The organism is Streptomyces sp. BRA346, assembly GCF_052851135.1.
On record NZ_JAIWIH010000025.1, the window covers coordinates 169,400 to 227,070 of the forward strand.

The 57,671-nt window shown below is 72.5% G+C and carries 44 protein-coding genes and 2 pseudogenes (2 of these 46 running past the window's edge); 26 read left to right on the forward strand and 20 right to left on the reverse strand.

Features of this window, described 5'->3' with window-relative positions; all coding sequences use genetic code 11:
* From LCH29_RS27945 to LCH29_RS27980, 8 genes are all read left to right on the forward strand, one after another.
* Nucleotides 1–1,124, forward strand: partial view of a dihydrolipoamide acetyltransferase family protein gene (locus tag LCH29_RS27945; protein ID WP_446464464.1) — the 3' portion only. The gene continues 169 nt to the left of window position 1, outside the view; the window shows 1,124 of its 1,293 coding nt (coding positions 170–1,293); the start codon falls outside the window, past its left edge; it ends in the stop codon at nucleotides 1,122–1,124.
* Between the two features lie 32 nt (nucleotides 1,125–1,156).
* Nucleotides 1,157–1,975: an NTP transferase domain-containing protein gene (locus LCH29_RS27950; protein ID WP_446464465.1), complete on the forward strand. Its 819-nt coding sequence runs from the start codon at nucleotides 1,157–1,159 to the stop codon at nucleotides 1,973–1,975.
* 344 nt (nucleotides 1,976–2,319) lie between these two features.
* A complete protein-coding gene (locus tag LCH29_RS27955; RefSeq protein WP_446464541.1) occupies nucleotides 2,320–3,843 on the forward strand; it encodes a molybdopterin molybdotransferase MoeA in 1,524 nt (507 codons plus the stop codon).
* A complete protein-coding gene (locus LCH29_RS27960; RefSeq protein ID WP_446464466.1) occupies nucleotides 3,840–4,898 on the forward strand; it encodes a potassium channel family protein in 1,059 nt (352 codons plus the stop codon). Before LCH29_RS27955 ends, LCH29_RS27960 begins: the two co-directional genes overlap by 4 nt.
* A 10-nt stretch (nucleotides 4,899–4,908) precedes the next feature.
* The gene (locus tag LCH29_RS27965) at nucleotides 4,909–5,886 is read left to right on the forward strand and encodes an NAD(P)H-quinone oxidoreductase (protein WP_446464467.1); all 978 of its coding nucleotides are present in this window, start codon (nucleotides 4,909–4,911) and stop codon (nucleotides 5,884–5,886) included.
* Nucleotides 5,887–5,985: 99 nt separating this feature from the next.
* Complete coding sequence (locus LCH29_RS27970) at nucleotides 5,986–6,480, forward strand: hypothetical protein (protein WP_446464468.1); 495 nt, start codon at nucleotides 5,986–5,988, stop codon at nucleotides 6,478–6,480.
* A gap of 147 nt (nucleotides 6,481–6,627) precedes the next feature.
* A complete protein-coding gene (locus LCH29_RS27975) occupies nucleotides 6,628–7,194 on the forward strand; it encodes a bacterial proteasome activator family protein (RefSeq protein ID WP_446464469.1) in 567 nt (188 codons plus the stop codon).
* A gap of 183 nt (nucleotides 7,195–7,377) precedes the next feature.
* Nucleotides 7,378–8,277 carry an NAD-dependent epimerase/dehydratase family protein gene (locus tag LCH29_RS27980; RefSeq protein ID WP_446464470.1) on the forward strand — a complete coding sequence of 300 codons (900 nt, stop codon included), beginning with the start codon at nucleotides 7,378–7,380 and terminating at the stop codon, nucleotides 8,275–8,277.
* 64 nt (nucleotides 8,278–8,341) lie between these two features.
* Here LCH29_RS27980 and LCH29_RS27985 read toward each other — a convergent pair whose 3' ends face one another.
* On the reverse strand, nucleotides 8,342–10,009 hold the full coding sequence (locus LCH29_RS27985; protein ID WP_446464471.1) for a protein kinase domain-containing protein: 1,668 nt from the start codon (nucleotides 10,007–10,009) through the stop codon (nucleotides 8,342–8,344).
* A gap of 310 nt (nucleotides 10,010–10,319) precedes the next feature.
* Between LCH29_RS27985 and LCH29_RS27990 the strand changes: the two genes are divergently transcribed.
* Nucleotides 10,320–11,924: a protein kinase domain-containing protein gene (locus LCH29_RS27990; protein ID WP_446464472.1), complete on the forward strand. Its 1,605-nt coding sequence runs from the start codon at nucleotides 10,320–10,322 to the stop codon at nucleotides 11,922–11,924.
* 92 nt (nucleotides 11,925–12,016) lie between these two features.
* On the opposite strand, the gene LCH29_RS27995 is transcribed toward LCH29_RS27990, so the two are convergent.
* Nucleotides 12,017–13,054 carry a phosphotransferase gene (locus LCH29_RS27995; RefSeq protein ID WP_446464473.1) on the reverse strand — a complete coding sequence of 346 codons (1,038 nt, stop codon included), beginning with the start codon at nucleotides 13,052–13,054 and terminating at the stop codon, nucleotides 12,017–12,019.
* Nucleotides 13,055–13,448: 394 nt separating this feature from the next.
* The gene (locus tag LCH29_RS28000; protein WP_123106691.1) at nucleotides 13,449–14,105 is read right to left on the reverse strand and encodes a response regulator; all 657 of its coding nucleotides are present in this window, start codon (nucleotides 14,103–14,105) and stop codon (nucleotides 13,449–13,451) included.
* A 324-nt stretch (nucleotides 14,106–14,429) separates the two neighbouring features.
* Here LCH29_RS28000 and pdhA point away from each other — a divergent pair, with 324 nt between their 5' ends.
* The 5 genes from pdhA to LCH29_RS28025 all read left to right on the forward strand — a co-directional run bounded on the left by pdhA (nucleotide 14,430) and on the right by LCH29_RS28025 (nucleotide 20,010).
* Nucleotides 14,430–15,593 carry a pyruvate dehydrogenase (acetyl-transferring) E1 component subunit alpha gene (pdhA, locus tag LCH29_RS28005; RefSeq protein ID WP_446464474.1) on the forward strand — a complete coding sequence of 388 codons (1,164 nt, stop codon included), beginning with the start codon at nucleotides 14,430–14,432 and terminating at the stop codon, nucleotides 15,591–15,593.
* A gap of 1 nt (nucleotide 15,594) precedes the next feature.
* Complete coding sequence (locus LCH29_RS28010) at nucleotides 15,595–16,575, forward strand: alpha-ketoacid dehydrogenase subunit beta (protein WP_446464475.1); 981 nt, start codon at nucleotides 15,595–15,597, stop codon at nucleotides 16,573–16,575.
* Between the two features lie 22 nt (nucleotides 16,576–16,597).
* A complete protein-coding gene (locus LCH29_RS28015) occupies nucleotides 16,598–17,983 on the forward strand; it encodes a dihydrolipoamide acetyltransferase family protein (protein ID WP_446464476.1) in 1,386 nt (461 codons plus the stop codon).
* Between the two features lie 75 nt (nucleotides 17,984–18,058).
* Complete coding sequence (locus LCH29_RS28020; protein WP_446464477.1) at nucleotides 18,059–18,718, forward strand: GntR family transcriptional regulator; 660 nt, start codon at nucleotides 18,059–18,061, stop codon at nucleotides 18,716–18,718.
* Nucleotides 18,715–20,010, forward strand: a complete 1,296-nt coding sequence (locus LCH29_RS28025) for an MFS transporter (RefSeq protein ID WP_446464478.1) — start codon at nucleotides 18,715–18,717, stop codon at nucleotides 20,008–20,010. The genes LCH29_RS28020 and LCH29_RS28025 overlap by 4 nt, the downstream gene beginning before the upstream one ends.
* A 58-nt stretch (nucleotides 20,011–20,068) precedes the next feature.
* On the opposite strand, the gene LCH29_RS28030 is transcribed toward LCH29_RS28025, so the two are convergent.
* The gene (locus LCH29_RS28030; protein ID WP_446464479.1) at nucleotides 20,069–20,893 is read right to left on the reverse strand and encodes a maleylpyruvate isomerase family mycothiol-dependent enzyme; all 825 of its coding nucleotides are present in this window, start codon (nucleotides 20,891–20,893) and stop codon (nucleotides 20,069–20,071) included.
* A 425-nt stretch (nucleotides 20,894–21,318) separates the two neighbouring features.
* Between LCH29_RS28030 and LCH29_RS28035 the strand changes: the two genes are divergently transcribed.
* Nucleotides 21,319–23,163 (forward strand): NHL domain-containing thioredoxin family protein, encoded by a 1,845-nt coding sequence (locus LCH29_RS28035; RefSeq protein ID WP_446464480.1) that lies wholly within the window; start codon nucleotides 21,319–21,321, stop codon nucleotides 23,161–23,163.
* A 9-nt stretch (nucleotides 23,164–23,172) separates the two neighbouring features.
* Here the strand turns inward: LCH29_RS28035 and LCH29_RS28040 are convergent, their stop codons facing one another.
* From LCH29_RS28040 to LCH29_RS28060, 5 genes are all read right to left on the reverse strand, one after another.
* The gene (locus LCH29_RS28040) at nucleotides 23,173–24,021 is read right to left on the reverse strand and encodes an XRE family transcriptional regulator (RefSeq protein WP_446464481.1); all 849 of its coding nucleotides are present in this window, start codon (nucleotides 24,019–24,021) and stop codon (nucleotides 23,173–23,175) included.
* A gap of 131 nt (nucleotides 24,022–24,152) precedes the next feature.
* Nucleotides 24,153–25,184, reverse strand: a complete 1,032-nt coding sequence (locus LCH29_RS28045; protein WP_446464482.1) for a hypothetical protein — start codon at nucleotides 25,182–25,184, stop codon at nucleotides 24,153–24,155.
* 329 nt (nucleotides 25,185–25,513) lie between these two features.
* Complete coding sequence (locus LCH29_RS28050; RefSeq protein WP_446464483.1) at nucleotides 25,514–26,281, reverse strand: DUF4232 domain-containing protein; 768 nt, start codon at nucleotides 26,279–26,281, stop codon at nucleotides 25,514–25,516.
* Nucleotides 26,282–26,414: 133 nt separating this feature from the next.
* Nucleotides 26,415–28,400 carry a BTAD domain-containing putative transcriptional regulator gene (locus tag LCH29_RS28055; RefSeq protein WP_446464484.1) on the reverse strand — a complete coding sequence of 662 codons (1,986 nt, stop codon included), beginning with the start codon at nucleotides 28,398–28,400 and terminating at the stop codon, nucleotides 26,415–26,417.
* Nucleotide 28,401: 1 nt separating this feature from the next.
* A complete protein-coding gene (locus LCH29_RS28060) occupies nucleotides 28,402–29,694 on the reverse strand; it encodes a M18 family aminopeptidase (RefSeq protein ID WP_446464485.1) in 1,293 nt (430 codons plus the stop codon).
* A 191-nt stretch (nucleotides 29,695–29,885) separates the two neighbouring features.
* On the opposite strand from LCH29_RS28060, the gene LCH29_RS28065 reads away from it, so the two are divergent.
* Nucleotides 29,886–30,635 carry a TNT domain-containing protein gene (locus tag LCH29_RS28065; protein WP_446464486.1) on the forward strand — a complete coding sequence of 250 codons (750 nt, stop codon included), beginning with the start codon at nucleotides 29,886–29,888 and terminating at the stop codon, nucleotides 30,633–30,635.
* Nucleotides 30,636–30,652: 17 nt separating this feature from the next.
* Nucleotides 30,653–31,018: a hypothetical protein gene (locus tag LCH29_RS28070; protein ID WP_446464487.1), complete on the forward strand. Its 366-nt coding sequence runs from the start codon at nucleotides 30,653–30,655 to the stop codon at nucleotides 31,016–31,018.
* A 78-nt stretch (nucleotides 31,019–31,096) separates the two neighbouring features.
* Here LCH29_RS28070 and LCH29_RS28075 read toward each other — a convergent pair whose 3' ends face one another.
* Nucleotides 31,097–32,923: an acyl-CoA dehydrogenase gene (locus tag LCH29_RS28075; RefSeq protein ID WP_446464488.1), complete on the reverse strand. Its 1,827-nt coding sequence runs from the start codon at nucleotides 32,921–32,923 to the stop codon at nucleotides 31,097–31,099.
* 161 nt (nucleotides 32,924–33,084) lie between these two features.
* Here LCH29_RS28075 and LCH29_RS28080 point away from each other — a divergent pair, with 161 nt between their 5' ends.
* Together LCH29_RS28080 and LCH29_RS28085 are read left to right on the forward strand one after the other, a co-directional pair.
* Nucleotides 33,085–33,582: an SseB family protein gene (locus LCH29_RS28080; protein WP_123107004.1), complete on the forward strand. Its 498-nt coding sequence runs from the start codon at nucleotides 33,085–33,087 to the stop codon at nucleotides 33,580–33,582.
* A 106-nt stretch (nucleotides 33,583–33,688) separates the two neighbouring features.
* The gene (locus LCH29_RS28085; protein ID WP_446464489.1) at nucleotides 33,689–34,642 is read left to right on the forward strand and encodes a pirin family protein; all 954 of its coding nucleotides are present in this window, start codon (nucleotides 33,689–33,691) and stop codon (nucleotides 34,640–34,642) included.
* 230 nt (nucleotides 34,643–34,872) lie between these two features.
* Here the strand turns inward: LCH29_RS28085 and LCH29_RS28090 are convergent, their stop codons facing one another.
* A complete protein-coding gene (locus LCH29_RS28090; protein WP_446464490.1) occupies nucleotides 34,873–36,987 on the reverse strand; it encodes an ATP-binding SpoIIE family protein phosphatase in 2,115 nt (704 codons plus the stop codon).
* A gap of 118 nt (nucleotides 36,988–37,105) precedes the next feature.
* Between LCH29_RS28090 and aspS the strand changes: the two genes are divergently transcribed.
* From aspS to LCH29_RS28105, 3 genes are all read left to right on the forward strand, one after another.
* Complete coding sequence (gene aspS, locus LCH29_RS28095; RefSeq protein ID WP_446464542.1) at nucleotides 37,106–38,932, forward strand: aspartate--tRNA ligase; 1,827 nt, start codon at nucleotides 37,106–37,108, stop codon at nucleotides 38,930–38,932.
* A 199-nt stretch (nucleotides 38,933–39,131) separates the two neighbouring features.
* Nucleotides 39,132–39,977, forward strand: coding sequence for a L,D-transpeptidase family protein (locus LCH29_RS28100; protein WP_446464491.1), 846 nt, complete (start codon nucleotides 39,132–39,134; stop codon nucleotides 39,975–39,977).
* An 84-nt stretch (nucleotides 39,978–40,061) separates the two neighbouring features.
* On the forward strand, nucleotides 40,062–40,976 hold the full coding sequence (locus LCH29_RS28105; RefSeq protein WP_446464492.1) for an intradiol ring-cleavage dioxygenase: 915 nt from the start codon (nucleotides 40,062–40,064) through the stop codon (nucleotides 40,974–40,976).
* A 123-nt stretch (nucleotides 40,977–41,099) separates the two neighbouring features.
* Here the strand turns inward: LCH29_RS28105 and LCH29_RS28110 are convergent, their stop codons facing one another.
* From LCH29_RS28110 to LCH29_RS28130, 5 genes are all read right to left on the reverse strand, one after another.
* Entirely contained in the window at nucleotides 41,100–41,606 is a 507-nt protein-coding gene (locus tag LCH29_RS28110; RefSeq protein WP_446464493.1) for a GNAT family N-acetyltransferase, read from the reverse strand.
* Nucleotides 41,597–43,036, reverse strand: coding sequence for an XRE family transcriptional regulator (locus tag LCH29_RS28115; protein WP_446464494.1), 1,440 nt, complete (start codon nucleotides 43,034–43,036; stop codon nucleotides 41,597–41,599). Before LCH29_RS28115 ends, LCH29_RS28110 begins: the two co-directional genes overlap by 10 nt.
* A 234-nt stretch (nucleotides 43,037–43,270) precedes the next feature.
* Nucleotides 43,271–43,660 (reverse strand): DNA-binding response regulator, encoded by a 390-nt coding sequence (locus LCH29_RS28120; protein ID WP_123107946.1) that lies wholly within the window; start codon nucleotides 43,658–43,660, stop codon nucleotides 43,271–43,273.
* Nucleotides 43,661–43,747: 87 nt separating this feature from the next.
* The gene (gene metG, locus LCH29_RS28125; protein ID WP_446464495.1) at nucleotides 43,748–45,502 is read right to left on the reverse strand and encodes a methionine--tRNA ligase; all 1,755 of its coding nucleotides are present in this window, start codon (nucleotides 45,500–45,502) and stop codon (nucleotides 43,748–43,750) included.
* Nucleotides 45,503–45,647: 145 nt separating this feature from the next.
* Entirely contained in the window at nucleotides 45,648–47,825 is a 2,178-nt protein-coding gene (locus tag LCH29_RS28130) for a VWA domain-containing protein (RefSeq protein ID WP_446464496.1), read from the reverse strand.
* A gap of 290 nt (nucleotides 47,826–48,115) precedes the next feature.
* Between LCH29_RS28130 and LCH29_RS28135 the strand changes: the two genes are divergently transcribed.
* Entirely contained in the window at nucleotides 48,116–50,197 is a 2,082-nt protein-coding gene (locus tag LCH29_RS28135; protein WP_446464497.1) for a PhoX family protein, read from the forward strand.
* A 124-nt stretch (nucleotides 50,198–50,321) separates the two neighbouring features.
* Here LCH29_RS28135 and ligD read toward each other — a convergent pair whose 3' ends face one another.
* The gene (ligD, locus tag LCH29_RS28140) at nucleotides 50,322–51,263 is read right to left on the reverse strand and encodes a non-homologous end-joining DNA ligase (protein WP_446464498.1); all 942 of its coding nucleotides are present in this window, start codon (nucleotides 51,261–51,263) and stop codon (nucleotides 50,322–50,324) included.
* A 99-nt stretch (nucleotides 51,264–51,362) separates the two neighbouring features.
* Between ligD and LCH29_RS28145 the strand changes: the two genes are divergently transcribed.
* Complete coding sequence (locus LCH29_RS28145) at nucleotides 51,363–52,457, forward strand: LysR family transcriptional regulator (RefSeq protein ID WP_446464499.1); 1,095 nt, start codon at nucleotides 51,363–51,365, stop codon at nucleotides 52,455–52,457.
* On the opposite strand, the gene LCH29_RS28150 is transcribed toward LCH29_RS28145, so the two are convergent.
* Together LCH29_RS28150 and LCH29_RS28155 are read right to left on the reverse strand one after the other, a co-directional pair.
* The gene (locus LCH29_RS28150; RefSeq protein ID WP_446464500.1) at nucleotides 52,454–53,494 is read right to left on the reverse strand and encodes an endonuclease/exonuclease/phosphatase family protein; all 1,041 of its coding nucleotides are present in this window, start codon (nucleotides 53,492–53,494) and stop codon (nucleotides 52,454–52,456) included. The genes LCH29_RS28145 and LCH29_RS28150 overlap by 4 nt on opposite strands.
* 326 nt (nucleotides 53,495–53,820) lie before the next feature.
* Nucleotides 53,821–55,359, reverse strand: a complete 1,539-nt coding sequence (locus tag LCH29_RS28155) for an ATP-dependent DNA ligase (RefSeq protein WP_446464501.1) — start codon at nucleotides 55,357–55,359, stop codon at nucleotides 53,821–53,823.
* A gap of 177 nt (nucleotides 55,360–55,536) precedes the next feature.
* Between LCH29_RS28155 and LCH29_RS28160 the strand changes: the two genes are divergently transcribed.
* Complete coding sequence (locus LCH29_RS28160; protein WP_446464502.1) at nucleotides 55,537–56,865, forward strand: PP2C family protein-serine/threonine phosphatase; 1,329 nt, start codon at nucleotides 55,537–55,539, stop codon at nucleotides 56,863–56,865.
* A 34-nt stretch (nucleotides 56,866–56,899) separates the two neighbouring features.
* Here LCH29_RS28160 and LCH29_RS28165 read toward each other — a convergent pair.
* Nucleotides 56,900–57,307: pseudogene (locus LCH29_RS28165) on the reverse strand (DUF7144 family membrane protein); the annotation flags it as partial.
* 228 nt (nucleotides 57,308–57,535) lie between these two features.
* Here LCH29_RS28165 and LCH29_RS28170 point away from each other — a divergent pair.
* A pseudogene (locus tag LCH29_RS28170) lies at nucleotides 57,536–57,671 on the forward strand (SpoIIE family protein phosphatase); it runs 2,655 nt beyond the window's last position.

A 57,671-nucleotide genomic window follows, 5' to 3' on the forward strand; every position in this document is an offset into this window, starting at 1 on the left:
TGGTGACCGCGCGCTTCGGGGAGGAGGGCACGGAGCTGCCGGTGGGTGCGCCGCTGCTGACCGTGGCGGATTCCGGTGTGTCCGGTGAACCGGGTGCGGGGGGTGCTTCCGCCGAGGAACGCGGCACGGAAGCCGCCGTGTCGTCCGGCGGACCGGGCGCGGGGGGCGGTTCCGGCAATGTGCTCGTCGGCTACGGCACGTCCGCCCCCGCCGAGCGGCGCCGCCGGGTGCGTCCTGCCAACGGGGAGGCGGCGGCGCCGACCGCGGAGGGTCCCGTTCCGGTGATCTCTCCCCTGGTCCGGCGGCTTGCCCGGCAGCATGGCATCGACCTGCGGCAGCTGGTGGGCTCCGGGCCCGAGGGCCTGATCCTGCGCGCCGACGTCGAGCGGGCCATCCCCGGCACCGCGGAGCCGGTGAGCGAGGAGCGAGAGGAACGCGGGGAGCGCATCCCGCTGCGCGGGGTGCGGGGCGCCGTGGCCGACAAGCTCGCGCGCAGCCGCCGCGAGATCCCCGACGCCACGTGCTGGGTGGACGCCGACGCGACCGAGCTGCTCGCCGCCCGTACGGCCATGAACGCCGCGGGCGGCCCCAAGATCTCCGTGCTCGCCCTGCTGGCCCGCATCTGCACCGCCGCCCTCGCGCGCTTCCCCGACCTGAACGCCACGGTGGACAGGGAGCGCCGCGAGGTCGTCCGGCTCAGCGAGGTGCACCTGGGGTTCGCGGCGCAGACGGACCGCGGTCTCGTCGTCCCCGTCGTCCGGGACGCCCACAAGCGCAGCGTCGAGGGGCTGGCCGCCGAGATAGCGCGGCTGACCGAGGCCGCGCGAGCGGGCGCGCTGTCCCCCTCCGACCTCACGGGCGGCACGTTCACGCTGAACAACTACGGCGTGTTCGGGGTCGACGGCTCCACGCCGATCATCAACCACCCCGAGGCCGCCATGCTCGGCGTCGGACGGATCGCCCCCAAGCCGTGGGTGCACCACGGCGAACTGGCGGTCCGCCACGTCGTGCAGCTGTCGTTCACATTCGACCACCGGGTGTGCGACGGCGGGACGGCGGGCGGGTTCCTGCGCTATGTGGCCGATCGCGTCGAGCAGCCCTCGGTGCTGTTGCGGGGGCTGTAGGGCGGGCCCGGCGCAGCGGCCATACTCGGAGGGTGACGTATGACGCGGTGATCCTGGCCGGGGGTGCCGCCCGGCGGCTCGGTGGCGTGGACAAGCCCGCGCTCCGCGTGGGTGGACGCGCCCTCCTGGACCGGGTGCTGGGGGCCTGCCGGGGCGCCGGGCAGACGGTGGTCGTCGGCCCGCGCCGACCCACCGTGCGGCCCGTCCGCTGGGCGCGGGAGGAGCCGCCCGGCGGCGGTCCGGTCGCGGCCGTCGACGCGGGCGTCCGGGGGACCACCGCCCCCGTCGTCCTCCTGCTCTCCGCCGACCTGCCGTTCCTCACCGGGGAGACCGTGCAGGCCCTGCTCGCCGGGCTCGGGCAGGCCGACGGCGCCGTGCTCACCGACCGGGACGGGCGCGAGCAGCCCCTCGTCGCCGCCTACCGCGCCGAACCGCTGCGGCGTGAGATCGCCCTGCTCGCCACCGAGCACGGCGGCCTCGGCGGGCTGCCGCTCCGGCTGCTCACCGGCGAGCTGAACCTCCACCACATCCCGCATGCCACCGCCTCCTTCGACTGCGACACCTGGGAGGACATCACGACAGCCCGTGCGCGCATCAGGGAGCATGGACGCGTGCTGGAAGAATGGATCGCCGCAGTCAAAGCGGAACTCGGGATCGACCTCGATGTCGACACCGCCGCCCTCCTCGACCTCGCCCGGGACGCCGCGCACGGCGTCGCCCGGCCCGCCGCCCCGCTGACCACGTTCCTCGTCGGCTATGCCGCCGCGCAGCAGGGCGGCGGTCCCGAGGCCCTGGCCGACGCCAGCCGCAAGGCGGCTGCCCTGGCGGCGCGTTGGGCTGACGAGGAATGACGCGGCGGGACCCCCGCTCCGGGGATGCCGACAGGCTCGATCGCCAGGTCGACGAGGCCCTGGCCCTGGCCAACGAGAAGGCCACCACCCAACGGGCCTCGCCGCCCCCGGACGTGCCCGACCCCGAGCTGGGCTGGCCCCCGCCGAGCGTGGCGCGCACCCTCCGCCACGGCGACCCCGAGCCCGGGCCCAAGGTGTCCGGGGAGGCGCCCCGGGCGGCGCCCGGGGACGAGCCCGACGAGGCGCTGGGCTGGCCGCCGCCGAGTATCAGGCCATCGGGCGGGGAGCCGCCGCGTCCGGGAGGGGGCGGCGGGGGCGCGGGAGCGGGGTTCCTGGACACTGACGTGCATGGGAGGGGCCGCAAAGCTCCGGACGACGTCGCGCCTCCGGGCTCCCGGCGCCGTACCCAAGCGGTCCGTACCCAAGCGGTCCGGGACCAAGCGGTCCGGGACCACGCGGTCCGGGACCACGCGGTCCGGAACGATGCCGTCCAGGACCCTCGTCCCGGAGGCCCCGTACCCGCACCCGACAACCCACCCGACAACGCACCCGACGCGCACCCACCCGAGGCTCCCCTGACTGCCTGGCCAGACGCCCGCCGTATCGCCGCCCGAGCCGCTCCCGCCAGGGCCGCCGCGGCGCCCGTCCTGCGGGCGCTGGACGACGCGCTCGGGCACGTCCTCGCCGAACCCCTCACCGCGCTGACCGACCTGCCGCCGTTCGACACGTCCGCCATGGACGGCTGGGCCCTCGCGGGCCCGGGCCCGTGGCGGCTCACGGCGGGCCGGACGGGGCGCGGGATCCTGGCGGGCACCGGCGCGGTCGAGCCGCTGTCCGACGGGCACGCCGTGCAGATCGCCACCGGGGCCCGGATCCCGCCCGGCGCCACCGCCGTGCTGCGCACGGAGTACGGCGCGGACACCGGCGACGGCTGGCTGTACGCGGCGAAGGCTCCGCAGCCGGTCGGCTTCGGGCAGGACATCCGCCCCCGCGGCCAGGAGTGCCGCAGCGGCGATCAGCTGCTGCCCGCGGGCACACGGGTCACGCCCGCCGTGCTGGGGCTCGCGGCCGCCGCCGGGTACGACGAGCTGGCGACCGTGCGCAGGCCGCGGGTGGAGGTGCTGGTCCTCGGGGACGAGCTGCTGCACCGGGGGCTGCCCCGCGAGGGCGGCATCCGGGACGCGCTGGGGCCCATGCTGGGGCCGTGGCTGCTGGCGCTGGGCGCGGAGGTGTCGGCCACCCGCCGGATCGCCGACGAGGCGGACGCGCTGTACGCGGCGATCGACGGCTCGTCGGCCGACCTCGTCGTGACGACGGGCGGCACCGCGGCGGGCCCCGTGGACCATGTGCACCCCACGCTGCACCGGCTGGGGGCCGAGCTGCTGGTGGACGGGGTGGAAGTGCGGCCGGGCCATCCGATGCTGCTGGCCCGCCTCGCGCCCGAACGGCATCTGGTCGGCCTGCCGGGCAATCCGCTGGCCGCCGTATCGGGGCTGCTGACGCTCGCGGAGCCGCTGCTGCGGACGCTGACGGGCCGCCCCGCGCCCGAGCGCCGCCCGGCCCCGCTCGCCGAGGCGGTGAGCGGGCATCCGCACAACACCCGGCTGGTGCCGGTGGCGTTCCGGTACGACGAGGCGCGGCCGCTGCGCTTCAGCGGTCCGGCGATGCTGCGCGGCATCGCGGTCGCGGACGCGCTCGCGGTGATCCCGCCGGGCGGGGCCGGGCGCGGCACGGAGGTCGAGGTGCTGGAACTCCCCTGGTCGAACGGGACCGGCGGCACCGGCCGGATCGGCGCCACCGGCGGCCCCGGCGGCAGCGGCCAGGATGACGACGACGATGGCATAGCCACCCAGGAGGGCCCCGCGTGAAGCTGCCCAGTCATGACGCGGCGGCCCGTACGCCACCGGAGGACACCAGTCACCGTGTCCACCTGCCGCGCTACCCGGACGGCCCGCTGCGCCAGGTGAGTCGCCGGCTGCTGCTGGCGCTGCTCGTCCTGGTGCTGACGGTCCTGATCGTCTACCTGGACCGGAGCGGCTACCACGACAACGCCGACGACGACGTCGACTTCCTCGACTCCGTCTACTACTCCACCGTGACGCTGTCCACGACCGGCTACGGCGACATCGTCCCGCACAGCGACAGCGCCCGGCTCACCAACATCCTGCTGGTCACGCCGCTGCGCGTGCTGTTCCTGATCATCCTGGTCGGCACCACGCTCGAAGTCCTCGCCGAGCGCACCCGCGAGCAATACCGCCTGAACCGCTGGAGGTCCGCCTTGCGCGATCACACCGTCGTCGTCGGCTTCGGCACCAAGGGCCGGTCCGCCGTCCAGACGCTCTGCGCGGGCGGGCTGCCCAAGGGCCGGGTGGTGGTGGTCGATCCGAACCACAAGGTGATCGAGTCCGCGACCTCCGAGGGGTTCGCGGGCGTGGTGGGGGACGCGACCCGCAGCGATGTGCTGCTGCGGGCGGAGGCGCAGCGGGCCCGCCAGTTCGTGATCGCGACCCAGCGGGACGATACGGCGGTGCTGGTCACGCTGACCGCGCGGCAGCTCAACAAGGGTGCGAACATCGTGGCGGCGGTGCGCGAGGAGGAGAACGCGCCGCTGCTGCGCCAGTCGGGCGCGGACGCGGTGATCACGAGCGCGAGCGCGGCGGGGCGGCTGCTGGGGCTGAGCGTGCAGTCGCCGACCGCGGGTGCGGTGATCGAGGACCTGATCCAGCAGGGCAGCGGTCTGGACCTGGTGGAGCGCACGGTGGTGAAGGCCGAGGTGGGCAGGTCGGTGCGGGACACGGACGACCTCGTGGTGTCCGTACGGCGCGGGCATCGCCTGCTCGCGTACGACGACCCCGACGCGAGCCCGTTGCAGGCCGCCGACCGGCTGATCACCATCGTTCGCGCGCCGACGCCCCAGGAGTAGCCTCGCGGCCATGTATGCGATCACCATTCCTGAACCCGGCGGCCCCGACGCGCTCCAGTGGACGGAGGTGCCCGACCCCGCGCCCGGCGAGGGGGAGGTCCTGGTCGAGGTCGTGGCCGGCGGCGTCAACCGCGCCGATCTGATGCAGCGGCAGGGCCACTATCCGCCGCCGCCCGGCGCCCCCGCATACCCCGGCCTGGAGTGCTCGGGCCGGATCGTGGAACTGGGCCCCGGCGTCAGCGGCTGGACGGTGGGCGACGAGGTGTGCGCGCTGCTGGCGGGCGGCGGGTACGCCGGGAAGGTGGCGGTCCCGGCGGGCCAGCTGCTGCCGGTGCCCGACGGCGTCGACCTGGTCACCGCCGCCGGGCTGCCCGAAGTGACGGCGACCGTCTGGTCGAACGTCTTCATGATCTCCCACCTCCGGCCGGGCGAGACGCTGTTGGTGCATGGCGGGGCGAGCGGCATCGGCACCATGGCCATCCAGCTCGCGAAGGCGGCCGGGGCACGGGTGGCGGTCACGGCCGGGTCGGCGGAGAAGCTGGCGGCCTGCCGGGAGCTGGGGGCCGACGTACTGATCAATTACCGCGAGCAGGACTTCGTCGAGGAGGTCCGCGGGGCCACCGAGGGCGCCGGGGCGGACGTCGTCCTGGACATCGTCGGGGCGAAGTACCTGGCCCGGAACGTGGACGCGCTGGCCGTCAACGGACGGCTCGCGATCATCGGTCTCCAGGGCGGCGCGAAGGCCGAGCTGAACCTGGTCAAGCTGCTGGGCAAGAACGGGGCGGTGACGGCCGCCGGGCTGCGGGGCCGTCCGCTCGGCGAGAAGGCGGCGATCGTCGCGGCGGTACGGGAGCACGTCTGGCCGCTGATCGGCAGCGGCCGGGTCCGCGCGATCGTGGACCGTACGCTCCCTATGCGGGAGGCCGCGGAGGCGCACCGGCTGCTGGAGTCCAGCGGGCACGTGGGCAAGGTGCTGCTGACGGTCTGAGCGCGGCCCGGGGCCGGGCGGGGCCCGGGGCGGGCCTGCCCTGGCCTGATCGGCCGCGCCCGGAATGCCCGGCTCACCCCGTCGTGTGACGCTCGTCCCGTGAGGCACCTGAGGCACCTGAGACGTCTGAGGCTGCCCGCGGCGTCCCTGCTGGCGGGCGCCGCCCTGCTCGCCGCCCCGCAAGCCGCGGCGCGCGCCGACGACGGCGATCTGGCGGGTACCCGGGCCGGGGAGGGCCGGGCCCACCCCGGCCGGACCGCGGCGCCCACCCCCTCGCCGGACCCCTCGGCCGACCCCGCGCGGCCTTCGCACACCCCGCCCGACCCGGGCGGTCGGCCGAGCGGGCGGGACCAGGCCGACCCGCGCCCGTCGCTGGTTCCGGACTGGACGCCGTCGTCGCTTCGGCTCCCGCATGAGCAGGAGCGGCGAGGGGCGGGGAAGCTGCCCCAGGATGATCGTCCGTACGCCACCGAGCGGACCGCCGCGTCGCCCGGGGACCGGGCGACGCGGGTGCTGCCGCTGGGCACGGGGCTGGCGCTGAGCGGGCTGGGGCTCGGGCTGGCCTTCCTCGGCCTGCGGCTACGGCGCCGCTGAGGGCGCGGCGGGGCGCGGAGCGGGCGCGGCGGGGCTACGGCCGGGGCGCGGGCGGACGGGGAGCGGAGGCGGACGTTCCGGGGCTCTCCGGGGCCCCGGAACGACCCACGGCCTCTCCCGGAGGTGGCGGTGCGGAACAATGGGGGTATGAACCAGCCGATGAACGAACGATCGCAGGAGAGCCCGCACGTCCTGGTCGTCGGTCCGGACGGTATGGCGCTCGGCGGTGTCACTCCTGGCGATGGCAGTGGTGACGACGAGTCGCGCGAGGTTCCCGTGACGGACATGGTCGAACAGCCCGCAAAGGTCATGCGGATCGGGAGCATGATCAAGCAGCTGCTGGAGGAGGTCCGCGCCGCACCTCTCGACGAGGCGAGCCGTGCCCGTCTCAAGGAGATCCACGCCAGTTCGGTCAAGGAGCTGGAGGACGGTCTCGCCCCCGAGCTGATCGGGGAGCTGGAGCGGCTGTCGCTGCCCTTCACCGAGGAGTCCGTCCCGACGGAGGCGGAACTGCGCATCGCCCAGGCACAGTTGGTCGGCTGGCTGGAGGGGTTGTTCCACGGCATCCAGACGACGTTGTTCGCCCAGCAGATGGCGGCCCGCGCACAGCTGGAGCAGATGCGCAGGGCGCTGCCCCCGGGCGTCGGCGGCGGTGAGGACGGCCAGGCGATGGGGCCGGAGCACGGCGGCGCCCGCTCGGGCCCGTACCTGTAGCCGGCGCGCGACCTGACTCCGAACGGCGGGCCGCCCCGGGACCTGAGGGTCCGGGGCGGCCCGCCGTTCGCGCGACGGCAACCGGCCGGGCGGCCAGCCAGTCAGGCGGCGCGAAGTGGCCCACGCCCGCGCCCCCTCATTGGCCCCTGACAGTGGTCCGGCGACCTCCTAAGCTCCGACCGCATGCGCATCTTTCTCGCCGGGGCCTCCGGCGCCGTCGGCCGTCTCCTCGTCCCCCTGCTCGTCGCGGCCGGGCACCAGGTCACCGGAACCGCCCGTACCGCCGGGGGCGCGGAGCGGCTGCGCGCGCAGGGCGCGGCGGCCGTACCGCTCGACGTCTTCGACGCCGCGAGCGTGGAGCGGACGGTCGCGGACGCCGCCCCGGACGCGGTGATCCACCAGCTGACCGCCCTCGCGGGCGGCAACCGCGCCGAGAACGGGCGGATCCGCCGCGAGGGCACCCGGCACCTCGTGGACGCGGCGCGGCGCGCCGGGGTGCGGCGCATCGTCGCCCAGTCCATCTCCTGGGCGTACGAACCGGGCGCGACCCCGGCGGTCGAGTCCACCCCGCTGGACCTGGCGGCCCCGCCACCCCGCGCCGCCATGGTGGGCAGCCTGCGGGCGCTGGAGGAGGCGGTGGCCGGGATCGAGACGCATGTGGTGCTGCGCTACGGCACCTTCTACGGCCCGGGCACCTGGTACGCGCCCGGCGGGGCGCTGGACGCCGTACTGCGCGGCGCGCCCCTGGACGGGCCCGGCGCGCGGCCGGGGTCGGCGATGGTGGGTCAAGTGGTGCCGAACGACGCCATCAGCTCGTTCGTCCATGTGGCGGACGCCGCCCGGGCCGCGGTCGCGGCGCTGGGCTGGCCGAGCGGCGCGGTGAACGTGGTGGACGACGAACCGGCGCCCGCCCGCGACTGGCTGCCCGCGCTCGCCGCCGCCCTCGGCGCCCCGGCGCCCGTTGCGACGACCGGTCGGGAGGGCTGGGAGCGCGGCGCCGACAACACGCTCGCCCGTCGCCTGGGCTGGCGCCCGGACCACCCGACGTGGCGCACCGGATTCCACCACCAGCGGCAGACATGAAAACGGCGTAGCCGGACCGCTTCCGTCCGGCTACGCCGCCGAGCCCTGGATGGCGCGCCGCGTGTCAGTCGTCGGGCATCCCCGTGGAGACCGTCAGCTCGATGGTGTCCGTCTTCGGGTTGTACGGCTCGTAGTTGCGGTACGTGTAGTTGAGGACCGTGCCCTTGCCCCACAGGTTCTCGTCCTGCGTCGTGACGCGGTACTTCCAGCCCGCGGCCCGGATGCACTTCTTCACCGAGTCGACGTAGAGGTTCTGGAAGTCGGGCACGCTGTACGTGCCCTTCTCCTCGCTGTCCTCGTAGGCGTCCGTGCACTTCTCGGGGTCGATCGTCTTCGTCTTGTCGCCCATGCGGAAGCCCGCGGGCTTCGACGACGCGGGGGCGGAGGTCTTCTCGCCGCCACCCTTGCTCGTGTTCTTCTTGCCGCCGTCGTCGCCGCTGAGGGCGATGACCAGGATGACGCCGAGGACCGCGATCGCGGCCACCACGGCGGAGCCTATGATCACGCGCTTGTTGCCGCCGCCACCGCCCGGGGACCCCGGGGACGGGGACGGAGCCGGGCTGGGCGAGATGTTGTACGGCGGCGGGGTGCTCGGGCCGTGGCCGCCCTGGTACGGGGACGCGGGGGCGGCGTACGGCTGCTGGCCCACCGGCATGGTCGGCGGCGGCGGGGTGGACGGGCCGAAGGCCCCGAACTGCCCCGCCCCGGCCTGCGGCTGGTACGGCGTCTGGACGCCGCCGGGGCCCGGCCCGGGGGTCTGCTGGTCGACGGGCGGGAAGACCGCCGCGCCGACGCCGGAGCCGCTGCCGGCGGGCGGGCCGCCGCTGATGATGATCGGGGAGGCGCCGGTCTGGCCGGTACGGGAGACCCGGGCGCACTCGTCGCGCATGGCCTCGGCGGTCGGGAAGCGCTCGTTCGGGTTCTTCTTCAGAACGCGGGCGACCAGCGCGTCCACCGCGGGCGGGATGGACTGGTTGATCGAGGAGGGCGCGACCGGCTCCTCCTGAACGTGCGCGTACGCGATGGCGAGCGGCGAGTCGGCGTCGAAGGGGAGCCGCCCGGTCAGCAGCTCGAAGAGCATGATGCCGACCGAGTAGAGGTCGCTGCGGGCGTCCACGCCGCGGCCCAGCGCCTGTTCGGGCGAGAGGTACTGCGGGGTGCCGACGACCATGCCGGTCTGGGTCATTGAGGTGACCCCGGATTGCATGGCGCGGGCGATGCCGAAGTCCATGACTTTGACCACATTACGCTTGGTCATCATCACGTTACCGGGCTTGATGTCGCGGTGAACCAGCCCCATTTCGTGGCTGATCTCCAGCGCCGCCAGAACATCACCGGTGATTTTCAGCGCCTTTTCGGTCGGCATCGCGCCGTATTGCCGAACGTCGGCGTCGAGGACGGAACGCAGCGGAAGTCCCTCGACGTACTCCATGACGATGTACGGCATGAGCGCGCCGTCGAGCGAATCCTCGCCGGTGTCGAAGACCGAAACGATATTGGTGTGCGTGAGTTTGGCCACCGCCTGGGCCTCGCGGCGGAAGCGCTCGCGGAAGGACTGCTCGCGTCCCAGCTCCGTGTGCAGCGTCTTGATGGCGACCTGGCGGTCCAGCACGGAGTCGTAGGCGAGGTGCACGGAGGCCATGCCGCCCTCGCCGAGGAGATCACGCAATTGATAACGGCCGCCGGCCAGGGAGCTGCCCTGGTAGCGGCCCGGTGCGCCGTGCTGGCTCATGTTGTTACTTCCCCCTCGGCGCACTCCCGCTCAACCCGCACGTTTCGACGCCATGATCTTCGTGTTCCGGATATCGTGGCCAAGTCTGCCCCAGGCCACGGACACGTCAAGCCACGTGCCCGTTCCGTGACCGGATGCTCAAGAACCCGTCACGCGATTTGCAACACTTCACCGTCAACAGGTTTGATGGCCGGTCCATCACGAACCGATGCGCGGCGCGAAGGCTGTAGCGTGCCTAGCAGGAACCGTACCGCCCGCGGGCGGGGCGATCTCGACCAGACCCCCACCTAGACCGAGACGGCGAGGACCGATGGCACAGACCCAGAGCGCCCAGGGGCCCTCCGAACCTGACGCTACCGGGTCCGGAATGTCTGATGTGCCCGAGGCGTGGGGAAATGGTGGACTGGTCGGCGATGGCCGTTACCGTCTCACCGGGCGCCTGGGCCGCGGCGGCATGGCGGAGGTCTTCGCCGCCGAGGACATCCGGCTCGGCAGAACTGTCGCGGTGAAGCTGCTGCGCGCCGACCTGGCCGAGGACCCGGTGTCCAAGGCCCGCTTCACCCGCGAGGCACAGTCCGTCGCGGGGTTGAACCATCACGCGGTCGTCGCGGTGTACGACTCCGGCGAGGACGTCGTCGGCGCGAACACCGTCCCCTACATCGTGATGGAGCTGGTCGAGGGCCACACCATCCGCGATCTGCTGCTGAACGCCGAGGCGCCGCCGCCGGACCAGGCGCTGATCATCGTCTCCGGGGTGCTGGAGGCGCTCGCCTACAGCCATCAGCACGGCATCGTGCACCGTGACATCAAGCCCGCGAACGTGATCATCACCAAGAGCGGCGCGGTCAAGGTGATGGACTTCGGCATCGCCCGCGCCCTGCACGGCGCGCAGTCCACCATGACCCAGACCGGCATGGTCATGGGCACCCCGCAGTACCTCTCGCCCGAGCAGGCGCTCGGCAAGGCCGTGGACCACCGCTCCGACCTGTACGCGACCGGGTGTCTGCTGTACGAACTGCTCGCGCTGCGCCCGCCGTTCACCGGTGAGACTCCTCTTTCGGTCGTTTATCAGCACGTTCAGGACAATCCCGTACCACCGTCCGAAATTTCGGGCGGCCAGGTTCCGCCGGAGCTGGACGGCCTGGTGATGCGCTCGCTCGCCAAGGACCCGGACGACCGGTTCCAGAGCGCCGAGGAGATGCGCGGGCTGGTCCAGTACGCGCTCCAGATGCTCCAGGAGGCGGGCGGCCACACCGGGGTCTGGAACACCGGCCCGGTCACCCAGCACCTCGGCGGCTCCACCGGGGCGATGGGCATGGCGGGCACCACCGCGATGCCGCACCCGGGGCACGGCGACACCTCCCAGCAGCCGATGGTCGCGCCCGGCGCGGGGAACGGCGGCGGGTACGACGGCGGTTACGACGGGGGCTCCGGCCGGGGCCGCCGGGGTGGTGGCCGCGGCAAGCTGTGGCTGATCGCGGCGCTCGCGGTGATCGCCGTGGCGGTCGGGGTCGCGTTCGCGCTGAACCTCGGCGGCAATGACGACAAGGGCAAGCAGCCGAACAAGAACCCGACGGCGACCCAGGAGAAGGAGACGAAGGAGCCGAGCGAGGATCCCACGGAGGAGACGACGGATCCCCCGGAGACCGACGACTCCACCGGCGGTACGGGCGACTACACCCCGTCCCAGGACCCGACCAGCCCCTCGTACACCGGGCAGCCCAGCAATCCGGGGTACCCGAACGAGCCGACCGGCGGCCCGACCGACGTCCCGTCGGACCCGCAGACCACGCCGTCCGACGGCGACAGCCCGACCGCGGAGCCGTCCGACGGTGGCGGGGAGACGACGCCGCCGGACGACGGTGGCGGCGAGCCGACCGGCGGCGGTCTCCCGACCGGCGAGAACGTCGGCTGACCCGACCGGAACCGCCCGAGAACGCCGACTGCCCCGGCACCGCGCGCGGTGCCGGGGCAGTCGCATGCGTACGGGCTCGAGTACGGGAGCCCTCAGCCGCAGAAGGCGTCGCGGACCGCCTCGTACTCCCGCGTCCACCACACCACCAGCGCGGCCGCGGCCGGGAACTGCGGATCGGCGCGGTGGTCGCCGCGCTGGTAGTGCCAGCGCAGCATCCAGAAGTCGTTGAGCCGCTCCCACCACACCCGGTGCACGGCCGCGGCCATCTCGTCGGCCCCGGCGCCCGCCATGCGGCGGTAGGCCCGGGCGTAGGAGCGGACCTTGGTCAGCTCCAGGGTGCCGCCGGGGCGTACGAAGAAGATCGCGGCGGCGCGGACGGCCTCCTCGGCGCGCGGCTGGACCCCCAGCCGGTCCCAGTCGACGATCGCGGCGGGTTCCGTATCGCGGTAGAGCAGGTTCAGCGGGTGGAAGTCGCCGTGCACCCAGCCGGTGGCCGGGATCGCGTCCGCCTCCGGCCGGCGGTGGGCGTGCCGCTCCAGCAGCGCGCGGCGCTCGGTCAGGCGGTGCTCGGCGAGTTCGTCGAAGCTGTCGCGCGGCCGGTGGCCGCGGACCCGCGCCAGCAGCTCGTCGATGACGGCGTAGGTGTCCTCGGGGTCGGCGGCGGGCTCCGGCGGCTCACGGTCGCTGGTCCCGGCCCGCATGACCTGTTCCAGGCAGGTGTGGACGAACCCCAGCAGCCCACCCAGCCGCCAGCACTGGGGCGTGGTCAGCGCGGCGCCGTCGCGGTGCCGTCCGTCGATCCAGGGGTGGAGGGCGTAGCAGCGGCCGCCGATGACGGCGACCGTGCGGCCGTGGGCGTCCGGGACCGGCGGGGCGACCGGCAGGCCGAGGGCGCCCAGCCGCTGGGTGGCCCGGTGCTGGCGGGCGATGGCGGCGCGGTCGCCGTCGAGGTGGTGCTTGAGGAAGAACCGGCCGCGGGTGGTGGCGAGCCGGTAGCCGCGGTTGAGCAGGCCCTCGGTGAGGGGGTCGCAGGACACCGGCTCACCGGCCCGGTCGTAGCGGCGGAGCAGGGCGCTCAGGGTTTCCCCGTCGGGAGCGGCCTCGGCGAGGTGTACATGTGAGCGCGGCACTTGCCAGATGTTAGATCACCCGGCGTCACAGGCCGTGCGGGAGTTGACGCGGCAGGCCGAATGGTGCTTGGGGTGCTCTCGCCGCACAGGGGGCAGGGGATGTCCGCAAAGTCGCGTCGGATCAGCCCGCGGCGTCAGGGGGCGCCTCCCCCAGCGGCGGCTTCGGGAGCGTGCGACCGCAAGGCGGAGGGCGTCCTCGCGGGGGCTCCTCCCGGCGGTAGCCGGGGGACGTGCGCGGGCCCGGCGGGACTTCGCGGGCGCCCCCTAGTGCCGCGTCAGTCAAGGTTTGCCCGGTAGCGAGGCGTCCTGGTGCGGTCAGATGCAAGGCGCCGGATCGGCCTCGTAGTGGGCCTACTCGGTCCGGCGAGCGGGGTGAACCTTGGCTGACGCGGCACTAGTTCTTCTGGGCCTGCATCCGGGCCACGAAGGCGGCGGCCTGCGAGCGGCGCTCCATGCCGAGCTTGGAGAGCAGACTGGAGACATAGTTCTTGATCGTCTTCTCGGCGAGGTGCAGCCGCTCGCCGATCACCCGGTTGGTCAGCCCCTCCCCGATCAGCAGCAGGATCCGGCGCTCCTGCTCGGTGAGGGAGGCGAGCCGGTCGTCGGGCTTGGCGGCGCCGCCGCGCAGCCGCTCCAGGACCCGCGCGGTGGCCACCGGGTCGAGCAGCGAGCGGCCCGCGGCCACGTCCCGGACGGCGGCGAGCAGTTCGCTGCCGCGGATGTCCTTGAGCACGTAGCCGGACGCGCCCGCCATGATCGCGTCGAAGAGGGCCTCGTCGTCGGCGAAGGAGGTGAGCATCATGCAGCGGATGGCCTCGTCGCGCGAACGGATCTCCCGGCAGACCTCGACGCCGCTGCGGTCGGGCAGCCGGATGTCCAGTACGGCGACGTCGGGGCGGGTCGCGAGGATCCGGGCGAGGGCGTCGGCCGCGGTGCCCGCCTCGCCGACCACCTCCATGTCCGGCTCGCTCGCCAGCAACTCGCGCACGCCACGTCGTACGACTTCATGGTCGTCGAGTAGGAAAATCCTGATTTTTCCTTCTTCGCGCACGGCTCCAGTCTCACATACGGAGTCTTCCCGTGCCTTTGTCCAGCGGGATAACGTGCGGAGGGCCGACGGTCGGCAAGGCTGTGACCAGTGGATGTTCACCCAACCGCGCGATTTACTTGGAAATCCAAGCAAAATTGCAGGTCAGGTGGGGTTTCGCAGAGATGCGGAGCACTGGGTAACGTGCCTTGTGCGGGGCCGACCGCCGGGAACCTGTCACGCCCGGACGGACGTTTCGTCGCACCCACCCCGTGCGTCGTCGTCGGACGGGCGAGCCGCAACTGGCCGCCGGCGGATCCCGGAGGCCGGACAGACGGAGGAGCACACGTGACCGTGGAGAGCACTGCCGCGCGCAAGCCGCGCCGCAGCGGAGCCAAGCGCAGCACCAGCGCGCGGAGCACGAAGAAGCAGTCGGCGGAACCGGAACTCGTACAGCTGCTGACCCCGGAGGGCGAGCGCGTCGAGCACCCCGACTACGCGATCGACCCGACCCCCGACGAGCTGCGCGGCCTGTACCGGGACATGGTGCTGACGCGGCGCTTCGACGCCGAGGCCACCACCCTTCAGCGCCAGGGCGAACTGGGCCTGTGGGCCTCCCTGCTCGGCCAGGAGGCCGCGCAGATCGGCTCCGGCCGGGCCCTGCACGACGACGACTACGTCTTCCCGACCTACCGCGAGCACGGCGTCGCCTGGTGCCGCGGGGTCGACCCGACCAATCTGCTGGGGATGTTCCGCGGGGTGAACCACGGCGGGTGGGACCCCAACAGCAACAACTTCCACCTGTACACCATCGTCATCGGCTCGCAGACGCTGCACGCCACCGGCTACGCGATGGGCGTGGCTAAGGACGGCGCGGACTCCGCCGTGCTGGCCTACTTCGGTGACGGGGCCTCCAGCCAGGGCGACGTCGCCGAATCGTTCACCTACTCCGCCGTCTACAACGCCCCGGTCGTCTTCTTCTGCCAGAACAACCAGTGGGCCATTTCCGAGCCCACCGAGAGGCAGACCCGGGTGCCGCTCTACCAGCGCGCCCAGGGCTACGGCTTCCCGGGCGTCCGGGTGGACGGCAACGACGTGCTCGCCTGCCTCGCCGTCACCAAGGCGGCGCTGGAGCGGGCCCGCACCGGCCAGGGGCCGATGCTCGTGGAGGCGTTCACCTACCGGATGGGCGCCCACACCACCTCCGACGACCCGACGCGCTACCGCTCCTCCGAGGAGCGCGAGCTGTGGGAGACCAAGGACCCGATCCTGCGGCTGCGCACCCTCCTCACCAACGAGAAGCTGGCGGACGACGCGTTCTTCGCCGCCCTGGAGCAGGAGTCCGACGCGCTCGCCAAGCGGGTGCGCGAGGCGGTCCGGTCCATGCCCGACCCCGACGACATGGCGCTGTTCGAGCACACCTACGCCGACGGCCATGCGCTCGTGGACGAGGAGCGGGCGCAGTTCGCCGCGTACCAGGCTTCGTTCGTCACCGCTGAGGAAGGCATCTGACATGGCAGCCGAGAAGATGTCGCTCTCCAAGGCGATCAACGCGTCGCTGCGCACGGCGCTCGAAAGCGACCCCAAGGTCCTCATCATGGGGGAGGACGTCGGCAAGCTCGGCGGCGTCTTCCGCGTCACCGACGGGCTCCAGAAGGACTTCGGCGAGGACCGGGTCATCGACACCCCGCTGGCCGAGTCCGGCATCGTCGGCACCGCGATCGGGCTCGCGCTGCGCGGCTACCGCCCGGTGGTGGAGATCCAGTTCGACGGTTTCGTCTTCCCCGCGTACGACCAGATCGTCACGCAGCTCGCCAAGATGCACGCGCGGTCGCTCGGCAAGGTCAAGATGCCGGTCGTCATCCGCATCCCGTACGGCGGCGGCATCGGCGCGGTCGAGCACCACAGCGAGTCCCCCGAGGCGCTGTTCGCGCACGTCGCCGGGTTGAAGGTGATCTCGCCCTCCAACGCCTCCGACGCCTACTGGATGCTCCAGCAGGCCATCGGCAGCGACGACCCGGTGATCTACTTCGAGCCCAAGCGCCGCTACCACGACAAGGGCGAGGTCGACACCTCGTCGATCCCCGGCCCGCTGCACGCCGCCCGGGTGGTGCGGCCCGGCACCGACCTCACCCTCGCGGCCTACGGCCCGATGGTGAAGGTCGCGCTGGACGCGGCCGCGGCCGCCGCCGAGGAGGGCACGTCGCTGGAGGTCGTGGACCTGCGGTCGATGTCCCCGATCGACTTCGACACGGTCCAGCAGTCGGTCGAGCGAACCGGCAGGCTGGTCGTGGTGCATGAGGCGCCGGTCTTCCTGGGGACCGGCTCGGAGATCGCCGCGCGCATCACCGAGCGGTGTTTCTACCACCTCCAGGCCCCGGTGCTGCGGGTCGGCGGCTATCACGCGCCGTACCCGCCCTCGCGGCTGGAGGACGAGTACCTGCCCGACCTGGACCGGGTGCTCGACGCCGTAGACCGTGCGTTGGCGTACTGAAGGGCTTGAGGAGATCGTGACGATGACCGCAGTCGAACAGCGCTTCCGTGAGTTCAAGATGCCCGACGTGGGCGAGGGACTGACCGAGGCCGAGATCCTCAAGTGGCTGGTGGCGCCGGGCGACACCGTGACCGACGGTCAGGTGGTCTGCGAGGTCGAGACCGCGAAGGCCGCGGTGGAGCTGCCCATCCCGTTCACCGGGGTGGTGCACGAGCTGCGTTTCGACGAGGGCGCCACCGTGGACGTGGGCACGGCGATCATTTCAGTGGACACCGACCCGGGCGCCGGAGAGGCGCCCGCGCCCGCCGCCGCGCCGGAACCCGCCGCCGAGGCGCCCGCCGAGGCCGAACCGGAGGGGCGCCAGGCCAACCTGGTCGGCTACGGCGCCGCGCCCTCCTCCACCAAGCGCCGCCCCCGTAAGGCCCAGCCGGGGGCGCAGCGCCCGGCGGCCGAGGCACCCCGGGCCCCGGCCCCCGCGGCGCCCGCCGCCCCGGTGCGCCCGGAGCCCGGCCCCGACCTGAACGGCCGCACCGGGACCGCCCGTCCGCTGGCCAAGCCCCCGGTCCGCAAGCTCGCCAAGGACCTGGGCATCGACCTGGCGACGATCACCCCGACCGGCCCGGGCGGGATCATCACCCGCGAGGACGTCCACGCGGCCGTGGAAGCCCCCGCGGCCGCCCCGGAGCCCGCCGCCCCGGTCGCGGGCGCGCGGGAGCGCCGGGTGCCCGTGAAGGGCGTACGGAAGGCCACCGCGCAGGCGATGGTGGACAGCGCCTTCTCCGCCCCGCACGTGACGGAGTTCGTCACCGTCGACGTCACCCGCACCATGAAGCTGGTCGCCGACCTCAAGCAGGACCCGGAGCTGGCCGGGCTGCGGGTGAACCCGCTGCTCCTGGTCGCCAAGGCGCTGCTGGTGGCGATCAAGCGCAACCCGGACGTCAACGCCTCCTGGGACGAGGAGAACCAGGAGATCGTCTACAAGGACTACGTCAACCTGGGCATCGCGGCCGCCACCCCGCGCGGTCTGATCGTCCCGAACATCAAGGACGCGGACGCCAAGACCCTGCCCCAGCTGGCCGAGGCCCTCAGCGACCTGGTGTCCACCGCCCGCGAGGGGAAGACGAGCCCGGCGGCCATGACCGGCGGCACGGTGACCATCACCAACGTCGGCGTCTTCGGCATCGACACCGGCACCCCGCTCCTCAACCCCGGGGAGTCGGCCATCCTCGCCTTCGGCGCGGTCAAGCTCCAGCCGTGGGTCCACAAGGGCGAGGTCAAGCCGCGCCAGGTGACGACCCTCGCGCTCTCCTTCGACCACCGGCTGGTCGACGGCGAGCTGGGCTCCAAGGTGCTCGCGGATGTCGCGGCCATCCTGGAACGCCCCAAGCGCTTGATCACCTGGGGTTAGGGCGAAGGTACCCCCCGTCCGCATGGCGGACGGGGGATACGCAGGCATACCTGTTGTATCTATGCTGTGCGCATCATGAGTTCCGCCGATACGGCCATCAAGCCGCCGCCCGCCGCCGAACGCGTCTACACCCATGTCAAACAAGCCGTCCTGGAGCGCCGCTACGAGGGCGGCACGCTGCTGAGCGAGGGCGAGCTGGCCGAGGCCGTCGGGGTCTCCCGTACGCCGGTCCGCGAGGCCCTGCTGCGGCTGGAGGCCGAGGGGCTGCTGAAGCTCTACCCCAAGAAGGGCGCGCTGGTGCTGCCCGTCTCCGCGCAGGAGATCGCGGACGTGGTGGAGACCCGGCTGCTGGTCGAGCAGCACGCGGTGGCCAAGGCGGTACCGGCCGGGCCGCAGCTGCTGGCACGGCTGGAGGAGCTGCTGGAGGAGCAGAAGGGGCACGCGGCGACCGGCGACCTGGCCGCGTTCGCGGCCGCCGACCGCTGCTTCCACGCGGAGATCGTCCGCGCCGCGGGGAACACGATCCTGGCCCAGCTGTACGACCAGCTGCGCGACCGGCAGCTGCGGATGGGCGTGGCCACCATGCACGCCGAGCCCGACCGGATCGCCAAGAACATCACCGAGCACACCGAGATCCTGGACGCCCTGCGCGCCGGGGACGCGATCTCGGCCGCCGGGTTCGTCCAGCGCCACATCAGCTGGGTGAACACCCTCGCCCGGGGAGACGTGCGATGACCTCGGCCCGATTGCCCGGGGACCCGCCCGGCGGACGGCGTGCCGTCGCCATCTGGGGCCTCGGTGTCGCCGTCTACTTCGTCGCCATCATCTACCGCACCAGCCTGGGCGTGGCCGGGATCGACGCCGCCGAGCGCTTCCACATCAACGCCTCGGCGCTGTCGACCTTCTCCGTGCTCCAGGTGCTCGTCTACGCGGGCATGCAGATACCGGTCGGGCTGATGGTCGACCGGCTCGGCACCCGTAAGGTGCTCGCGCTCGGGATCGTGCTGTTCACCATCGGGCAGTTCGGCTTCGCGCTCTCCCACACGTACACGATGGCGCTGGGCTCCCGGGCGGTGCTCGGCTGTGGCGACGCGATGACGTTCATCAGCGTGCTGCGGCTCGGCTCCCGCTGGTTCCCGGCCCGCCGGGTGCCGCTGGTGGGCCAGATCGCCGGGCTGATCGGCATGGCGGGCAACCTGGTCTCCACGCTGGTGATCGCCCAGACCCTGCACAGCGTCGGCTGGACGCCGACCTTCGCGGGCAGCGCGGTCGCCGGGGTGGTCATCCTCGTCCTGGTGCTGCTCTTCCTCAAGGACCACCCGAAGGGGCACGAACCGCCGCCCGCCACCCGGACGGACAAGAGCTTCGTGCGCCGGCAGATCGCGGACGCCTGGAGCGAGCCCGGCACCCGGCTGGGCATGTGGACGCACTTCACCACCCAGTTCCCCGCCATGGCCTTCCTGCTGCTGTGGGGGATGCCGTTCCTGGTGGAGGCGCAGGGGCTGTCCCGGGCGACCGCCGGTGAACTGCTGACGGTGGTGGTGGTGTCCAACATCGTGATCGGCCTGGTCTACGGGCAGATCATCGCCCGCCACCACGCCGCCCGCACCCCGCTGGCCCTCGGCACGGTCGGCCTCACCGCGCTGGTGTGGGGCACCGCGCTGTTCTGGCCGGGCGACCACGCGCCGCTGTGGATGCTGACCGTCATGTGCGCGGTGCTCGGCGCGTGCGGTCCGGCGTCGATGATCGGCTTCGACTTCGCCCGCCCCGCCAACCCGCCCGAGCGGACCGGAACCGCCTCCGGCATCGTCAACATGGGCGGATTCACGGCCTCGATGAGTACGTTGCTCGCCGTCGGCGTACTGCTGGACATGACCGGTCAGGACTTCCGCATCGCCTTCGCGGTGGTGTTCGTGCTCCAGGCGCTCGGCGTCTCCCAGATCCTGCGGCTGCGCGGCCGCGCGCACCGCAGGGAACGCGAGCGCGTGGTCGCGAGCCGCGTCGAGGCGGTGCACGTACCGGCGTGAGAGCCCGCTTACGGGATCACGGGGCCGGGATCATGGGGCCGGGGTCACGTTGACCGGGTCACGGGGTGATCGCGAAGTGGGCCAGGATGGCGTCGGCCAACTGCTGGTCCCCCTCGACCTTCACCTGTTCGGCGACCGCGTCGGCCCGCACCCGGCCGCAGGCGAGCCGCACGTACGTCTCCCAGTCCAGGGAGAGCGTGACGGACGGGCCCAGCGACACACTGCCGTCGATGGTGGCCCGGCCGTCCGCGTCCACCCGTACGGTGCGCATGAACTCCATCGGGCCGTTCACGTCGAAGACCACCGCCGACTGGGGGCCCGCGCCCGCGTCCTTGGCGACCACCCTCGGCAGCGCCGACAGCAGCACGTCCCGGGTGACGTACGCGCCCGGCGAGTCCAGGTTGCCGGGCTGGTTCAGCGCGCGCCGCAGATCCTGCTCGTGCACCCACACGTCGAAGGCCCGCCGGGTCAGGGCGTCTTCGAGGGACAGTTCGCCACCGCCGGGCCAGCGCACCATGGTGTCCGGCTGCCGCTTCTCGTTGCGCAGCTGGCGGGCCCGCCGGATGACGGTGTACTCCAGCTCGGACGTCATCTCCGGCGCCGTGTGGCAGCGCCGCACATCGACCTGGACTTCCATGTAGCGGCCCAGCTCGCCGGTCATGTGGAACAGATCGCGCGGCAGCGTGTGGATGGGGCGGGGATCGCCGAGCATCTCGCACTCGAGGCCGATCACATGCGAGACGATGTCCCGCACCGACCACCCCGGGCATTCGGTGGCGCGGTTCCATTCGCTCTCGGGGAGCGGGGTCACCAACTCCGATATGGCGTCGATGGAATGCGTCCAGGCGTCGATGGAGGTCTGAAGGCTGGGATGGACGGTCACGGGACCCCTCGGGCGGTTGGTACGCGGGCTGGGTGCAGGTGTGTGGCTTCAAGTTACGCTGCCCACGCGCGCGAGGGCAGTGCTTCGAGTCCGATCGTAGGCCCGGAACGGCCCCCAGGCCCTGTCCGGCGGGTCTTCGCGGGGCCGCGACGCCTGGCACCGCACCTCGCTGCGTTGTCGGATCGTCCGAGTACGCCCAGTACGAGGACGATCCTCCGCCTTGCGATGCTCCCCCAGCTACCGCTGGGAGGTGCCCCCTGCACAGACGCCGCGGCCTGATCCACGAAGACCCGCCGGACAGGACCTGGCCTCGTGTCGGCGGCGGCCGTCATCGGACCCCGCGCGCCGGACCGGGACGGACCGGGGCGAGCCGGTCGAACCGGCCCGGGGGAATGCCATCCGCCCAGCTGATGTTGGATGGGGATATGGCTCCACGTGCACGCGTCCGCGCCCCCGAACTGACCGGTCGGGGCGGCTGGCTCAACACCGGCGGGAAAGACCTCACCCTCGCGGATCTGCGAGGCCGCATCGTCATCCTCGACTTCTGGACGTTCTGCTGTGTGAACTGTCTGCACGTCCTGGACGAGCTGCGCGAGCTGGAGGAGAAGCACCGCGACACCGTCGTGATCGTCGGGGTGCACTCGCCGAAGTTCGTCCACGAGGCCGAGCACCAGGCCGTCGTGGACGCCGTCGAGCGGTACGGGGTGCACCACCCGGTCCTGGACGACCCGGAGCTGACCACCTGGAAGCAGTACGCGGTCCGCGCCTGGCCCACCCTCGTCGTCATCGACCCCGAGGGCTACGTGGTGGCCCAGCACGCCGGCGAGGGCCACGCCCACGCCATCGAGACCCTCGTGGGGCAGCTGGAGACCGAGCACGCCGCCAAGGGCACGCTGCGCCGCGGCGACGGCCCCTATGTACCGCCGGAGCCGGTCCCCACCGAGCTGCGCTTCCCCGGCAAGGCGCTGCTGCTGCCCGGCGGCACCTTCCTGGTCTCGGACACCACCCGCCACCAGCTGGTGGAACTGGCGGCCGACGGCGAGAGCGTGCTGCGGCGCATCGGCACGGGCGAGCGCGGCCTCGACGACGGCCCGGCGGACCGGGCCCGGTTCAGCGAGCCGCAGGGGCTCGCCGCGCTGCCCGACGGCACGGTGGCGGTCGCCGACACCGTGAACCACGCGCTGCGCCGCTTCGACCCCGCGACCGGCGAGGTCACCACGCTCGCCGGGACCGGCCGCCAGTGGTGGCAGGGCTCGCCCGCCGAGGGGCCCGCCCGCGACATCGACCTGTCCTCCCCCTGGGACCTGGCCTGGTTCGACGGCCTGCTGTGGATCGCCATGGCGGGCGTGCACCAGCTGTGGACGTACGACCCTCAGGCCGGGACCGTACGGGCCGCCGCCGGGACCACCAACGAGGGCCTGGTGGACGGGCCCGCGGACCAGGCGTGGTTCTCCCAGCCGTCCGGGCTCGCCGCGTCCGGCGACCGGCTCTGGGTCGCCGACTCCGAGAGCTCCGCGGTGCGCTGGGTCGAGCGGGACGGCGACGGCTTCGCCGTCCGTACCGCCGTCGGCACCGGGCTCTTCGACTTCGGCCACCGGGACGGCGCGGCCGACCAGGCCCTGCTCCAGCATCCGCTGGGCGTCACCGCGCTGCCCGACGGCTCGGTCGCCGTCGCCGACACCTACAACCACGCGCTGCGCCGCTACGACCCGGCCACCGGCGAGGTCTCCACGCTCGCCACGGATCTGCGCGAGCCGTCCGACGCGGTGCTGGTCGACCGGGACATCGTGGTGGTGGAGTCGGCCCGGCACCGGCTGACCCGGCTGCGGCTGCCCGAGGAGGCCGTACGGGTCGAGGCGGTGGCCCACCGCACCCGGCGCGCCGCCACCGACATCGCCCCGGGCACGCTCCGGCTGGACGTGGTCTTCCAGGCGCCCGCGGGCCAGAAGCTGGACACCCGCTACGGCCCCTCCACCCGGCTGCTGGTCAGCTCCACCCCGCCGGAGCTGCTGGCGGGCGGCGACGGCGCGGGCACGGACCTGCGCCGGGACCTGGTGCTGGCCGACGGGGTCACCGAGGGCGTGCTGCACGTCTCGGCGATGGCCGCGTCCTGTGACGACACGGAGTCCGATAGCGGCTCCGCCGCGGGCTCGAACGTGTACCCGGCCTGCCATGTGCACCAGCAGGACTGGGGCGTTCCGGTCCGGGTCACCGAGGGCGGCGCGGCCCGGCTGCCGCTGGTGCTGGCCGGGCTGGACGAGGAGATCTGAGCCAGGAGGTCAGTCGGGGCAGTTGGGGAGCTTCGTGTACTGCACCTGGTCATGATCGATCCGGATGGCCGGGACCCACATCCGCTTGCCGTCTCTTGAGACGCGGAACCACATGCTGCTGTGCCCGCCCGCCTCGTCGGTGACGGTGACGCCGTTGGCGATGCGGCAGTCGGCGCGCAGCACGTCGCCGTGCCAGGCCCGGCCCGTGATGTTGGAGGGGCGGTAGGCCAGGTACGGATCCCCCGCCAGGCCCAGGGAGCAGGCGCGGACGCGCTCGTCCCGGCAGCTCTTCTCGGCGTTGAAGACGGTGATCCGCGCGTTGCCCAGGGTCGCCGGGGGCTTGTCGTTGCCCGACGAGTCCGACGAGTCCGACGACCGCAGCGCGAGCACCCCGGCCGTGGCCCCGGCCGCGACGGCGACCGTGCCCACCGCCGCGAGCGTGAGCCGCAGCCGCCGCCGCGGCCGCGGCCGGTCCTCCGGGGGCGGGGCGGCGGGCCCGGCCCCGGGGTCCGTCTCCACCACCGGTCCGGTGTCGGACTCGGCGGCGGCCTCGTTGGCCCGGTGGAGCAGCTTCACCAGCTCGGGCAGCCGGTCCTCGGCGGTGAAGGAGAGCTTGCCCCACTGGACCAGGAGCCGTTCGTCGGGCAGGCTCTGGCCGCGCAGATAGCGGGAGAGGGAGGAGCGGCTGGCGGGCAGGCGCCCTTCGAGTTCCTTGAGGCTCAGGCCCAGTTCGCCGTGCATGTGGCGCAGTGCGGTCACGAATTCCCGTACCGGGCCGGACAGTTCCTCGGGGAGCGGGGCGAGCGGCTTTCGTCGTGGATTCTCGGACTGATTCGGATGCGCTGGCACGCTTCCCATTGGAGCATGTGGATCATGAACATGACGAGCGACACGTCCACACCCCCGAGGTGGACGTGCCGCTCGTGACCGGAACCGGATCGCCGGCGCATCGGTCCGTGAACTTCCGGATCAGTCCGTGAACTTCCGGGTCAGTCCGTGAACTTCAGCGGCCGGTAGGGCTTGTACTCGCTGCCCGGCTCCAGGCCGTAGGTGCGGGTCGTGTGGTCCGTACCGAAGTCGCCGCGCTGCTCGTACGAGGTGTACGAGGTGTGGGCGTCGTTGTTCCACTTCTCGAACATCACGACATGGCGGGTGTTGTTGTCGCCGGCGGCGTCGATCAGCAGATCGCCCGGCTTGAGGTCGTTCACCGCGATCGGCTTGGTGATGCTGCCGCTGGTGAGGCCCACGGTGTTGGTGCCGGGCGCCTTCAGGCCCAGCGCCATGGAGACATAGCCCGAGCAGTCCTGCCGGTAGCCGTCCTTCCAGATCTTGGCCTGGCTGTACGGGACCCGGCCGCCGCCGTTGGCCGTCAGCCAGGTGGAGGCCCGCTGGAGCGCCTCGGCGCGGGTGCCGCCGGGCTGGGGCGGCTTCGGCGGCTGCTGACCGCCGTTCTGCACGGGGACGCCGGGCAGCGAGTCCTCGGGGATGTCCACCGCGAGGACGCTCAGGAAGCCGTTGACCGGCCCGGTGATGTGGGCCATGTACGTCGAGCAGGTGCTGCCCTCGCACGCCTTCTTGCCGGTGTCGACCTGGTAGTCGGCGGTGATGCGGTCCTGCCCCGCGACATCCTTGTTGATCATGCCTACGGAGGGGCTGCTGGTGTCGGCGGTCTGATGGACGACCCAGCGCGTGCCCCAGGTGGGGAAGTCGGCGGCCGCGGCCGCCTTGGTGCCGAACTCCCCGCTGGTCGTCTTCAGCTTGAGGGCGCTGCCCTTGCCCTTCGCGGCCCCCGTGTCGCGGCTCAGGGCGTTCTTGTCGGCCCCCTGGGCCTTGTCTGCCTTGTCTGCCTTGTCTGGCTTACCTGTCTCGTTTGCCTTCTCCGCCTTCGTGCCATGGCCGCCGGTGTCCCCGTCGCCCGAGCAGCCCACGAGTCCGGCGGCGCCGATACCGGCGGCGGCGATCGTGGGGAGCACCTTGCGCCAGATGGTCCGGCGCCGGGCGGTTGTGGTGGAGTGCGTCATGTGTGGAATCCCCCTGTGACGAAGGGCGCCGACTGGCCGTCGGAGCCGCTCGGTTGAGGCCGCCGGGCGATCCGCCGCGGCGACGGGAACCACTGTGGTCCGGAGGGCGGGGGGTTTCGGGGGAGCCGGTGTCCCATGGGACGTCCCGTTCCGTCACGCGCCCCTGACCTGCTGGGACATGCCCGGGGACGGCCGCGTGCGGGACATCGGAGGCGACTCGGCGGGACATGTCGGGACAGCGGACGGCCCCCGCCGGGGGCGGGGGCCGTCGGGGACACGCAGCCGGGGGGAGGCGGCTGCCTGTCCGTCCGGGAAACCTGTGGGGCCGATTACCAGGTGAGCGCGTCGGAGGCGCTGGTCTGCCAGTACGTCACCTTGGAGGCGCTGTCGACGTACACGCCGCCGCCGGGCAGGGCCACGGTCGTCGAGGCGTCCTGACCCTTCAGGTACACCGTCAGCTCGGACGCCTTGGTGCCGCCGGAGCCCGAGCCGTCGGCGCCGGAGGTGGTGATGCCCGCGTAGGCGGACTCGCCGGGGGCCAGGGTGACGACGGCCTGCGGCTTGCTGTCCTCGACCTGCGGGGTGGCGGCCTGCGCGTCGTCGAAGCGGAGGACGGGGTAGTAGGGGACGGTGCAGTCCACTCCGGCCCGGTTGGTGAACTTCAGCAGCAGGTGGTTCACGGGCCGGTTGACGGACTGGACGCTCACCGCGGCCTTGTTGACATCACAGGGACCGATCTCCTGCTCGGTGCCCGACGCGCCGCCGCCCTTCGTCCCGGCCGCGCTCCCGTTCTGCTTACCGGCCTGCTCCTCGGCGCCGTCGGCACCGCCGGAGCCGCTGCCCTGGGCGCCACCGGTGCCGCTGCCCTGCGCGCCACCGGTGCCCTTGCCGCCCTCGCCCCGGGCTCCGGCGTCGGCGCCGCCCTGGTCCGCCTGGGCCGTGGCCGAGGACTCGGCCCGGCCCGAGCTCTTGGCCCCGGTGCCGTCGTTGTCGCCGCAGGCCGTGAGGGTCAGGCCCGCGGCGACGACGGTCAGACCGGCGGCGACGGAACGGATGGTGCGGGCGTGGCGGGCGAGGAAAGCGGTGGAGTGCGACATGGTGGGTTCCCCCCGGTGAGTCTCGGCTGCTGTCCGGTACGACAACAACTCTGTCCGGGGCCGCTGCCGTCCCGCTGCCGTCCGGCTGCCGACCGCTAACGCCTCACTAACGCCCCGCTGACCGCCCTGGTGTTCATGGCGGACCCGACTCCTCCCGCGGCCCGCCGGAGCCCTCGCCGGACGGCCCGGCGCCCCGGCCGCCGTCGCCCTGGGCGAAGAGTTTCACCAGGTCACTCATGACGTAGCGGTTGGTGGCCTCCTCGTCCAGCAGATGCATCTCGGCAAGCCGCTCCAGGGAGTCCTGGATCAGGTCGGGGTCCGCCCCGGACAGCGCGGCCGCCTCCGCGGTGTTGACCTCCCGGGCGAAACCGGCGCCGAGCACCCGCAGCAGCTGGGCGTCGTCCGCGGAGAGCCGGGCGACCGAGTTGCGCAGCGCGGCCGCCACCCCGGCGTCCTCCGCCGACAGCAGGGCCAGCCGCCGCCGCTCGTCGCGCAGCGCCGTGGCCAGCCGCGCCAGCCGCCACCGCGGCCGGGCCACCAGCTGGGCGGAGGCGGCGCGCAGCGCGAGCGGCAGCCCGTCGCACAACGTCACCAGCTCTTCCGCGGCGGCCGGGTCCTCGGCGACCCGGTCGGGTCCGAGGAGCGCGCCGATCAGGGCCGCGCCGTCCGCGGGGCCGAGCGCGTGCAGCCGTACCGGGCGGGCGGCATCGGTGGCGATCAGCCCGTCCAGCCGGGACCGGCTGGTGACCAGCGTGGCGCAGTGCGGGCCGCCGGGCAGCAGCGGACGCACCTGGGCCGAGCTGCTCGCGTTGTCCAGCACCACCAGCAGCCGCCGCTGGGCCACGAGCGAGCGGTAGAGCGCCCCCGCGGCCTGCTCCGAGGGCGGTATCTGGTCGGCGGGCGTGCCCATGGCGAGCAGGAACTCCCGCAGCACGGCGGCGGGTTCCGCCTCCTCACCGCCGCTGAAGCCGCGCAGATCGGCGAAGAGCCGCCCGTCGGGGAAGGCGGCGGCGTACGCATGGCCCCAGTGCACGGCCAGCCCCGTCTTGCCGACCCCGGCGGGCCCGGTGACGAGGGCGATGCCGCCCTCGGCGGGCAGCCCGGCGGGAGCGCCGCCGTACGGCCGGTCCTGCCCGGCGCCGGGCAGCGCCAGCCGGGTCAGCTCGGCCAACTCCGCGTCCCGGCCCAGGAACCCGGCGGGCGGCCGCGGCAGCAGCTCCGGCACGGGGCCGGAGGCCGCCGCGGGCGCGGCAGACGCGGCCGGGGCCGCCGCCTCGCCCCCGACGCGCGGATCGCGCGGCTCGCGGGGATCGCGCGGTTCACGGGAAGCGCGGGGATCGCGCGGATCGGGCTGCGGTTCCGGCACGGGCGCGGCCCGCAGGATCTCCTGGTACGCGGCGCTCAGCCGCTCCCCCGGGTCGACGCCCAGGTCGTCGGCGAGCATCTCGCGGGTGCGGTGGAACCAGGCGATCGCGTCGGACTGCCGCCCGGTGCGGTACAGCACCAGCATCAGGTCCGCGATCAGCCCCTCGCGCAGCGGGTTGCCGAGGGCCGCCGGGTGCAGCACGCCCGCCGCCTTCTCGTACTCGCCGAGCGCCCCGTGCGCCCGGGCGAGGGCCTCCACGGCGGTCAGCCGCCGCTCCTCCAGGGCGTGCGCGGCCGCCGCGAACGGCGGGCTGGCCACCGTCCCGGTGAGCGCCGGGCCGCGCCACAGCCCGAGCGCCTGCCGCAGCATCGGTACGGCGTCGGCGGGTGCGGACTCGGGGTCGGCGCGGGCCACCAGGTCGTCGAAGCGCACGGTGTCCACGAGCGTGGCGGGCAGCCGGAGCAGATAGGCGGAGCTGTGGGTGGTCAGCTCGACGCCGTGCGCGTCGGCGCCGCCCTCGGCGAGGGCCGCGCGCAGCCGGGAGACATGGCCCTGGATGACGGTACGGGCGTGGGCGGGAGGCTCGTCCTCCCACAGACCCGCGACCAACTGCTCGACGGAAACGGTCGAGTTGGGGCGCAGGAGCAGCATCGCGAGCACGCTGCGGCGCTTGGCCGGTCCCAGCGGAAGCTCGACGGGGGCCTCCACGGGGCCCGTGGTCACGGTCACGGGGCCCAGCAGGGAGAAGTCCAACTCAGCCCTCCAGAAAGGCGGTCAGTGCCTTGGCGAGCAGCCGCGGGTCCTGTGCGCCGCACAGTTCGCGCGCGGAGTGCATGGACAGGATCGCGACGCCGATGTCGACGGTGGCGATGCCGTGCCGGGCGGCGGTGATCGGGCCGATCGTGGTGCCGCACGGCATCGCGTTGTGGGAGACGAAACTCTGCCAGGGCACGCCCGCGCGCTCGCAGGCGGCGACGAAGACGGCCCGCCCGGAGCCGTCGGTGGCGTACCGCTGGTTGACGTTGACCTTGAGGATGGGACCTCCGTTGGGCCGTGGGTGATGGCCCGGTTCATGGCGTTCGGCGTAGTTGGGGTGGACCGCGTGGCCGGTGTCGGAGGACAGGCAGACGGTCCCGGCGAAGGCCCGGGCCCGGTCCTCGTAGCCGCCGCCGCGCGCGTAGACGGAACGTTCGAGCACGTTGCCGAGGAGCGGGCCGTCGGCCCCGGTGTCGGACTGGCTGCCGTTCTCCTCGTGGTCGAAGGCGGCGAGCACCGGGATGTACGGCAGCTCCGGGCGGGCCGCGACGGCGGTGAGCGCGGCCGTCCCGGCGTGCACGGACAGCAGGTTGTCCATCCGGGGCCCGGCGACCAGCTCGCGGTCCCGGCCGAGGTAGGCGGGCGGCTCGACGCTGTGCACCATCAGGTCCCAGCCGGTCACGTCCTCGGCCGCGACCCCGGTCTCCTCGGCCACGAACCGGATGAGGTCGCCCTCCTCGACGCCGCCCAGCCCCCAGATGGGCGTCATGTGGCGCTGCTTGTCGAGCTTGAGGCCCTCGGTGTTCACGGACCGGTCGAGGTGCACGGCGAGCTGCGGCACGCGCAGCAGGGGTCTGTCGACGGTGACGAGATGGCTGGAGCCGTCCCGGAGGGTGATCCGGCCGGAGAGCCCGAGGTCGCGGTCGAGCCAGGTGTTGAGGAGGGCGCCGCCGTAGATCTCGACGGCGATCTGCCGCCAGCCGTGGGCCCCGGTGTCGGGGATCGGCTTGACGCGCAGATTGGGAGAGTCGGTGTGAGCGCCGACAATTCGGTACGGAGTGGACGGGCTCGCGTCCTCCGGCACGTACCAGGCGACGATCGCGCCGCCCCGCAGGACGTACCGCCCGCCCGCCGCGCCGTCCCAGGCCGCCGTCTCCTCGACCTGCCGGAACCCCGCCTTCTCCAGGCGCTCTGCCGTGTTCGCCACCGCGTGGTACGGCGAGGGGCTGGCGCGGAGGAAGGACATCAGGTCATCGGTATGGCCGCGGTCGATGCCGGGGTGTGCGCTCATGACATCAGCATAGATTCGGGACCGCCCCGCCCGCCGGGGAGCCGGTCGCCCAGGGGCGGGTGGTGGAGGGACCCATCCGTGCGTTCCCATTGATCCAATCTGATGAAAGCACGTCAGACCGGCGGTATAAAACTCGCGTATCTGCCGATAGTCCCCTTAACCGCTCACCGACGCACTCAAGGGGACAGCGGATGCGCGTTCTTCGACACCTCCTCGTCGTCCTGGGGTCGCTGCTGCTGCTGTGCGGCGGCGGACAGGCCATGGCGGACCCCGCCGGGCTGCTCCCCGCCGGGCGGCTGCCCGCCCCGGCTCCGGCGCCGGGGCCCACGCCCGATGCCGCGGGGGCGGAGGACGGAGCCGATGCCGGTGCCAAGGGCCACCCGCCCTGTCCCACCACCGACCGCACCGGGGGGACCAACTCCGCGCCCACGCAGCCGTTCCAGCGGTACTACCAGGGCGACTGGCGGCTCGGGCCCGCCGAACTTCCGCGCAGGGGCGCGATCGGGAGGATGGTGCAGGGCTACGAGCGGCTGGACGGCTTGTCCGCCTCCGCGTTCCTGACGTGCTACTGGAACGAGCAGACCGGCGGCTGGTGGTATCCGTACCCGGACGGCTGGGTCCTGCTGAACGGCGTACCGCTCAAGTCCACCATCACCCTGAAGGTGGGTCAGAAGGTCGACCTCTTCGGCAGCGGCTTCGGTCACTTCCTCGCCCCGGCGGGCACCCCGTACGCGGAGCGCGCGCTGCCGCCGAGCAACCTGAACACCTACGATCCGGCGTACCCGTACGGCTATCACCTCTACGAGGTCACCAAGCCGTTCCTGGTGGACGCCGGGCCCATCCGGCCCTGGTTCGGCCAGCCGGGCTTCGGCCTGCAATATCTGACGGGACCGTCGATTCCTCAGCTCGTTGCCGCGGGTAACCTGCGGCCGCTGAACTGACCGCGCATCCTGGTGCCGTGGACAGAACGGAACTCGTCCGGGTGCTGCGCGCCGAGCAGGTCCCGGACGCTTTGTACGACATTCCCGGCGCGGCCGACATCGAAGTCCAGCCGGACGCCTACTACTTCCTGCGGCCCGCGCCGGACGGCGGCTGGGTGACGGGACTGTGGGAGCGCTCGGTGGAGAAGGACGTCACCCGCTTCGCCACCGAGGACGAGGCGTGCCAGGACCTGCTGGCCAAGCTGCGGGCCCGGCCACGGCCGCCCGGGGCCGGGCAGGAGACGATCGAGGAGCTGCTGGCGCAGGGTGAGGAGCTGCGGCGCCAGGCGCGTGAGGAGGTGGAGCGGGCCCTGCGGGAGCACCCGCCCGACAAGGAGGCCTGAAAAGGCGGGAGCCGGCCGCCCCCCGGTGAAGGAGAGGGGCGACCGGCTCCCGGGTCTTTGGAAGCGAGGCCCTGGGACTTAGAACGCCGCCTCGTCCAGGTCCATCAGCTCCTTGGTGACGGACTCGGCCAGCGCGCGCTGCACCGAGACGCCCGGCAGGACCTCGTTGGCGAAGAACTTCGCTGCCGCGATCTTGCCCTCGTAGAACGCCACGTCCTTGGAGGCCGCCGTGCCCAGCTTCTCGGTGGCCACGGCCGCGCCGCGCAGGAGGAGGTAGCCGATCACCACGTCGCCGGAGGCGAGCAGCAGCCGGGTGGCGTTGAGGCCGACCTTGTAGATCGAGGAGACGTCCTGCTCGGTGGCCGAGAGGTCGGTGAGCATGGCGCCCACGATCCCCTCCAGGTCGACCGCGGCCTGGGCGAGCCGGTCGCGGGCCGGGGCCAGCTCCTCGCCGCCGGCGGCCTCCGCCAGGAACTTCTTGATCTCCTCGGAGAGGACGGTCAGCGCCTGGCCCTGGTCCCGGACGATCTTGCGGAAGAAGAAGTCCTGGCCCTGGATGGCGGTGGTGCCCTCGTAGAGGGTGTCGATCTTGGCGTCCCGGATGTACTGCTCCAGCGGGTACTCCTGGAGGTAGCCGGAGCCGCCGATGGTCTGGAGGGACTGCGCCAGCTGCTCGTACGCCTTCTCCGAGCCGTAGCCCTTGACGATCGGCAGCAGCAGGTCGTTGAGGCGGCTGTTGGCCGATGCGTCCTCGCCCGCGGCCTCCTGGACCATGATCTCGTCCTGGACGGAGGCGGTGTAGAGGACGAGCGCGCGCAGGCCCTCCGCGTACGCCTTCTGCGTCATGAGCGAGCGGCGCACGTCCGGGTGGTGGGTGATGGTGACGCGCGGGGCGGTCTTGTCGGTGAAGGCCGCCAGGTCCGGGCCCTGGACGCGCTCCTTGGCGTACTCCAGCGCGTTGAGGTAGCCGGTGGAGAGGGTGGCCATGGCCTTCGTGCCGACCATCATCCGGGCGAACTCGATGATCTTGAACATCTGGCGGATGCCGTCGTGCTTCTCGCCCAGCAGCCAGCCCTTGGCCGGGGTGTCGGCGCCGAAGGTCAGCTCGCAGGTGTTGGAGACGCGCAGACCCATCTTGTGCTCGACGTTGGTCGCGTAGACGCCGTTGCGTGTCCCCAGCTCACCGCTGTCCCAGTCGAAGTCGTACTTGGGGACGATGAACAGGGACAGCCCCTTGGTGCCCGGCCCCGCGCCCTCGGGGCGGGCCAGCACGAAGTGGATGATGTTGTCGGAGACGTCGTGCTCACCGGAGGTGATGAACCGCTTCACGCCCTCGATGTGCCAGGTGCCGTCCTCCTGCTGGACCGCCTTGGCGCGGCCGGCGCCCACGTCCGAGCCCGCGTCGGGCTCGGTCAGCACCATGGTGGAGCCCCACTGCTTGTCCACCATCAGCTGCGCGATCTTCAGCTGCTCCTCGGTGCCCTCGTCGTGCAGCACGCCCGCGAAGGCCGGTCCGGAGGCGTACATCCAGATCGGGGTGTTGGCGCCGAGGATGGTCTCGGCCGAGGCCCACAGCAGGGAGCGCGGGCAGGAGGTGCCGCCGAGGGCCTCCGGCACCCCGAGGCGCCACCACTCGGCGTCCATGTACGCCCGGTAGCTCTTCTTGAACGACTCGGGCAGCGGCGCCGTGTGCGTCTTCGGGTCGAAGACCGGCGGGTTGCGGTCCGAGTCGGCGTAGGAGGCGGCCAGCTCGTTCTCGGAGAGCCGCGATATCTCGGAGAGCACGCTCTTGGCGGTCTCGACGTCCATCTCCGCGAACGGGCCGGTGCCGTACAGCTTGTCGCGGCCGAGCACCTCGAAGAGGTTGAACTCGATGTCGCGGAGATTCGACTTGTAGTGCCCCATGGCGACGGCTCCGTAAGGCTCGGGAGAGGCAGGGACCTCTTCGTGGCGCGGTATCGATCAGCAGAGTCCGGTGCAGTCAATCCGGTGTCGCCATGATGCTACCCGTGGGTAATAAAGGGCAACCCTCAACCCGCCAACTGTGACTCAGTACGCTTCGGTCCATGTACGGCTACGACCAGAACGCGAGCGCAGGGCAGGGTTACGCCGCCCCGCCACCTCCGCCGCAACAGCAGCCGCATTCGTCACACCACTCACAGCCGGGCCCCGGCTACGGTGGGCAGCCGCTGTACCCCGAGCCCTCGCCGCCGTCCCTCGCGGACGCGGTGCGCGCCTTCACCACGGGCTCGATGGCGGCGGAGGACTTCCAGCAGATCTTCGCGACCTCCAAGGTCTACTGTCCGCGCGGTGACAACCCCGGTTTCCTCGCGCTGCACAACACCCAGCAGCCGGTGATCCCGATGTTCACCTCCCTCAAGGAGCTGCGGCGGTACGCGGGCAAGGAGTCCAAGTACTTCGTGATCACCGGTGCCGAGGTGATCGACCTGCTGCCGACCGGCTACGGCTTCGTCCTCGACATGGAGGGTGAGCACCGCATGGTCTTCGACGCGAAGGCGGTGGAGCAGATGGTCGACTTCGCCATGCGGCGCATGTATGGCTGAGGCGTCCATCACACCCCTCGTGTCCCACTAGAGCCGGAATAGGGCCCCTCTTGCGGGTCGTTCAGCCGTCAATTAAGTTGAATGGTGAACGACCGAGGAGGCCGTCATGCCCGCAGTGACCGTAGACAACCCCCTGACCCTGCCCCGGGTCGCAGCCCCCGCCGAGGCGCGCCCGCGCCCGGCGCTCGCCGTCGCCACCGCGCCCAGCGGTTTCGAGGGGGAGGGATTCCCGGTGCGGCGCGCCTTTGCCGGCATCGACTACCAGCACCTCGACCCGTTCATCATGATGGACCAGATGGGCGAGGTGGAGTACGCGCCGGGCGAGCCCAAGGGCACCCCCTGGCACCCCCACCGCGGCTTCGAGACCGTGACGTACCTCATCGACGGCACCTTCGTGCACCAGGACTCGCACGGCGGCGGCGGCACGATCAACGACGGCGACACCCAGTGGATGACCGCGGGCGCCGGGCTGCTCCACATCGAGGCCCCGCCGGAGTCCCTGGTCATGTCCGGCGGCCTCTTCCACGGGCTCCAGCTGTGGGTGAACCTGCCGAGCAAGGACAAGATGATGCCGCCGCGCTACCAGGACATCGGCGGCGCCAAGGTCAAGCTGCTCACCTCCGCCGACGGCGGTGCGCTGCTGCGGCTGATCGCGGGCGACATCGACGGCCACCAGGGGCCGGGCATCACGCACACCCCGATCACCATGCTGCACGTGTCGCTGAACCCGGGCGCCGAGCTGACCCTGCCCTGGCGCGCCGACTTCAACGCCCTGGCCTACGGGCTCGCCGGGCGCGGCACCGCGGGCGCCGAGAAGCGGCCCTTCCGCACCGGGCAGACGGTGGTCTTCGGCGAGGGCGACGCGCTGACGATACGGGCGGACGCGGCGCAGGAGTCGCGCAGCCCCAACTTCGAGGTCGTGCTGCTCGGCGGGCAGCCGATCCGCGAGCCGATGATGCACTACGGCCCGTTCGTGATGAACACCCACGCCGAACTGGCCCAGGCCTTCGACGACTTCCGCGCCGGAAAGCTCGGCACGATACCGGCTGACGCCGAGTAAGCGGGGCCGGGCGCTGTCCCGGGCCCGTGCCTCGGCCCGAGCGGCCGGGCCCGCACGATGCGGCGGCTCCGCCTCCGCAGCCGCCCCGCGGCCCCGGTGACGCGCCGGTCCGCTGCGACTGGCGGCCCGGCGTGGCCCGTGAGGGGCCGCCCTTCCCCGCCGGGCGCGTACCCGTCGGCGGCTCGGGGTGAGAGGGGCCGACCGTGGTCCGGCGTGGGCTTGCCGCGGGCTTACGGCTCCGGCGGGCGCTCGTGCAGTTCGTACCAGATGCACTTGCCGTCGCCGCGCGGGTCGACGCCCCAGGCGTCGGCCAGCATCTCCATCAGCATCAGCCCCCGCCCCGACGACGCGAGTTCGCCGGGGCGGCGGCGGTGCGGCAGCTCGTCGCTGCCGTCCGCGACGTCGAGCCGCAGCCGCCTCGACCCGCGCCGCCCGCTGACCTCGGCGACCAGCAGGGCGTCCCCGTCGGTGTGCACCAGGACGTTGGTGACCATCTCGGAGAGCAGCAGCACCGCCGACTCGACCTGGTCCGGATCCGCCCAGTCGTGCAGCATGTCGCGCAGCTGGCGGCGGGCGCCCGCTATGCGCTCCGGCTCGGCCTGCGCGAGCGTGACCGCGGTACGCCGCACCGGCGCCGAACCGGGTCCGACCAGGCACACCTCAGCGTCCCTGCGGATCAGCAGCAGCGCTATGTCGTCCTCGCGGCGGTCGGCGAGGGGGCCGGTGGTGTGGTGCGAGGGCGGCCCGTGCACGGCCTGCACCAGGGCCTCGGCGAGCGCTTCCAGATCATGGGGGCCGTCGGTCGCGGTCGCCGGGTGCTCGAAGATCGACCGGATCCGGTCCCAGCCGGTCTCCAGGTCGTGGCCGCCGGTCTCGATCAGCCCGTCGGTGCACATCAGCAGCGTCTCGCCGGGCTCCAGCACCACCCGGGTGGTGGGGTAGTCGCCCTCCGGGTCGACGCCCAGCGGCAGCCCGCCCGCGGTGGGGCGGATCATCATCGTGCCGTCGGCCAGCCGGACCGCCGGGTCCGGATGGCCCGCGCGGGCGATGTCCAGGGTGCCCGCGACCGGATCGACCTCCATGTACAGACAGGTCGCGAACCGCGGATCGTGTCCCCCGTCCCCGCCGGGGTCCGCGAGCCCGGACAGGAAGCGGGAGGCGCGGGCGAGCACCGCGTCCGGGTGGTGGCCCTCGGAGGCGTACGCCCGGACCGCGATCCGCAGCTGCCCCATGATCCCGGCGGCCCGGACGTCATGCCCCTGGACGTCGCCGATCACCAGGGCGGTGCGCCCCGAGGGCAGCGCGATCACGTCGTACCAGTCGCCGCCGACCTGGAGCCCGCCGCCGGTCGGTACGTAGCGCGCGGCCACCGTGAGCCCCGGGATGTCGGGCTTGGCGGCGGGCAGCATGGAGCGCTGGAGGCCGTCCGACAGCTCGCGCTCGGTCTCCTGGAGGGCCGCCCGGGACAGCGCCTGGGCCAGCATCCGCGCGATCGTGGTGAGCACCGAGCGCTCGTCGGGCGAGAACGCGACCGGGTGCGCGAACCCGGCCATCCACGCGCCGATGGTGCGGCCCGCGACGATCAGCGGCAGAAACGCCCAGGACCGGCGCTTGAGGGGCCGCATCCGGCGCCAGGCGGCCGGGAACCGGCCGCGGTACTCGTCCGGCGAGGGCAGATAGACCGCCCGGCCGGTACGGACCACCTCGGCCGCCGGATGGTCGGTGGCCGCCGGCATGTCGGCGGCGGGGTGCTCGGTGTCGATCCGGTGCCCGTGGTGGCCGATCAGCGAGATCCGGTCGCCCTTGACGCCGAAGACCGCGAGCCCGTCCGGCGAGAAGCCGGGCATGGAAAGACCCGCGGCCACCCGCAGCACCTCGGCCGTGGACATCGCCTCGGCCAGCGCCCGCCCCGCGTCCAGCAGGAACGCCTCGCGGTTGCGCCGCCAGTCGCCGGTGACCGGTGTGCCGCCCGCGGTGGTGCCGGGCAGCGGTTCGGGGACCTCCTGGAGGGTGCCGAGCAGCAGCTGACCGTCCAGGCCGTCGGTGCGGTCGACCGGCCGCGACCGGGTGCGTACGGTCCGCAGCACCTTGCCCTTCTCGTCCACGATGCGCATCCGGGCCTCGGCGAGGGTGCCCTCGGCCGCCGCCAGCGCCACGATGGACTGGATCTCCAGCCAGTCCGCCGGGTGGAAGCAGGCCCGGGCCGTGGCCTCGGGGAGCGTGACCGCCTCGGCGGGCAGGCCCACCAGACGGGCCGCTTCGGCGTCGTAGGAGACGGCGCCCGAGACGCTGTCCCACCGCCACAGTCCGGTCGCTATGGCGGCCAGCAGGTCCTCGGTGCGCATTGCGCTACCTTATGGGCATTTTCCGCGCGCTTACCAGTGAAGGTCACGGCGCCGGTACGCTTGGCCGGAAGCTACACGAGGGTACGCAACACTCCCGACCTGACGACTTGGATGAATGATGCATCGGTACCGGTCCCACAACTGTGGCGAGCTCCGCGCCGCTGACGTCGACACCGACGTACGGCTCTCCGGCTGGCTGCACAATCGACGGAACCTGGGCGGCATCCTCTTCATCGATCTGCGCGACCACTACGGCCTGGTGCAGCTCGTCGTCCGGCCCGACACCGCGGCCAACGAGAAGCTCAGCTCGATCTCCAAGGAGAGCGTCGTCCGCGTCGACGGCCGGGTGATCGCCCGCGGCGCCGACAACGTCAACCCCGAGCTGCCGACCGGTGAGATCGAGGTCGAGGTCGCCGACGTCGAGGTGCTCGGCGCGGCCGACCCGCTGCCCTTCACCGTCTACCCGGAGGACGGGGTCAACGAGGAGCGGCGTCTGGAGCACCGCTTCCTGGACCTGCGCCGGGAGCGGATGCACCGCAACATCATGCTGCGCTCCGCCGTGATCTCCGCGATCCGGCAGAAGATGACCGCGCAGGGCTTCAACGAGATGGCGACCCCGATCCTGTCCGCCACCTCGCCCGAGGGCGCGCGCGACTTCCTGGTCCCGTCCCGGCTGCACGCGGGCACGTTCTACGCCCTGCCGCAGGCCCCGCAGCAGTTCAAGCAGCTGCTGATGATCGCGGGCTTCGACCGCTACTTCCAGATCGCGCCCTGCTTCCGCGACGAGGACGCCCGCGCCGACCGCTCGCCCGGCGAGTTCTACCAGCTCGACGTCGAGATGAGCTTCGTCGAGCAGGAGGACGTCTTCGAGGTCATCGAGAAGGTGATGACCGAGCTGTTCGAGGAGTTCGGCAACGGCCGCCACGTCACCTCGCCGTTCCCGCGGATCCCGTTCCGCCAGGCGATGCTGAAGTACGGCTCCGACAAGCCGGACCTGCGCGCCCAGCTGGAACTGGTCGACGTCAGCCATGTCTTCGCGGGCTCCGGCTTCAAGGCGTTCGCCGACAAGCACGTGCGCGCGCTGGCCGTGCCGGACACCGCCGAGCAGCCGCGGAAGTTCTTCGACCAGATGGGCGAGTTCGCGGCTCTGCAGGGCGCCAAGGGGCTGGCCTGGGTCCGGATCGGCGAGGACGGGAAGCTCACCGGGCCGATCGCCAAGTTCCTCACGGACGAGGACATCGAGAAGCTGATCGCCGAGGTCGAGGGCAAGCCCGGCACGTCGGTCTTCTTCGGCGCGGGCGACTTCGACGAGGTCTCCAAGATCATGGGCGCGGTGCGCGTCGAGGCCGCCAAGCGGACCGGCCACTTCGAGGAGAACGTCTTCCGGTTCTGCTGGATCGTGGACTTCCCGATGTTCGAGCGGAACGAGGACACCGGCGAGATCGAGTTCTCCCACAACCCGTTCTCCATGCCGCAGGGCGGCCTGGACGCGCTGGAGAACCAGGACCCGCTGGACATCCTGGCGTGGCAGTACGACATCGTCTGCAACGGCACCGAGCTGTCCTCCGGCGCCATCCGGAACCACGAGCCGGACGTGATGTTCAAGGCGTTCGAGATCGCCGGATACTCCCATGAGGAGGTCGAGCGGGAATTCGGCGGCATGCTGCGGGCGTTCCACTTCGGGGCGCCGCCGCACGGTGGCATCGCCCCCGGCGTCGACCGCATCGTCATGCTGCTCGCCGACGAGCCGAACATCCGCGAGACCATCGCGTTCCCGCTCAACGGCAACGCCCAGGACCTGCTGATGGGCGCGCCCAGCGAGGTGGACGAGGCCCGGCTGCGCGAGCTGCACCTGTCGGTGCGCAAGCCGCAGATCAAGCAGGCCGAGAAGGCGGAGAAGGCCGAGAAGGCTGAGAAGCCGGTTGAGGGGAACAACGCCGGGTAACGGCGCGGAGGAGAGAGGGGTCCGTGCCCGGTGGGTTCCGAGGGGGCGTCTTGTCGGTCAGGCCGGATCAGCGAGCGGCGTCAGGGGGCACCTCCCAGCGGTAGCTGCGGGAGGCTCGCAACCCGCGTGAGGAGAGCGCAGCGGCGCTGCGTGCGACGAGCGCGGGGCCGCGAGGTGCCGCCCGCCGCGGCAGCGGCTGATGTCACAGCGGCGTGCGGAGGACACAGTGAGGGTACGGATTCCGGCCGTTGCGACGGCTTTGCTCATCGGCGTGCTCGCGGGCTGCGCGGGGCCCGGGGACGGGTCCCGTAAGCACGCCACGGACGCCAAGGGCACCGCGGGCCGGTCCGGCGCGGGTGCGCCCACGGGCCCGCAGAGCCCCGCCGGGCGGCCCGCCCCCGCCGAGCGGGCGGGCGACCTGCCCGGGCTCGGGCCGCGCACCCGCGCCGAGGTGCCCCGGGACGCCGAGCAGGTCGTGGTCGTCACCGGCAACGGCCGGGACGCGACCCGCTCCTCCGTCGTGCTCTACGAGCGCTCCGCGGCGGACGGGACCACCGGCGACCGGGAGGGCGACGCCGACGACGGCCCCACCTGGCGGGCCGGGCCCTCCTGGAAGGCGCACAACGCCGCCCGCGGCTGGACCGAGCACCACCGGCAGGGCGACCTGCGCTCCCCGATCGGCGTCTTCGGCCTCACCGACGGAGGCGGCAAGCTGCCCGATCCGGGCACCCGGCTGACGTACGACCATGCCGAGCAGGGCTTCACCATCAGCGGCACCGGTGCCGAGGGCGAGCCGCTGGCCGGGGCCTTCGACTACGTCGTGGCGATCAACTACAACCGGAAGGCCGGGACCTCGCCGCGCGACTGGACCCGCCCGCTGGGCGAGGACCGGGGCGGCGGCATCTGGTTCCACGTCGACCACGACGGGCCCACCCAGGGCTGCGTCAGCCTCTCCAAGGCGCACATGCGGACGCTGCTGCGCACGCTCGACCCCGCGCGCCATCCGGTCGTGGTGATGGGACCCGCGGAGTCCCTGGCGCGGTGAGATTGGCGCATTGACGCCGCTCGCACAGGCATTCACAGCGGGCACTCATGTCCTTGCCAGGTTGCGGTCCTAGCGTCCCCTGCCATGACCGAACCCCAGAAGAACACTCCCGTCACCGCACGGGACATGACGAGGCGTCGGGTCGTCGTGGCGGGCGGCGCCGCGGTCGCGGCAGCCGGTTTGGGCACCGCCGTCGCCACCGCCGCGTCCGCCGACGGCTCGTCCTCTGCCGCCTCCCCGTCGGCGTCGGCCTCCTCCCCGTCCAAGGAGGTCTGCTACCGGCTCACCTCGGAGACCACCGAGGGCCCGTACTACATCGACGCCGACAAGATCAGGAAGAACATCACGGAGGGCAAGGAGGGCATCCCGATGACCCTCCGGCTCAAGCTGATCGACTCCGAGACCTGTAAACCCCTCGCCAAGGCCGCCGTCGACATCTGGCACTGCGACGCGCTCGGGCTCTACTCCGGCTACGAGGACTCCAGCACCGGAGGCGGCACCCCGCCCACCGGCGCCCCGCCGACCGGAACGCCCACGGGCACGCCGACCGGGGGCCCGCCCGGTGGCGGGGGCGGCCACCAGGACCCGACCGACGACAAGCGGTACCTGCGCGGCACCCAGCTCACCGACCGGCACGGCTTCGTCGAGTTCACCACCATCTTCCCGGGCTGGTACCGGGGCCGGTGCGTGCACATCCACACCAAGGTGCACGTGGGCGGCACGATGACCGACTCCGGTTACGAGGGCGGCCACGCCTGCCACACCGGGCAGCTCTTCTTCGCCGAGGAGGCCGTGCTCGACTCCGCCGAGGTGGCGCCGTACAGCACCAGCACCACGCCGCGCACCACCCTCGACGAGGACGGCATCTACCCGGGCAACGGGGCCGAGGGCGGTCTGCTGAAGCTCCAGTACCGCAAGGGGAAGATCGCCAAGGGCGTCGTCGGCTCGCTGACCCTCGGGGTCGACCCCGACGCGACGAACGACGGCACCGGCATGTGACGGCGGCCCCGGGGAGCTCGTGGGGGGCTCTCCGGGGGTTCCGGCTCCGCTCCGGTTCACGTTCGGTTCCGGGCACCACGTACGGCCGCCCAGCGACATCGCGGGCGGCCGTTTCGACGGCAGCTACCGGAGATCCCTGAGCATCACCGCGTAGTGGGGCGAGTCGTCGTGTGACGTGGACTCGTCCACCTTCCGGTACCCCCAGCTCTCGTAGAGCCGCACGACCTTCTTGTGCGCGATCTCCACCTGAAGCGACACCACCCTCGCATCCACGGGAGCTATCAGTGCGTCATGGATCGTCTTGGCTCTGCCGGTCCCGCGCCACTTGGGTAACACCATGAGTTCGGACAGCGCGAACACGGGGCCTCGCAGATCACTGGGCCGAGTGCTGCCTTGCCACCAGCCACCGGGCGCGAGCACTGAGCCGTAGGCATAGCCGACCGCGCCGCCGTTCTCCCAGCCGGATACGCACCTCCAGTTCTTCCGTGAGGACCACAGGTCCAGGAAGTACGTGAAACGCTCGCGAGAGTGGAACGGGTCGGGGTCGTCCGCATACACCTCGTCGTGGATGTCCAGCAGCATCGAACGCACGTCTTGAGCGTCGACGTGACCGTACTGCCTCAGATCCATTGTCGAGACTCCTCAGTCCACCCCGTTACTTCAGGCGCCTTCGATCCGGAGGCGATGAGCAATTCGCGCCCCCTGGCCAGGGTCTTGGCAGTCCTTCGTGACCCAAAGCCGGGAAGTAGCAGGGCTGATGCCTTCCTCGCGGTGGCGCAGCCCAATTCAAGCTCACCCTGCCTGACCTGCGCCAGAGACAGGTGTGCGGTGAACAGCGCTCTGTCGCGGGCCATGCCCTGGGGAATGGCCGACAGTGTTCGGTGCAGACAGAACTCCGCCCGGCCGTGCTCCCCGACCGCTGTCCATACGTACGAGGACAAGGCGTCGAACTCGGCGACCCCGTAGAAGCTGATCCAGTCTGAGCGCACCGACTGAGCGATGCGGCCGAAGTGCTTCTCTGCCAGTTCGAGAGCGCGTAAGGCGTCTGTGCGCTGATCCAGTCGGGCCAGCGCGTTGGCGTTGCGCATGTGCCCGAGAGAGGCAAAAAGAGGATCACACCGTGCTGCGGTCGATCGCTTCATCACATCGGCAGCGGCAGCAGCCTCAGCATGGTTCTCTCGCATACTCGACGCGAGCATCAGGTGATCCCACACGCGGTACCTCGTCCGGCTGTCCCGCGACAGGCCGGCCAGGGTCATGGCCTTGTCCAGGTGTGCGCGAGCCCGCTTAGGGGAGCTTGCGTCGAGGGCGGCGAACGCCGCAGCCGCCATCGCGTCGGCAGCAAGACGATGCAGCATGTCCCGTACACGGCTGGAGACCGCCCCGGTGGTGAGCGCGGACTGGATCCGCGTACCAAGCTCGATGGCCAGGTTCTCCACCCGCCTCGTGCCTCCCACAACCCGGTCTTCCTGGAGGATCTGCACGTAGCCCTGGTGAAATCTCTCGACGTCACCGGCACCCAGCCGTTTCTGCCTTCCCTGCGGAACAGCGAGGCCCAAGCCCGCTCCGCCTACTGCGTTGACGAATGCGCGACGCTGCACGGGCCCGTCCTCCGATAGTGCGCGACTCTTCCTGCGTCGGGGGATGAACCCTAAGTCCTCGGACGAGGCGTCGAGCACCTCTTCGATGCAAAGCCGGATGCGGTCTTGCGGCCACTTGGTCTCGTATCGCAACCAGCGGCGCACGTCCGCGTCGGTGACCAAGCCAGGAGATCCGGTCAATCGTTCGACCGCAAGGTTGATTTCCCTGGCCAAACCGACCTGGGAGAAGCCGAGTTGTCCGATCCGCGCTTCCAACTTGGCGTTTGCGTACACGGGAAGAAGGTAGCGCTCCGCGATCAGGCGTGGGCGGCCGTCTTCCAAGACGGTGGACGCTGGATGGTCCGGCAGGGCGGCACGGCGCGTCTGTGGGACGAGATCACCAAGCGTGTTACGCAGTGGCAGGCGGATGGGCGCCCGCCTGCTGACCGTATGCGCCTGCACGTCGGCCCCGACGGACAACACCTCACCTGGGCGTAACCGCGGGCTGACAGCCTCCATACCGCCCCGTCCGTCGTCCCCGTGGCGGACGGGCGGGGCTTCCTTACGGTCTCGGGGTGGACTCTTCCGGCGCCTGCTCGGGCTTACATCCGCCCCCGGGACCGGTGCCAATGGCGCCGGGCTCCGGCCGCGGCAAGCACAGAGGGCCCCGGCGACCCAGGCCGGACCAGCGCTGACGCCAAGCTGATACGGCGCTCAGCGCGGGAACAGGTCGGTCAGCCGCCGGTCCACGCCGCAGGGCTCGCCCCGCTCCGCGCGGGCGGCCCGGTGCACCGCGCGCAGCAACCGCCGGGGCGTGGTCCGGTGCTGCCACAGCACCGCCCGTACGCCGTACTCCATGACCGTCAGCAGTTCCGCTTCGCGCAGCTCGCCCGCGACCAGGACCACCCGCTGCCGCCCGCCCCGCACCAGGTGGCGCAGCTCGGCCCCGGCGCGGGCGTCGAGGCGTTCGGCGAGCATGACGGCCACCGTGCCGGTCCGGCGCGTCAGCTCGACGCTGGGCTGCTGATGCAGATGACGGACGACCCCGGCCCGCGCGAGCGGATCGGGGCCGTGGACCGACACCGTGACGCTTGGGTCCGGCACTGGGTTCCTCGACTTCCCTGTGGAGGTTTCCTCCACAGGGTCATCGAGCGGGCTAAACGTACGGTTGCCGAACGATCGACGCCGCCGTCACTTCGCCTTGGGCTCCGTGGGCTCCTCGGGCGCCACCGGCTCCTCCGTACCGCCGAAGCGCTCCCGGTAGGACTCCAGGTCCTCCTCGGTGATCTTCGCGAAGAGCACCGGCGGCACCGTGAAGCCCGTGCCCGCCGGGACCGACGTCAGCGCCCTGGCCTCCTCCTGGCCGACCCACCGCGCGGTGTCCCCCTCCAGCGCGAACGCCGACCGCATGGCCGCCGCCGACGCCGGGATGAACGGCTCCGAGACGATCGCGTAGAGGTGGATCAGGTTCATCGCCGTGCGGAGCGTGAGGGCCGCCGCCTCCTGGTCGGACTTGATCTCCAGCCAGGGGGCCTTCTCCTCCAGGTAGGAGTTGCCCGCGCTCCACAGCGCGCGCAGCGCCGCCGCCGCCTTGCGGAACTGGAGCGCGTCCATGTGCTCCTCGTACTCCGCCAGCAGCCGCGCGATCTCCTCGCCGAGGCGCTCCTCCGCCTCCCCCGCGGCCTTCCCCGCCGGGACCTCGTCGCCGAACCGCTTGCGCGAGAACGACAGCACCCGGTTGACGAAGTTGCCGAGGGTGTCCGCCAGGTCCTTGTTGACCGTGGCGGTGAAGTGCTCCCAGGTGAAGGAGGTGTCGTCGGACTCGGGCGCGTTCGCCATCAGGAAGTAGCGCCAGTAGTCGGCGGGCAGCACCTCCAGCGCGGCGTCCGTGAACACCCCGCGCTTCTGCGACGTGGAGAACTTGCCGCCGTAGTACGTCAGCCAGTTGAACGCCTTGACGAAGTCGACCTTCTTCCAGACGTCCCGGGTGCCGAGCAGCGTGGCCGGGAACATCACCGTGTGGAACGGGACGTTGTCCTTCGCCATGAACTCGGTGTAGCGGACGGTGGTGTCCACGTCGTACCACCACGACTTCCAGTCGCGGTTCTCCGGGTCCCGGTCCGCCCACTCCTTCGTCGCGCCGATGTACTCGATCGGGGCGTCGAACCACACGTAGAAGACCTTGCCCTCGGCCGCCAGCTCCGGCCAGGTGTCCGCCGGGACCGGAACGCCCCAGTCCAGGTCGCGGGTGATCGCGCGGTCCTGGAGCCCCTCCGTCAGCCACTTGCGGGCGATGGAGGAGGCGAGGGTCGGCCACTGCTTCCCGTTCTCCTCGACCCAGGCGCCGACCTCCTCGGCCAGCTTCGACTGGAGCAGGAACAGGTGCTTGGTCTCCCGGATCTCCAGATCGCTGCTGCCGCTGATCGCGGAGCGGGCGTCGATCAGGTCGGTCGGGTCCAGCACCCGGGTGCAGTTCTCGCACTGGTCGCCGCGGGCCCGCTCGTAACCGCAGTGCGGGCAGGTGCCCTCGATGTAGCGGTCGGGGAGGAAGCGGCCGTCGGCGTTGGAGTACACCTGCCGGATCGACCGCTCCTCGATGAAGCCGTGTCCCTTCAGCTCGCGCGCGATCGTCTGGGTGATCTCGACGTTCTGCGTGGACGAGCTGCGGCCGAAGTAGTCGAAGGCCAGGCCGAAGCCGTCGTAGATCGCCTTCTGCGCGTCGTGCTGCTGCGCGCAGAACACGTCCACCGGCAGCCCCGCCTCCTTGGCGGCCAGCTCGGCCGGGGTGCCGTGCTCGTCCGTGGCGCAGATGTACAGCACGTCGTGGCCGCGCTGGCGCATATAGCGGGAGTAGACGTCGGCCGGGAGCATGGACCCCACCATGTTGCCCAGGTGCTTGATCCCGTTGATGTAGGGAAGGGCGCTGGTGATGAGGTGTCGAGCCATTGCAGGCTGCTCCCAAGTCGGTACGGTGGGTGACTTCCGGCCCGCTGCACGGGTCGCAGGAGCCGCCCATATCGTATCCGAGCGCCGAGGGCCACCCGCGCGGTGTTTCGCCGCGCGGATGGCCCTCTGCCGTGCTGTGTCCGTACTACGCGAGCACGCCCGCGGCCCGAGCCCCCTCGAGCCACCCGGGGAACGCCTTCAGCAGCTCCCCGTACACCTCCGCGTCGGACAGCGAGCGGGGGTCGAGACCGGCGTGGAAGAACGCCGCGTTGTCCAGCGCCCGCTTCTCGGGCACGGCGAGGGCCGGTGAGGTGCCGAGCTTACGGAGGAAGTCGAACCCCTTCGCCTCCGGATCGCCGAACCCGACGAACTGCCAGAACAGCGGCAGCCCCGCCGCCTCGCACAGCGCCTTCTCGGCCGCCGCCTTGCCCGTGGGCGCGCCGTCCGTCTGGAAGACCACGAGGGCCGGGGCGGTCGTGCCGGACGCCTTGTAGTGCTCGATCACCGCTTCGATCGCCCGGTGGTAGTTCGTCCGCCCCATGTGCCCGAGCGAGGCGTGCAGCTCCTCGACCCGGCCGCCGTAGTTGTCCACGGCGATCTCGGCGGTGCCGTCGATGTCCGTCGAGAAGAACACGATGGGCAGGGTGCCGCTGTCGTTGACGCTCGCCGAGAGGGCGAGCGTCTGCTCGGCGAAGTGCTGGACGGTGCCGTCCTTGTAGTAGTTCCGCATCGAGCCGGAACGGTCGAGCACGAGATAGACGACGGCCCGGGTGCCGCCGAGCCCGTGCCCCGCGAGCGCGTCCCCGGCGGCGGCCCCCTTCCCGGCCAGCCCGCCGAGGTCCAGCCCGCCGGTCGCGGGTGCGGGCTCGGCGGTGGGCTTGTCGTCGGCCTTCGCCACCGGTTCGGTGGCGGCAGCCGCCTCGTCCGCCGGTGCGGTCTCGTCGGCGGCCGCGGCCACCTCCGGCTCGGGCGCGGCGTCGGCTGCGGCCTCGTCCTTGGCGGCGGGCGTGGGTTCGGCGTTCGCCGGGGCGACATCCGCCGTGGGGGCAGGTTCGGCGGCGGCGGGCGTCGCCTCGGCCTGCTCGGGCTGGGCGTCTTCCGCGGCGGTCTCGCTGCTGGCCGCGGCCTTCGCCGCGGGGGCGGCCTCGTCCTCGGCGGCCACGGCCGCCACCGGCTCGGGCTCGGCTTCCGCCGTGGGGGCGGGTTCGGCGGCGGTCTCGCCCGCGGCGGCGGGCGTTGCCTCGGCGGGTGCCTCGGCCTGCTCCGGTTCGGCGTCGGCCGCGGGCTTGTCGCTGGCCTCGGGCTTCGCCGTGGGGGCGGGCTCGTCCTCGGCGGTGGCGGCCACCGGCTCGGGCGCCGCCTCGGCGGCGGCTTCCGCTGCCAGGGCGGCCGCGTCGTCGTCCACCGGGGCGGGCTCGCTCTCGGGCGCGGGCGTTGCCTCGGCCTGCTCGGTGTGGTTGGCCTCGGGCGCCGCCTTGGCGGCGGGCTTGTCGTCGGCCTTTGCCACCGGTTCGGCGGTGGCAGTCGCCTCGTCCGCCGGGGCGTCCTGGGCGGTCGGCTCCGGCGCGGCGCCGGTCGCAGCGTCTGCCGGGGTGACGGGCGTCGCCTCCGCCTGCGCCGCGTCGGCGTCGGCCGTCGCGGGCTTGTCGTCGGCCTCGGGCTTCGCTGCCGGTGCGGGCTCGTCCTCGGCGGTCGCGGCCATCGGCTCGGGCGCGGCCTCGACGGCGGCTTCTGCCGCCAGGGCGGCCGCGTCGTCCTTCGCGGGTGCGTCCTCGGCCGTCGGCTTCGGCTCGATGTCTGTCGTGACGTCGGCCGGGGTGACGACCTTGCCCTCGACGGCCGCGGCGGTCTCCGGCTCGAGTGCTGCCTCCGTGGCGGCGCTTCCGGTTTCGGCGCCGGTGTCGGCCGTGGGCTCGGCCTGGGCGGGCACGTCGGCTGCCGACTTCGCCGGGGTGGCCTCGGCCGTCGGCTCCGGCTTGGCGTCCGTAGCCGCAGCAGGCGTGGTGGTGGCCGTTTCCGCTGCCTGGCTCGGCTCGTCGTCGGCCGCGACGGCGGCTTCGGCGGTCGCGGTGGGCTCGCCGTCGGCGGCTGCCTCCGGCGCGGGCGCGGCATCGGTGGCAACGTCCGCCGGGGCGGGCTTGTCCTTGGGCGCGGCGGTGGGCTCGGCGGAGGCGCCCAGGATCTCGTCGAGGGTCTTCAGGGGTTCGGCCAGGGCCGGGTCGTGCGGGCGTTCCGCGGAAGCCGGGGCCGGAGCCGGGTCGGAATTCGGCTCGGGCTGGGGGTCCGGGACCACTGCCGCCTCCGGCGCAGCGGAATCGTCCACCCGTGTGTCTCGGGAGCGTCCGAATACTTTGCGCAGTAGGTCCCGTATGCCCATGGGAGATACCTCTCACGTGTTCGAGTGCGGTGCATGACGTCGCATGACCGTGGTCTCGAAAGGCTAGCGGGCGTACCGGCCGGTTCCGGCCGTCGATTCCGGTCGCCGGTCGTTCACCTTCGGTTCACGGTGTGGTCGTCGTCGTGCGGTTCTACACGCCTAGCTTCGCCGCCAATGGATTCCGACGTCATGTCGGCGGGGGCCGCCACGATGTGACGTCCTACGGAGGGGAAGTTGTGCCCAAGCTCCTGCCGCTCATCAGTTCACATCCGGGCGGTCGTTCCGCGCTGACCTGCCGGTACCGCTGTGGTGACGCCTGTTTCCACGAGACGCCGAACACGAGTGACAACGCCTACGTGGGGGACGTCATCGCGGGCGCCCTGTCGCGCCGTTCGCTGATGCGGGCGAGCGCCGTGGTGACCGTCGCGGCCGCTACGGGGGTGGCGGCGGTGGGCCAGGCGCGCCCGGCCGCCGCCGCGTCGGGCAAGCCGGGCAAGCCGGACCAGTCGGGCAAGGCGGGCAAGCCCGCCCGCGGGCTGCGCTTTTCGCCGGTCGCGCCGAACACGAAGGACGCGGTGGTCGTCCCCGAGGGGCATGACCAGAACCTCGTCATCCGCTGGGGCGACCCGATCCTGCGCGGCGCGCCCGCCTTCGACCCGGACAACCAGTCGGCGAAGGCCCAGGCGGGCCAGTTCGGCTACAACAACGACTACATGGCCGTGCTGGACGTCCCGAACGAGGACGACCGGCAGCTGCTCGTGGTCAACCACGAGTACACCGACGAGGTGTTGATGTTCGCGGGATACGACGCGGACAACCCCACCCGGGAGCAGGCCGAGATCGGCTGGGCGGCGCACGGCCTGTCGATCGTGGTGGCGGCCGAGGACCGCGAGGTCGGCAAGCTGACGGCCGTACCCAGGCACCGCCTCAACCGGCGGATCACCGCGACGACGCCGTTCGAGGTGACGGGCCCGGCGGCGGGCAGCAAGCTGCTGCGGACCTCGGCGGACCCGTCCGGCAAGCGCATCCTGGGCACGCTGAACAACTGCGGTGGCGGCATCACCCCGTGGGGCACGGTCCTGTCGGGCGAGGAGAACTTCAACCAGTACTTCGCCAACCCGGACAAGGTCACCGACCCGGCCGTCAAGGCGGGCCTCAAGCGCTACGGATTCGAGGACGGCGCCTCCGAGCGCAAGTGGGAGCGGTTCGACGACCGCTTCGACCTGGCCAAGGAGCCCAACGAGCCGCACCGGTTCGGCTGGGTGATCGAGGTGGACCCGTTCGACCCGGACTCCACCCCGCGGAAGCTGACCGCGCTGGGCCGCATCAAGCACGAGGCCGCCGAGCCGCGGCTGACGACCGACGGCCGCCCGGTCCTCTACATGGGCGACGACGAGAAGTTCGACTACTTCTACAAGTTCGTGTCGTCCAAGCGCATGATGAAGGGCGGCAGCCGCACCGCCCGCGAGCACAACCGCACGCTGCTGGACGAGGGCACGCTGTACGTCGCCAAGTTCACCGGCGACAGCCCGGCGAAGGAGATCGACGGTTCCGGGAAGCTGCCCGACGACGGGGAGTTCGACGGCTCCGGCGAGTGGATCCCGCTGGCGACCGGCGACACCTCGCACGTGGACGGGATGACGGCCGAGGAGGTGTACGTCTTCACGCGGATCGCCGCCGACAAGGTGGGCGCGACGAAGATGGACCGCCCCGAGGACGTCGAGCCGAGCCCGCGCACCGGCCGGGTCTATGTCGCGCTGACCAACAACACCGACCGCGGCAAGGACGGCAAGGCCCCGGTCGACGAGGCCAATCCGCGCACCGGCAACAAGCACGGCCAGATCCTGGAGCTGACCGAGCGCCGGAACAACCCGGGCTCCACCCGCTTCAACTGGCGGCTGTTCCTGGTGTGCGGCGACCCGGAGGCCCCGGACACCTACTTCGGCGGCTTCCCGAAGGACCAGGTCAGCCCGATCTCCTGCCCGGACAACCTCACCTTCGACGCGTTCGGCAACCTCTGGATCTCCACCGACGGCAACGAACTGGGCAACCACGACGGGCTGTTCGGGGTGGCGACGGCGGGTGGCCGGCGCGGCGAGGTGCGGCAGTTCCTGACCGTCCCGAACGGCGCCGAGACCTGCGGGCCGATCGTGCAGGACCGGCGGGTGCTGGTGGCGGTGCAGCATCCGGGCGAGCTGGACGGGGCGAGCGTGGAGAAGCCCGCGTCCACGTGGCCGGAGGGCCCGGGCACCCTGGTCCGCCCGTCGGTGGTCAGCGTCTGGCGGCGCGACGGCGGCGACATCGGCGCCGACGCCTAGTGCCGCGTCAGCCAAGGTTCACCCCGCTCGCCGCCCTGGCACGGCCATCTGCGGCGTTGCCGAATCGACCGAGTAGGCCCACTACGAGGCGCCTCGCTACCGGGCAAACCTTGATTGACGCGGACTAGCCGTCAGCGGCTTCCGTCAGCCGCTCCAGCCGCCGCCGCGCGGTGCGCAGCGAACGACCCCTGGTGTCCGCGTGGGCCCAGGGGTCGTCCCTCAGCCGCTCCTCGAAGGTGCGCAGCGTCCAGCGGTCGGGGGCGAGCGCGGGGTCGTCCAGTTCCGTGGCGTCGATCGGGGCGGCGACGGGGGCGCCGGGGCGGGCGCGCACGGCGTACGGGGTGACGGCGGTCTGCGCGTAGGCGTTGCGCTGGGTGTCCAGGTAGAGCCGTCCGCCGCGCTGGTCCTTGCGCACCTCGGTGGTGAGCCGGTCGGGGTGGCGGGCGGCGAGCAGGTCGGCGGCGTCGCGGGCGAAGCCCCGTACGGTGTCGAAGTCCGCGCGCCGGTCGAGCGGGACCACGACGTGCAGCCCACGCGAACCGGTGGTCATCAGCAGCCCCGGCAGCCCCAGCTCGCCGAGCAGCCCGCACACCTGCCGGGCCGTCCACCGCACCTCCTCGAAGCCGGAACGGTTTCCGTCCGGCGGGTCGAGGTCGAAGACGAGCCGGTCGGGGTGGTCGGGCCGGTCGGCGCGGGAGAGCCAGCGGTGCGGGGTGATGCAGGCCTGGCCCGCGAGGTAGACCAGGGTGGCGGTGTCGTCGCACACGGGGTGGGTGACCTCGCCGCCCTCCTTGGGGAGCACGGCCCGGCGCACCCATTCCGGAAAGTAGTCGGGGGCATTCTTCTGCATGAGCGGCTTGCCGCCGATTCCGTCCGGGTGGCGTTCCATCATCAGGGGGCGATCGTGCAACTGCGGAACCATCAGCCGGGAGACCGCGTGATAGTGGTCGACGAGATCCGATTTGGTGATTTCGTCGTCGGGAAACAGGACCTTTTCCGGGCGGCTGATCTCGACGGTGTGCCGCCCGGCCCTGACCTTCCGTGCATCGGTGCGTATCCCGCTCATATCCGGCCGGGTTACCAGGGGGCGGCTGCGTAAACTCGGGAGCCCTTGGCGGGGAGCAAGGGAAACGGGGAGGCAGGGAAACGGGGAGGGAAAAGAAACATGACGAGGTCCGGACTGCTGGACAGTCCGCTCGCGCTCATGGACACCACCATGGACCAGCTCCGCACGCTGGTCGTGGTCCATGAGACCGGTACGGCGCTGGGCGCCGCCCGCGCGCTCGGGCGGGAACAGGCCAGTGTGCAAAAGCAGCTCGACACCATGAACCGCAACTTCTCCGAGCTGTGCGGCGAGCCCCTGGTACTCAAGCAGGGGCGCGGTAAGGACGTGCTGTTCACCGGCACCGGGACGACGCTCGTCGAATTGGCCCGGGGAACGCTCGGCGACTGGCTGGACGGCATCCACAGCTCCCGTCGGCGCCTCGGCCGGAGCCTGATGGTGGGCACCACGCGCTTTACCCTCGGTTATCTCGCGAGCGCCCGGGAGCGGGTCGCCGAGGAATTCCGGGAACGCGGGATCGACCTCAAGGTCGGCCATGTGCGGACCCGGGACGTGCTCGCCAAACTGCGCGCCAAGGAAATCGATCTGGTGTGCGGAAGCGTGGTCACCGGCAGTGAAACCTGCCGCGAACTCGACGCCTTCGACGTGATGGAGTGGCGGCGCAGCGCGGTGTCGCTGGTGACCAACCTGCCCGTGGACGAACTGCCAGGACCGGCCGTGGAGCGCGGCGAACTGGCCGCGCTGCCGCTGGTGGTGTCGGCCAGCGGCGTGATGGCCGGGGTGCTGCACACCTGGTTCGGCGCCGGTTACCGCGACACCCTGCGCCTCGCCGCCGAGATCGACAACGTCAACTACGGCCTCGAACTGCTGCGTTCGGGGGTGGTGCGCGGCTGCATGCTGGTCACCGACGACGTCGCGGACGCGGCGGGCGATCCGCAGGCGGCGTACGCGCGCGGGCTGCGCGCCGTCGAACTGGTCCATGACACCGGGCCGAAGCTGGAGGTGCTGCTGGGCGCCTTCACCCGGCGCGGTGAGCGCGCGGGATACGACGCCGACCATCCGCTCAACCTGCTGTGGGACGCGCTGGAGCGGGAGAAGGAGCGGTGGCGCCGCGAGCGGCACGGGCCCGGGGAGGGCCCGGACCAGGACCCGTTCGAGCTGGCCACCGCGCAGGACCCGGGCGAGGAGACGCTCTAACGGGCGTACAGATCGAGGTCGACCAGCAGCGCCCGGTGGTCGGTGTTCCCCAGGTCCAGGAAGCGGGCGGTGCGCGGCCGCAGCGCGTCGCTGACCAGGACGTGGTCGATCTGCGCGCCCAGCACCGGGGTCGTGGTGCTCGGCCAGCTCGGCGTCCGGGACACCCCGGCGGCCCGGGCGCTGTCCCGCATGCCGGTGTCCAGCAGGTCCCGGAAGGCGGCGTGGTCCTGGGTCGCGTTGAAGTCGCCCGCGATCAGCGTGGGTTGGTCGCCGCGCCCGGCCGCGTACGTGCGCAGCCGCCCCAGTTCGGTGCGCCACACGTCCAGCTGCCCCGGCATCGGCGGCATGGGGTGCGCGACCTGGAGCCGTAGCCGCACGCCCGCGACCCGCGCGACGGCGCCCGGCATCGACAGCTCGCCGGGCACGTCCCGCTCCCTGGTCAGCGGATGGTTGCTGAGGATCGCCGAGCCTTCGGCGGGGCTGCCGGTGACGACGATCCGGTACGGATACGCCCTGCGGACGGCCGCCGAGCCGAGCGCGTCCGCGCACCCCGCGTCGCACTCCTGGACGGACACCACGTCCGGCCGCTCCCGGCGCAGCGCGGCCAGCAGCCCGTCCGTGGCCTGGCCGAACTCCAGGTTCGCGGTGAGGACGCGCAGCCGGGCCGCCACCGGGCCGTCCGGCGCGGGCGCCGGGCCGGGGTCGTACGGCTGGATGAACCAGCCCGTCACCGCGGCGGCCAGCAGCGCCCAGCCGCAGCCCAGCGGCCAGCGGGCGGCCACGCCGAGCAGCAGCCCCAGCAGGGCGGGGACCAGCAGCCAGGGCAGGAAGGCCAGCAGCTGCGGTACGGGCGTGATGCCGTCGGTGTCCACGGCCCGGCAGCCCAGGACGACGCTCACCGCGGCCAGCACCACCAGCGCGCACCAGGCCGTCGCCCTGCCCTCGTCGGGGAGCCGTGCGAGGCGCCGGACGGTGGCGGCCGCCCGGCGGCCGGGCTCGCGCGCGGCGGCGCGGTCCGTCGCGACTGTGGTCTCCACGCGGGGCCTCTCGACTCGGGGCTGGGCGGCGCCCCATTGTCCCCCGCCCGCCTGTGACCACCCTCGGGACGGCCGCCTCACGCCATGTCAGCAGGTCATGCCAACAGCCCCCTAGGGGGTGTCCGCAACGTCGCGTCGGATCAGCCCGCGGCGTCAGGGGGCACCTCCCGGCGGTAGCCGGGTGCGCGTGCGATCGCAAGGCGGAGGGTCGCCCTCGCGGGGGCACCTCCCGGACGGAGTCCGGGGGCGGGTCTACTCGGGTGATCCCGACAACGCAGCGAGAGCGTGCCAGGCGTCGCGGGCCCGGCGGGACTTTGCGGACCCCCCTAAGGCCGCCGCAGCGCCAGCACCGTCTCGACCGTGTCCGCCTGGTCCGCCGGTTTGTCCTCCCGGTAACGCAGCACCCGCGCGAACCGCAGGGTCACGCCCGCCGGATAGCGGGAGGAGCGCTGGAGGCCGTCGAAGGCGACCTCCACCACCAGCTCGGGCCGGACCCGCACCACCCAGCCGTCGTCGCTGACCGCGAGGGCCAGCAGCGCGTCCGTCTGCCACTCCAGCAGCGCGTCCGTCAGCCCCTTGAAGGTCTTGCCGAGCATCAGGAACGTGCCGTCCGGCCGCCGGGCGCCCAGGTGGAGGTTGGACAGCTTCCCGGTGCGGCGGCCGTGCCCCCACTCCGCCGCCAGCACCACCAGGTCGAGCGTGTGCACCGGCTTGACCTTCAGCCAGGACGCCCCGCGCCGCCCCGCCCCGTACGGGGCCTCCAGGCCCTTGGCGAGCACGCCCTCGTGGCCCCGGGCCAGCACATCGGCGGCGAACGCGCGGGCCGCCCGCCGGATCTCGGGGTCCGCCGGGTCCTCGGCGACCAGCCGCCGCACCCGGCGGGGTTCGGGGGCCACCCGGGCGAGTTCGGTGTGGCGCTCGCGGGTCGGCAGCGCGAGGAGGTCGCGGTCGTCGACGGCGAGCAGGTCGAAGAAGACGGGGGACAGCGGCAGCGCGGCGGACGCCCCGGCGATGTCGAGCCGGGAGCCGACCCGGGCCGAGGTCTCCTGGAACGGGCGCGGCCGCCCGGTCTCGTCCAGGGAGATGACCTCGCCGTCGAGGACGGCTCGCCGCACCGCGAGTTCGCGGGCCGCCGTCACGACCTCGGGCAGCCGGTCGGTGATCTCGTCCAGGGTGCGGGTGTAGACGCGTACGGCGTCCCCGTCCCGGTGCACCTGGACCCGGATGCCGTCCAGCTTCTCCTCGATCACGCACGGGCCGAGCCGGTCCATGGCCTCGTCCAGGTCCGCCGCGCTCTGCGCGAGCATCGGCAGTACCGGCCGCCCCACCTCGAGACGGAAGTCGGCCAGCGCGGCCGGGCCGCGCGCGAGCAGCGCCTCGGCGACCGCGCCCAGCGAACCGCCGAGCATCACCGCCCGGCGCACCTCGGCGGGCGGTGCGCCGACCGCCTGCGCCAGCCCCTCCACGGCCAGCGCCTCCAGCGCGCCCTGGCGCAGTTCCCCGCCGATGAGCCCGAGCAGGAAGCGCTGCTCGTCCTCGGTGGCCTCGGCCATCAGCGCGCCCACGAGTCGTTTGCGCTCCGCCCCGGCGCCGGTGCCGGAGACGGCGGCGATCCGGCTCAGCGCGCGGTCCACGTCGAGGACGGCGAGCCGCGGGGCGGCGGCGGGCTCGTGCCGCTGCCGCAGGGTGGACCAGCCGACGCCGGTGCGGCGCTGCGGCAGCTTCCCCGCCAGGTAGGTGATCACCACGGGGGCCTCGGCGGGTTCGGTGCGCCGGAACAGCCCGGCCAGGGCGGCGATCTTCTCCGAGCGGGCGGAGGTGGCCGCCACCTGCCGGGAGGTGCGTGCGACGTCGGCCAGCAGCATGGCTCCAGCCTGCCTCTGCCGCCGCCGTGCCGCACGCGCGTATCGGAAACGCCGTGGCACACGCGGATCGGAAACACCTTGGCACAATGGTCACAAAGGGGGCGGAGGGTGTAGAAGGGGCGAGGCAGGGAGCGGGCCACGGAACAGCAGATCGACTACGCAGCGCTCTTCGAGGCCTTGCCCAGCCCGATGCTGGTCCTGGACCCCGACTTGGTGATCGTTGCCGTCAACCAGGCGTATCTGGCGGCGACCCGCCAGGCGCGCGAGGATCTGCTCGGCCGCTACGTCTTCGACGCGTTCCCCGACAACCCGGCCGACCCGGACGCCTCGGGCACCCGCAACCTGGACGCCTCGCTGCGCCGGGTGCTGCGCACCGGGGAGCGCGACGCGATGGCGCTCCAGCGGTACGACGTGCCGGTGCCGACCGCCGAGGGCGGCTTCGAGGAGCGGTACTGGAGCCAGATCAACACCCCGGTGCTCGGCCCGGACGGCTCGGTCGTGCTGCTGATCCACCGGGTCGAGGACGTGACGGCGTTCGTCTTCCGGGGCCGCGAGCGGCCCCGGACGGGACGCGGTGGCGACGCGACCCGTGAGGCGCTCCAGGCGGACACCATGGACGCGGACCTCTACATCCGGGCCCGGGAGCTCCAGGAGGTCAACGAGCAGCTGCGCGAGGCCCACGCCCGGGAGCGGGAGACCGCGCTGGTGCTCCAGCGGTCCATGCTGCCCACGGGCCCGCCCGAGGAGCATCCGTACGCCGCCGTGCGCTACCGGCCCGCTGTGGGCTCGCTCAACGTGTGCGGCGACTGGTACGAGCTGACCGAGCTGGCGGACGGCCGGATCGCCGTCGCCGTGGGGGACGTGGTGGGGCAGGGGCTGGAGGCGGCCTGTGTGATGGGCCAGCTGCGCAGCGCGCTGTCGGCCGCGACCCGGGTGGTCAGTGGACCGGCCCGGGCGCTGGAGGTGCTGGGTCTGTACTCGGGCTTCGTCGACGGGGCGCTGGCCGCCACCGCCGTGCAGGTGGTCATCGACCCGGCCGGGCACTCGGTCGCGTACAGCTGCGCGGGCCACCCGCCGCCCCTGCTGCTGCGCGGCGGGGGCGCGGTGGAACCGCTGGACCAGGCCACCGATCCGCCGCTGGGCGCCCGGCCCGAGCAGATCGGGCGGCCGCAGGCCAGGGTCGTGTACGACCCGGGGGACACCCTCGTGCTCTACACCGACGGGCTCATCGAGCGGCGTGACGAGGACATCGACGTGGGTCTCGGCAGGCTGGCCGACAGCCTCGCCCGCCACCGCGGTCTCGACCCCGAGCCGATGGCCGACGCGGTGCTGGCCGATCTCGGTGTCACCGGCGGCGGGGCCGCCGATGACACTGCCCTGGTCGTCATTCGACTACGGGACCCGTTCCGCCACCCCGGGGCTCGGGGCCCCGGCCGCCGGGGGCCTGACCGCCGGGGGCCTGACCGCCGGGACCCTGGTCGCCGGGGCCGCGGCCGCCGCCCATAGCGGCCGGGCTGGCCATCCCCGCTTCCATGCCCTGGCCGCCGGTGCACAGCGCCCAGATGACGAATGCGTCGATGAGCAGCAGCACCGTCGCCCACAGCGGGGTGTAGGGCAGCCACAGGAAGTTGGCGATCAGGGCGAGCCCCGCGATCACCACGCCCACGACCCGGGCCCACATCGCGCCGGTGAACGTCGCCAGTCCGGCGACCACCAGGACGATGCCGAGGATCATGTGGATCCAGCCCCACCCGGTGAGGTCGAAACTGAAGATGTAGTCCGGGGTGGACACGAACACCTTGTCGGTGCGTACGGCCGCGATGCCCTGGGCCAGGGTCATCAGACCGCCGAAGAGCATCATGACGGCCCCGAAGACGAGACGTCCGCTGACCCCGCCGTAGGTGCGGGGGGCGGTTCCCGGGTGGACTCCACCCGCGTGAGTGGCCATGTCGGGCTCCTTCGTCAGGCGCGATCGACGACCCGGCGGCCGCCGTTTCGCGGCAATTCGGGTGAATTGCCCTGATGTCAGGTTTGCACAGTCCGCCGGGGTCGGCACCCCGCGCCCCGGGCGGTGGTCCGCACGCAAAGTCACCTCTTCTCTGCGGAAGGTGCTTTTGCGGGCATGACGGGCGGAAGGGGTTCGCCTTTCGGGAAATCCCGGTGTAGATGTATCCCTATGGCCCGGTTCATGGGTCGATCGTGGGGTGCCCGCGTGTTCCCCGGTCGGCGCCCGCGGAGTCGGCGACGTGAGCGCCCTCAGGAGGCGGGACGGCGCCCCCGGGTATGGCGACACGTCCGCAGCGTCGCCGGCC

Excerpts from the sequence above, each read along its gene's own strand:
- LCH29_RS28155 (WP_446464501.1), bottom strand. The coding sequence starts at position 55,359 with ATGCTGCTGGCCGACGTCGCACGCACCTCCCGGCAGGTGGCGGCCACC.
- LCH29_RS28065 (WP_446464486.1), top strand. The coding sequence starts at position 29,886 with ATGCGCGTTCTTCGACACCTCCTCGTCGTCCTGGGGTCGCTGCTGCTG.
- LCH29_RS28110 (WP_446464493.1), bottom strand. The coding sequence starts at position 41,606 with ATGGATCTGAGGCAGTACGGTCACGTCGACGCTCAAGACGTGCGTTCG.
- LCH29_RS28080 (WP_123107004.1), top strand. The coding sequence starts at position 33,085 with ATGTACGGCTACGACCAGAACGCGAGCGCAGGGCAGGGTTACGCCGCC.
- LCH29_RS28025 (WP_446464478.1), top strand. The coding sequence starts at position 18,715 with ATGACCTCGGCCCGATTGCCCGGGGACCCGCCCGGCGGACGGCGTGCC.
- LCH29_RS28085 (WP_446464489.1), top strand. The coding sequence starts at position 33,689 with ATGCCCGCAGTGACCGTAGACAACCCCCTGACCCTGCCCCGGGTCGCA.
- LCH29_RS28100 (WP_446464491.1), top strand. The coding sequence starts at position 39,132 with ATGTCACAGCGGCGTGCGGAGGACACAGTGAGGGTACGGATTCCGGCC.
- LCH29_RS28015 (WP_446464476.1), top strand. The coding sequence starts at position 16,598 with ATGACCGCAGTCGAACAGCGCTTCCGTGAGTTCAAGATGCCCGACGTG.
- LCH29_RS28105 (WP_446464492.1), top strand. The coding sequence starts at position 40,062 with ATGACCGAACCCCAGAAGAACACTCCCGTCACCGCACGGGACATGACG.
- aspS (WP_446464542.1), top strand. The coding sequence starts at position 37,106 with ATGCATCGGTACCGGTCCCACAACTGTGGCGAGCTCCGCGCCGCTGAC.
- LCH29_RS27965 (WP_446464467.1), top strand. The coding sequence starts at position 4,909 with ATGTATGCGATCACCATTCCTGAACCCGGCGGCCCCGACGCGCTCCAG.
- LCH29_RS28035 (WP_446464480.1), top strand. The coding sequence starts at position 21,319 with ATGGCTCCACGTGCACGCGTCCGCGCCCCCGAACTGACCGGTCGGGGC.
- metG (WP_446464495.1), bottom strand. The coding sequence starts at position 45,502 with ATGGCTCGACACCTCATCACCAGCGCCCTTCCCTACATCAACGGGATC.
- LCH29_RS28045 (WP_446464482.1), bottom strand. The coding sequence starts at position 25,184 with ATGACGCACTCCACCACAACCGCCCGGCGCCGGACCATCTGGCGCAAG.
- LCH29_RS28060 (WP_446464485.1), bottom strand. The coding sequence starts at position 29,694 with ATGAGCGCACACCCCGGCATCGACCGCGGCCATACCGATGACCTGATG.
- LCH29_RS28090 (WP_446464490.1), bottom strand. The coding sequence starts at position 36,987 with ATGCGCACCGAGGACCTGCTGGCCGCCATAGCGACCGGACTGTGGCGG.
- LCH29_RS27975 (WP_446464469.1), top strand. The coding sequence starts at position 6,628 with ATGAACCAGCCGATGAACGAACGATCGCAGGAGAGCCCGCACGTCCTG.
- LCH29_RS28040 (WP_446464481.1), bottom strand. The coding sequence starts at position 24,021 with ATGGGAAGCGTGCCAGCGCATCCGAATCAGTCCGAGAATCCACGACGA.
- LCH29_RS28075 (WP_446464488.1), bottom strand. The coding sequence starts at position 32,923 with ATGGGGCACTACAAGTCGAATCTCCGCGACATCGAGTTCAACCTCTTC.
- LCH29_RS28050 (WP_446464483.1), bottom strand. The coding sequence starts at position 26,281 with ATGTCGCACTCCACCGCTTTCCTCGCCCGCCACGCCCGCACCATCCGT.
- LCH29_RS28145 (WP_446464499.1), top strand. The coding sequence starts at position 51,363 with ATGACGAGGTCCGGACTGCTGGACAGTCCGCTCGCGCTCATGGACACC.
- LCH29_RS27985 (WP_446464471.1), bottom strand. The coding sequence starts at position 10,009 with ATGAGCCAGCACGGCGCACCGGGCCGCTACCAGGGCAGCTCCCTGGCC.
- LCH29_RS27980 (WP_446464470.1), top strand. The coding sequence starts at position 7,378 with ATGCGCATCTTTCTCGCCGGGGCCTCCGGCGCCGTCGGCCGTCTCCTC.
- LCH29_RS28010 (WP_446464475.1), top strand. The coding sequence starts at position 15,595 with ATGGCAGCCGAGAAGATGTCGCTCTCCAAGGCGATCAACGCGTCGCTG.
- LCH29_RS28020 (WP_446464477.1), top strand. The coding sequence starts at position 18,059 with ATGAGTTCCGCCGATACGGCCATCAAGCCGCCGCCCGCCGCCGAACGC.
- ligD (WP_446464498.1), bottom strand. The coding sequence starts at position 51,263 with ATGAGCGGGATACGCACCGATGCACGGAAGGTCAGGGCCGGGCGGCAC.
- LCH29_RS27990 (WP_446464472.1), top strand. The coding sequence starts at position 10,320 with ATGGCACAGACCCAGAGCGCCCAGGGGCCCTCCGAACCTGACGCTACC.